The sequence below is a fragment of the Duganella sp. BJB476 genome, assembly GCF_003416895.1.
Taxonomy (GTDB): Bacteria; Pseudomonadota; Gammaproteobacteria; order Burkholderiales; family Burkholderiaceae_D; genus Rugamonas.
This window is the reverse complement of sequence record NZ_QVIO01000002.1, coordinates 613,798-668,456: the sequence shown is the minus strand read 5'-3', so window position 1 is coordinate 668,456 and position 54,659 is coordinate 613,798. Positions and strand designations below refer to the sequence as shown.

General features: G+C 65.0%; 57 protein-coding genes and 1 pseudogene (2 of these 58 only partly in view). 31 read left to right on the top strand and 27 right to left on the bottom strand.

Features of this window, described 5'->3' with window-relative positions; genetic code table 11:
* Nucleotides 1–115, top strand: the end of a protein-coding gene (locus D0T21_RS12610) for a LysR family transcriptional regulator (protein ID WP_116989516.1). It extends 785 nt beyond the left edge of the window; only the last 115 of its 900 coding nucleotides appear in the window; the start codon falls outside the window, past its left edge; the stop codon is at nucleotides 113–115.
* A 96-nt stretch (nucleotides 116–211) separates the two neighbouring features.
* Nucleotides 212–1,285, top strand: a complete 1,074-nt coding sequence (locus D0T21_RS12605; RefSeq protein ID WP_116989517.1) for an AI-2E family transporter — start codon at nucleotides 212–214, stop codon at nucleotides 1,283–1,285.
* Nucleotides 1,286–1,357: 72 nt separating this feature from the next.
* On the opposite strand, the gene D0T21_RS12600 is transcribed toward D0T21_RS12605, so the two are convergent.
* A complete protein-coding gene (locus tag D0T21_RS12600; protein ID WP_116989518.1) occupies nucleotides 1,358–1,582 on the bottom strand; it encodes a hypothetical protein in 225 nt (74 codons plus the stop codon).
* Between the two features lie 139 nt (nucleotides 1,583–1,721).
* On the opposite strand from D0T21_RS12600, the gene D0T21_RS12595 reads away from it, so the two are divergent.
* Genes D0T21_RS12595 through D0T21_RS12585 form a run of 3 tightly spaced genes read left to right on the top strand, consistent with a single transcriptional unit; the run spans nucleotide 1,722 to nucleotide 4,172 of the window.
* Nucleotides 1,722–2,435: a phosphatase PAP2 family protein gene (locus D0T21_RS12595; protein WP_116989519.1), complete on the top strand. Its 714-nt coding sequence runs from the start codon at nucleotides 1,722–1,724 to the stop codon at nucleotides 2,433–2,435.
* Nucleotides 2,369–3,352, top strand: coding sequence for a diacylglycerol kinase family protein (locus tag D0T21_RS12590; RefSeq protein WP_116989520.1), 984 nt, complete (start codon nucleotides 2,369–2,371; stop codon nucleotides 3,350–3,352). The genes D0T21_RS12595 and D0T21_RS12590 overlap by 67 nt, the downstream gene beginning before the upstream one ends.
* A gap of 1 nt (nucleotide 3,353) precedes the next feature.
* Nucleotides 3,354–4,172, top strand: a complete 819-nt coding sequence (locus D0T21_RS12585) for a metallophosphoesterase (protein WP_116989521.1) — start codon at nucleotides 3,354–3,356, stop codon at nucleotides 4,170–4,172.
* A 96-nt stretch (nucleotides 4,173–4,268) separates the two neighbouring features.
* Here D0T21_RS12585 and cls read toward each other — a convergent pair whose 3' ends face one another.
* The 3 genes from cls to D0T21_RS12570 form a co-directional block, all read right to left on the bottom strand.
* Nucleotides 4,269–5,660 carry a cardiolipin synthase gene (gene cls, locus D0T21_RS12580; RefSeq protein WP_229211455.1) on the bottom strand — a complete coding sequence of 464 codons (1,392 nt, stop codon included), beginning with the start codon at nucleotides 5,658–5,660 and terminating at the stop codon, nucleotides 4,269–4,271.
* A complete protein-coding gene (locus D0T21_RS12575) occupies nucleotides 5,661–7,709 on the bottom strand; it encodes a site-specific recombinase (RefSeq protein ID WP_116989522.1) in 2,049 nt (682 codons plus the stop codon).
* 102 nt (nucleotides 7,710–7,811) lie between these two features.
* The gene (locus tag D0T21_RS12570; protein ID WP_116989523.1) at nucleotides 7,812–9,104 is read right to left on the bottom strand and encodes an acetyl-CoA hydrolase/transferase family protein; all 1,293 of its coding nucleotides are present in this window, start codon (nucleotides 9,102–9,104) and stop codon (nucleotides 7,812–7,814) included.
* A 114-nt stretch (nucleotides 9,105–9,218) separates the two neighbouring features.
* Here D0T21_RS12570 and D0T21_RS12565 point away from each other — a divergent pair, with 114 nt between their 5' ends.
* Both D0T21_RS12565 and D0T21_RS12560 read left to right on the top strand, forming a co-directional pair.
* Nucleotides 9,219–10,298, top strand: coding sequence for a porin (locus D0T21_RS12565; RefSeq protein ID WP_116989524.1), 1,080 nt, complete (start codon nucleotides 9,219–9,221; stop codon nucleotides 10,296–10,298).
* Between the two features lie 42 nt (nucleotides 10,299–10,340).
* Complete coding sequence (locus tag D0T21_RS12560) at nucleotides 10,341–11,177, top strand: branched-chain amino acid aminotransferase (protein ID WP_116994412.1); 837 nt, start codon at nucleotides 10,341–10,343, stop codon at nucleotides 11,175–11,177.
* On the opposite strand, the gene D0T21_RS12555 is transcribed toward D0T21_RS12560, so the two are convergent.
* From D0T21_RS12555 to D0T21_RS12545, 3 genes are all read right to left on the bottom strand, one after another.
* A complete protein-coding gene (locus D0T21_RS12555; RefSeq protein WP_116989526.1) occupies nucleotides 11,178–11,708 on the bottom strand; it encodes a DUF3617 domain-containing protein in 531 nt (176 codons plus the stop codon).
* A gap of 74 nt (nucleotides 11,709–11,782) precedes the next feature.
* Nucleotides 11,783–11,929 (bottom strand): lmo0937 family membrane protein, encoded by a 147-nt coding sequence (locus D0T21_RS12550; RefSeq protein ID WP_008446864.1) that lies wholly within the window; start codon nucleotides 11,927–11,929, stop codon nucleotides 11,783–11,785.
* 136 nt (nucleotides 11,930–12,065) lie between these two features.
* Complete coding sequence (locus D0T21_RS12545; protein WP_116994411.1) at nucleotides 12,066–12,722, bottom strand: glycine zipper 2TM domain-containing protein; 657 nt, start codon at nucleotides 12,720–12,722, stop codon at nucleotides 12,066–12,068.
* Between the two features lie 120 nt (nucleotides 12,723–12,842).
* Here D0T21_RS12545 and D0T21_RS12540 point away from each other — a divergent pair, with 120 nt between their 5' ends.
* Nucleotides 12,843–13,592, top strand: a complete 750-nt coding sequence (locus tag D0T21_RS12540) for a Crp/Fnr family transcriptional regulator (protein ID WP_116989528.1) — start codon at nucleotides 12,843–12,845, stop codon at nucleotides 13,590–13,592.
* 70 nt (nucleotides 13,593–13,662) lie between these two features.
* Here the strand turns inward: D0T21_RS12540 and D0T21_RS12535 are convergent, their stop codons facing one another.
* Nucleotides 13,663–13,887 carry a glycine zipper 2TM domain-containing protein gene (locus tag D0T21_RS12535; RefSeq protein ID WP_116989529.1) on the bottom strand — a complete coding sequence of 75 codons (225 nt, stop codon included), beginning with the start codon at nucleotides 13,885–13,887 and terminating at the stop codon, nucleotides 13,663–13,665.
* A 117-nt stretch (nucleotides 13,888–14,004) separates the two neighbouring features.
* Nucleotides 14,005–16,056 carry an AsmA family protein gene (locus D0T21_RS12530; protein ID WP_116989530.1) on the bottom strand — a complete coding sequence of 684 codons (2,052 nt, stop codon included), beginning with the start codon at nucleotides 16,054–16,056 and terminating at the stop codon, nucleotides 14,005–14,007.
* A gap of 137 nt (nucleotides 16,057–16,193) precedes the next feature.
* Here D0T21_RS12530 and D0T21_RS12525 point away from each other — a divergent pair, with 137 nt between their 5' ends.
* The 7 genes from D0T21_RS12525 to D0T21_RS12495 all read left to right on the top strand — a co-directional run bounded on the left by D0T21_RS12525 (nucleotide 16,194) and on the right by D0T21_RS12495 (nucleotide 20,385).
* Nucleotides 16,194–16,583 carry a DUF4398 domain-containing protein gene (locus tag D0T21_RS12525; protein WP_116989531.1) on the top strand — a complete coding sequence of 130 codons (390 nt, stop codon included), beginning with the start codon at nucleotides 16,194–16,196 and terminating at the stop codon, nucleotides 16,581–16,583.
* A gap of 11 nt (nucleotides 16,584–16,594) precedes the next feature.
* Nucleotides 16,595–17,488 (top strand): OmpA family protein, encoded by an 894-nt coding sequence (locus D0T21_RS12520; protein WP_116989532.1) that lies wholly within the window; start codon nucleotides 16,595–16,597, stop codon nucleotides 17,486–17,488.
* Between the two features lie 20 nt (nucleotides 17,489–17,508).
* A complete protein-coding gene (locus D0T21_RS12515; RefSeq protein WP_116989533.1) occupies nucleotides 17,509–18,036 on the top strand; it encodes a bacterioferritin in 528 nt (175 codons plus the stop codon).
* Between the two features lie 72 nt (nucleotides 18,037–18,108).
* Nucleotides 18,109–18,411: a YqjD family protein gene (locus tag D0T21_RS12510; RefSeq protein WP_008446875.1), complete on the top strand. Its 303-nt coding sequence runs from the start codon at nucleotides 18,109–18,111 to the stop codon at nucleotides 18,409–18,411.
* Nucleotides 18,412–18,429: 18 nt separating this feature from the next.
* On the top strand, nucleotides 18,430–18,798 hold the full coding sequence (locus D0T21_RS12505; RefSeq protein WP_116989534.1) for a phage holin family protein: 369 nt from the start codon (nucleotides 18,430–18,432) through the stop codon (nucleotides 18,796–18,798).
* A gap of 12 nt (nucleotides 18,799–18,810) precedes the next feature.
* Nucleotides 18,811–19,176, top strand: a complete 366-nt coding sequence (locus tag D0T21_RS12500) for a hypothetical protein (protein ID WP_116989535.1) — start codon at nucleotides 18,811–18,813, stop codon at nucleotides 19,174–19,176.
* Nucleotides 19,177–19,221: 45 nt separating this feature from the next.
* On the top strand, nucleotides 19,222–20,385 hold the full coding sequence (locus D0T21_RS12495; protein WP_116989536.1) for a patatin-like phospholipase family protein: 1,164 nt from the start codon (nucleotides 19,222–19,224) through the stop codon (nucleotides 20,383–20,385).
* Nucleotides 20,386–20,388: 3 nt separating this feature from the next.
* Here the strand turns inward: D0T21_RS12495 and D0T21_RS12490 are convergent, their stop codons facing one another.
* From D0T21_RS12490 to D0T21_RS12480, 3 genes are read right to left on the bottom strand one after another with little or no spacing between them, the layout of a single operon-like run.
* Nucleotides 20,389–20,727, bottom strand: coding sequence for a hypothetical protein (locus tag D0T21_RS12490; protein WP_116989537.1), 339 nt, complete (start codon nucleotides 20,725–20,727; stop codon nucleotides 20,389–20,391).
* Nucleotides 20,728–20,743: 16 nt separating this feature from the next.
* Nucleotides 20,744–20,896: a DUF3309 family protein gene (locus tag D0T21_RS12485; RefSeq protein ID WP_116989538.1), complete on the bottom strand. Its 153-nt coding sequence runs from the start codon at nucleotides 20,894–20,896 to the stop codon at nucleotides 20,744–20,746.
* A gap of 45 nt (nucleotides 20,897–20,941) precedes the next feature.
* A complete protein-coding gene (locus D0T21_RS12480) occupies nucleotides 20,942–21,388 on the bottom strand; it encodes a glycine zipper 2TM domain-containing protein (RefSeq protein ID WP_116989539.1) in 447 nt (148 codons plus the stop codon).
* Between the two features lie 210 nt (nucleotides 21,389–21,598).
* Here D0T21_RS12480 and D0T21_RS12475 point away from each other — a divergent pair, with 210 nt between their 5' ends.
* The 3 genes from D0T21_RS12475 to D0T21_RS12465 all read left to right on the top strand — a co-directional run bounded on the left by D0T21_RS12475 (nucleotide 21,599) and on the right by D0T21_RS12465 (nucleotide 23,498).
* Entirely contained in the window at nucleotides 21,599–21,910 is a 312-nt protein-coding gene (locus D0T21_RS12475) for a BON domain-containing protein (RefSeq protein ID WP_116989540.1), read from the top strand.
* 65 nt (nucleotides 21,911–21,975) lie between these two features.
* Nucleotides 21,976–23,133, top strand: a complete 1,158-nt coding sequence (locus D0T21_RS12470; RefSeq protein WP_229211454.1) for an AI-2E family transporter — start codon at nucleotides 21,976–21,978, stop codon at nucleotides 23,131–23,133.
* A 74-nt stretch (nucleotides 23,134–23,207) separates the two neighbouring features.
* Complete coding sequence (locus tag D0T21_RS12465; protein ID WP_116989541.1) at nucleotides 23,208–23,498, top strand: hypothetical protein; 291 nt, start codon at nucleotides 23,208–23,210, stop codon at nucleotides 23,496–23,498.
* Nucleotides 23,499–23,505: 7 nt separating this feature from the next.
* Here D0T21_RS12465 and D0T21_RS12460 read toward each other — a convergent pair.
* Together D0T21_RS12460 and D0T21_RS12455 are read right to left on the bottom strand one after the other, a co-directional pair.
* Nucleotides 23,506–24,369, bottom strand: a pseudogene (locus D0T21_RS12460) (YihY/virulence factor BrkB family protein).
* 37 nt (nucleotides 24,370–24,406) lie between these two features.
* Nucleotides 24,407–25,456 carry an OmpA family protein gene (locus D0T21_RS12455; protein WP_116989542.1) on the bottom strand — a complete coding sequence of 350 codons (1,050 nt, stop codon included), beginning with the start codon at nucleotides 25,454–25,456 and terminating at the stop codon, nucleotides 24,407–24,409.
* A gap of 338 nt (nucleotides 25,457–25,794) precedes the next feature.
* Here D0T21_RS12455 and D0T21_RS12450 point away from each other — a divergent pair, with 338 nt between their 5' ends.
* The 3 genes from D0T21_RS12450 to D0T21_RS12440 all read left to right on the top strand — a co-directional run bounded on the left by D0T21_RS12450 (nucleotide 25,795) and on the right by D0T21_RS12440 (nucleotide 28,847).
* Nucleotides 25,795–26,427, top strand: coding sequence for a winged helix-turn-helix domain-containing protein (locus D0T21_RS12450; protein WP_229211453.1), 633 nt, complete (start codon nucleotides 25,795–25,797; stop codon nucleotides 26,425–26,427).
* A 121-nt stretch (nucleotides 26,428–26,548) separates the two neighbouring features.
* Nucleotides 26,549–27,418, top strand: coding sequence for a zinc-dependent peptidase (locus D0T21_RS12445; RefSeq protein WP_116989544.1), 870 nt, complete (start codon nucleotides 26,549–26,551; stop codon nucleotides 27,416–27,418).
* A 109-nt stretch (nucleotides 27,419–27,527) separates the two neighbouring features.
* A complete protein-coding gene (locus D0T21_RS12440) occupies nucleotides 27,528–28,847 on the top strand; it encodes an ATP-binding protein (RefSeq protein WP_116989545.1) in 1,320 nt (439 codons plus the stop codon).
* Nucleotides 28,848–28,850: 3 nt separating this feature from the next.
* Here the strand turns inward: D0T21_RS12440 and D0T21_RS12435 are convergent, their stop codons facing one another.
* The 6 genes from D0T21_RS12435 to D0T21_RS12410 are packed head-to-tail and all read right to left on the bottom strand — an operon-like array spanning nucleotide 28,851 to nucleotide 34,986.
* A complete protein-coding gene (locus tag D0T21_RS12435) occupies nucleotides 28,851–29,345 on the bottom strand; it encodes a response regulator (protein WP_116989546.1) in 495 nt (164 codons plus the stop codon).
* Entirely contained in the window at nucleotides 29,342–30,670 is a 1,329-nt protein-coding gene (locus tag D0T21_RS12430) for an HD domain-containing phosphohydrolase (RefSeq protein ID WP_116989547.1), read from the bottom strand. Before D0T21_RS12430 ends, D0T21_RS12435 begins: the two co-directional genes overlap by 4 nt.
* Nucleotides 30,667–32,154, bottom strand: coding sequence for an ATP-binding protein (locus tag D0T21_RS12425; RefSeq protein ID WP_116989548.1), 1,488 nt, complete (start codon nucleotides 32,152–32,154; stop codon nucleotides 30,667–30,669). Before D0T21_RS12425 ends, D0T21_RS12430 begins: the two co-directional genes overlap by 4 nt.
* Nucleotides 32,151–32,984, bottom strand: a complete 834-nt coding sequence (locus D0T21_RS12420) for an HDOD domain-containing protein (protein WP_116989549.1) — start codon at nucleotides 32,982–32,984, stop codon at nucleotides 32,151–32,153. Before D0T21_RS12420 ends, D0T21_RS12425 begins: the two co-directional genes overlap by 4 nt.
* Complete coding sequence (locus tag D0T21_RS12415; RefSeq protein ID WP_116989550.1) at nucleotides 32,981–33,313, bottom strand: hypothetical protein; 333 nt, start codon at nucleotides 33,311–33,313, stop codon at nucleotides 32,981–32,983. Before D0T21_RS12415 ends, D0T21_RS12420 begins: the two co-directional genes overlap by 4 nt.
* A complete protein-coding gene (locus D0T21_RS12410; protein ID WP_229211452.1) occupies nucleotides 33,310–34,986 on the bottom strand; it encodes an EAL domain-containing protein in 1,677 nt (558 codons plus the stop codon). Before D0T21_RS12410 ends, D0T21_RS12415 begins: the two co-directional genes overlap by 4 nt.
* A gap of 236 nt (nucleotides 34,987–35,222) precedes the next feature.
* On the opposite strand from D0T21_RS12410, the gene D0T21_RS12405 reads away from it, so the two are divergent.
* Entirely contained in the window at nucleotides 35,223–35,585 is a 363-nt protein-coding gene (locus D0T21_RS12405) for a hypothetical protein (RefSeq protein ID WP_116989552.1), read from the top strand.
* Between the two features lie 15 nt (nucleotides 35,586–35,600).
* On the opposite strand, the gene D0T21_RS12400 is transcribed toward D0T21_RS12405, so the two are convergent.
* The 7 genes from D0T21_RS12400 to D0T21_RS12370 form a co-directional block, all read right to left on the bottom strand.
* Complete coding sequence (locus D0T21_RS12400) at nucleotides 35,601–35,975, bottom strand: TraR/DksA C4-type zinc finger protein (RefSeq protein ID WP_116989553.1); 375 nt, start codon at nucleotides 35,973–35,975, stop codon at nucleotides 35,601–35,603.
* Nucleotides 35,976–36,048: 73 nt separating this feature from the next.
* A complete protein-coding gene (locus D0T21_RS12395; RefSeq protein WP_116989554.1) occupies nucleotides 36,049–36,474 on the bottom strand; it encodes a hypothetical protein in 426 nt (141 codons plus the stop codon).
* An 18-nt stretch (nucleotides 36,475–36,492) separates the two neighbouring features.
* Nucleotides 36,493–37,260, bottom strand: a complete 768-nt coding sequence (locus tag D0T21_RS12390) for a hypothetical protein (RefSeq protein ID WP_199538442.1) — start codon at nucleotides 37,258–37,260, stop codon at nucleotides 36,493–36,495.
* A gap of 69 nt (nucleotides 37,261–37,329) precedes the next feature.
* Nucleotides 37,330–38,109, bottom strand: coding sequence for a 2-oxo-tetronate isomerase (otnI, locus tag D0T21_RS12385; protein ID WP_116989555.1), 780 nt, complete (start codon nucleotides 38,107–38,109; stop codon nucleotides 37,330–37,332).
* An 87-nt stretch (nucleotides 38,110–38,196) separates the two neighbouring features.
* Entirely contained in the window at nucleotides 38,197–39,600 is a 1,404-nt protein-coding gene (locus D0T21_RS12380; protein ID WP_116989556.1) for a DEAD/DEAH box helicase, read from the bottom strand.
* Between the two features lie 201 nt (nucleotides 39,601–39,801).
* A complete protein-coding gene (locus D0T21_RS12375) occupies nucleotides 39,802–40,599 on the bottom strand; it encodes an inositol monophosphatase family protein (protein ID WP_043479992.1) in 798 nt (265 codons plus the stop codon).
* Between the two features lie 239 nt (nucleotides 40,600–40,838).
* A complete protein-coding gene (locus D0T21_RS12370; RefSeq protein WP_116989557.1) occupies nucleotides 40,839–41,300 on the bottom strand; it encodes a cache domain-containing protein in 462 nt (153 codons plus the stop codon).
* A gap of 216 nt (nucleotides 41,301–41,516) precedes the next feature.
* Here D0T21_RS12370 and D0T21_RS12365 point away from each other — a divergent pair, with 216 nt between their 5' ends.
* From D0T21_RS12365 to D0T21_RS12325, 9 genes are all read left to right on the top strand, one after another.
* A complete protein-coding gene (locus D0T21_RS12365) occupies nucleotides 41,517–42,305 on the top strand; it encodes an RNA methyltransferase (protein ID WP_116989558.1) in 789 nt (262 codons plus the stop codon).
* A 576-nt stretch (nucleotides 42,306–42,881) separates the two neighbouring features.
* Complete coding sequence (locus tag D0T21_RS31695; RefSeq protein ID WP_147328098.1) at nucleotides 42,882–43,142, top strand: hypothetical protein; 261 nt, start codon at nucleotides 42,882–42,884, stop codon at nucleotides 43,140–43,142.
* A gap of 93 nt (nucleotides 43,143–43,235) precedes the next feature.
* Nucleotides 43,236–43,760 carry a twin-arginine translocation signal domain-containing protein gene (locus D0T21_RS12355; protein ID WP_116989560.1) on the top strand — a complete coding sequence of 175 codons (525 nt, stop codon included), beginning with the start codon at nucleotides 43,236–43,238 and terminating at the stop codon, nucleotides 43,758–43,760.
* Nucleotides 43,757–45,412 (top strand): GMC family oxidoreductase, encoded by a 1,656-nt coding sequence (locus D0T21_RS12350; protein ID WP_116989561.1) that lies wholly within the window; start codon nucleotides 43,757–43,759, stop codon nucleotides 45,410–45,412. Before D0T21_RS12355 ends, D0T21_RS12350 begins: the two co-directional genes overlap by 4 nt.
* 29 nt (nucleotides 45,413–45,441) lie before the next feature.
* Nucleotides 45,442–46,386, top strand: a complete 945-nt coding sequence (locus D0T21_RS12345; protein ID WP_116989562.1) for a triacylglycerol lipase — start codon at nucleotides 45,442–45,444, stop codon at nucleotides 46,384–46,386.
* Between the two features lie 72 nt (nucleotides 46,387–46,458).
* On the top strand, nucleotides 46,459–47,943 hold the full coding sequence (locus D0T21_RS12340) for a PAS domain-containing sensor histidine kinase (RefSeq protein WP_116989563.1): 1,485 nt from the start codon (nucleotides 46,459–46,461) through the stop codon (nucleotides 47,941–47,943).
* Nucleotides 47,944–47,959: 16 nt separating this feature from the next.
* A complete protein-coding gene (locus D0T21_RS12335) occupies nucleotides 47,960–51,619 on the top strand; it encodes an EAL domain-containing protein (RefSeq protein WP_116989564.1) in 3,660 nt (1,219 codons plus the stop codon).
* Nucleotides 51,620–51,621: 2 nt separating this feature from the next.
* Nucleotides 51,622–52,845, top strand: a complete 1,224-nt coding sequence (locus D0T21_RS12330) for a hypothetical protein (RefSeq protein WP_116989565.1) — start codon at nucleotides 51,622–51,624, stop codon at nucleotides 52,843–52,845.
* A gap of 82 nt (nucleotides 52,846–52,927) precedes the next feature.
* Nucleotides 52,928–54,659 carry the 5' portion of a S9 family peptidase gene (locus tag D0T21_RS12325; protein WP_116989566.1) on the top strand. Its footprint extends 164 nt past the window's final position, so only the first 1,732 of its 1,896 coding nucleotides appear in the window; its start codon is at nucleotides 52,928–52,930; its stop codon lies off the right edge, out of view.

The following is a 54,659-nucleotide window of genomic DNA, read 5'->3' as shown; positions in this document are numbered from 1 at the left end:
GGACATACTGGGCGAACCGGCGCCGCTCAATATGCTGTGCATGCACCGCGCGCAGATCACGCCGACGGTGCTGCAACTGCGGGACTTCCTGCGCGCGCACTGCGAGAAGGCGTAGAAATACGCTTAGAAAATAATTAAAACGACAAGCTAGCGCTTACGGTGGCGCAAAATACGCTTACCATAGCCCCAATATTTACCAGGAGATACTCCGATGACCGAAACCCAACGCGACATTCTCAGTGCCGGCTTTTCCCTGACCTTGATCGCACTGGCGGCGTTCGTCATGCATCGATTCTTCCTGCCGCTGATCTGGGCCGGCATCCTGTGCGTGGCGACGTGGCCACTGTACCAGCGCATACGGAGCCGCTTCGGCCGCCACGACGTGCTGGCCGCCGCCGCGCTGACCTTGATCTGCGTGGCCGTCTTCATCGTGCCGGTTTCGCTGGGTGTGGCGCAGGCCGCCAAGCAGGCGCCGGAACTGGCCAACTACATCGTCACCGCCAACACCGACGGCATCCCGGTGCCGGCCTTTGTCCAGCATCTGCCGATGGTCGGCGAATGGATCAGCGACTGGTGGCAAGCCACGCTGAGCCAGCCGCATGGACTGTCGCACTTGCTGTCCGAGCGCGAAATCAACGGCCTGCATTCGGCCAGCGACATGATCAAGGTGGCCGGCGTCGGCTTCATGCACCGCCTGGTCGATTTCGGCCTGGCCTTCTTGTGCCTGTTCTTCTTCTACAAGGATGGCGAGGCGTTGAACCGCCAGATCACCGCCATCGGCAGCCATTGCTTCAGCGAGCAGCGCTGGGCGCGCTACGCCGAAAAAATCCCGACGGCGATCCGCGCCACCGTTAACGGCCTGGTGCTGGTGGGCCTGGCGGAAGGTGTGTTGATCGGCATCGGCTACGCGATCGCAGGCCTGCCGTCCCCCGCTCTGTGGGCGGCGGTGACGGGCATCCTGGCGATCATTCCATTTGGTGCGCCGATCGCTTTCGTCAGCGCGGCGGCGGTGCTGGCGTTCAACGGCGCCGTGCCGGCGGCCATCGCGGTCGCGGTATGGGGCACCATCGTACTGTTCGTGGCGGATCACTTTGTACGGCCCGGCATGATCGGCAACGCCACGCGGCTGCCGTTCCTGGCCGTACTGTTCGGTATCCTGGGCGGGGTTGAAACCCTGGGCCTGGTTGGACTGTTTATCGGTCCGGTTGTGATGGTTCTGTTTGTGACGCTTTGGTACGAGGCGAATCTGTTTGATGACGGCTCGCCAGTTGCCAAACCCAGGTGAGGAGCGCGATCGAGGCCGCGGCGTCGGCCGGCCTGTCTTGCGACTGGATCGGGCAACTGGCACCGGCAACCATTAGTGCGCCTTCGACAGGATCAGCAGCCAGCGGCGGAACATCAGCACTTCCAGATGGCCTGCCTGTACGCCGGTGTCGCATTCCATGATCGGGTTCACTGCGTAGTAGCGCTTGCGGAAGTCACGGCACACCAACAACTCGCGTTTGCCCACGCGTACCAGGAACGAGGTAGGCATATATTCCAGACCGAAGCGGGAACCAAAGCTGCTGTGCAATGTAGTCATGACATTTCCTTTGTGGGGAGTAGCGTTTAACGAGGAGTTCAGAATAGCACAACTACTGTATGAATAAACAGGTACTGTGTAAATAAACAGTAAATTCGTTTTTTCGTGGTTTTTCCACCAACTTGCACGGCTAGAGGCCTTGGAGCACCAAATTTTCACCAAATTCATCCGTTTCGTTGAAGCAAGACTGTCGCCGGGCGGCGAATTCGGCCTGCACCTGACCGCCGGCCTGGCGCTGCTGGTGGGTGCCGTCGCGGTTTTCGGCGACCTGGCCGAGGATGTGATGGGCAAGGAGGCGATCACCGTGCTGGACATGCAGGTGGCGCAATGGTTCCATGTCCATGCCTTCGAGCCGCTGACCAGTTTCATGCTGGGCGTGTCGCTGGTGCATACGGGGTATGGGATGGTGTTGCTGGTGGCGGCGCTGGGCTGGCATTTCTGGCGCGTGCAGGCGCGCTACTGGTTGCTGGCCTTGCTGGTGGCCGTGCCCAGCGGCGCGCTGTTGAACGTGGCGCTGAAGTACCACTTCCAGCGCGCCCGGCCGGCATTCGATGAGCCGCTGGTGAGCTTGATGACTTACAGCTTCCCAAGCGGCCACACGTCGGCGGCGACCTTGTTTTACGGGCTGTTGGCGAGTTATCTGGTGATCGCCCGTCCGCAATGGCATGTGCGCTTGGGTACGGTGGTTGGCTGCGTCTTGATGGTATTGTTGGTGGCATTGAGCCGCGTCTATCTGGGCGCGCACTATTTGAGCGACGTGCTGGCGGCCATGGCCGAGAGCGTGGCGTGGCTGGCGGTCTGCATTACGGCGATCTCGACGCTGCGCCGGCGCCGCGAAGCCAGAACGATATAAACTATTTCCGGGAGAACGCGCTGGACAGCATCATCGTCATCATCAACGCCGGCGCAGGGCAGGGCTATTGCGGCGGCTGGACCGCCGCGTTGGCGGAAAAATTCCGCAGCCATGGCGTCGAGCCGGACATCACGCTGGCCAAGAGCGGCGCCGAGATGATCGCGTGCGCCGAGCGGGCGCTGGCCGACGGCGCTCCCGTGGTGGTGGCGGGCGGCGGCGACGGCACCATCAACGCGGTGGCGTCGGTGCTGGTCGGCAGTTCGACGCGGCTGGGGGTGCTGCCGCTGGGCACGTTGAACCATTTCGCCAAGGATTTGAAGATACCGCTGGACCTCGATGCGGCCGTGGCCAATGTGGTGCAGGGCAGGGTGTGCCAGGTGGACGTGGGCGAGGTGAACGGCCGTATCTTTCTCAACAATTCCGGCCTGGGCATCTATCCCGACATCGTGCGCGACCGTGAGCAACAGCAGCGCCACCTGGGACGCAGCAAGTGGCCGGCGTTCGGGCGCGCCTTGTTCGCGGCCTTGCGGCGCTTTCCGTTCATGAGCGTGCGGCTCAAGATCAATGGCGAAGAGCATCTGCGCCGCACGCCCTTCGTCTTCATCGGCAACAACGAATACCTGCAGGGCCTGACGCTGGGTGCGCGCGAGCGGCTCGACAGCGGCAAGTTGTGCCTGTACGTGGCGCAAAAGCCGTCGCGGCTGGGGCTGCTGCGTTATGGCTTCCACGCCATGCTCGGCAGGCTGGGCGAGGCACGCGATTTCGACGTGTTGTCGGCGCCGGAATTGATTATCGAAACCCGGCACCATCATATGCGGGTTGCCACCGATGGCGAAGTGTCGTTGATGAAGCCACCGCTATGCTACCGTTCGCGGGCGGCGGCGCTGAGCGTCATCGTGCCGGCCGGGGAGGGGTAGCATGCGCACCATCGTTCATTTATCCGATCTGCATTTTGGCCGCGTCGACCAGAATCTGCTGCGGCCGCTGCAAGAACTGGTCGCCAGCCTGGCGCCTGATGTGGTGGTGGTGTCCGGCGACCTGACGCAGCGCGCCCGGACCGAGGAGTTCAAGGCGGCGCGGGCCTTCCTCGATACCTTGCCGGGACCGCAGATCGTGGTGCCGGGCAATCACGACATCCCCTTGTACAACGTCGCCAGCCGCTTCCTGACGCCGCTGCGCAAGTACACCCGCTACGTCACGCTGGACTTGACGCCGGAATATGTGGACGAAGAGATCGCCGTGCTGGGCATCAACACCGCGCGGTCGCTGACCTTCAAGGACGGCCGCATCAACCGCGAGCAGATCGAGCAGATCCATCGCCGCATGAGCGCGGTGGATCCGCACCTGACGCGCATCATCGTCACCCATCACCCGTTCGACATGCCGGAGGCGCTCGACGACAACGACCTGGTCAACCGCGCGCCGCTGGCGATGCGGGCGTTTGCCGAGTGCGGTGTGGATTTGCTGCTGGCCGGGCATCTGCATGTGAGCCATGCGCACAACACGGCGCAGCGTTACGAGATCAGCGGCTACGCGGCCTTGATGGTGCAGGCCGGCACCGCCACCTCGACGCGCGGGCGGGGCGAATCGAATTCGTTCAACGTCATCCGCGTCGAGCACGACAAGGTGGAGGTGCAGCGCTACAGCTGGGTGGAAGGCACGGCCACCTTCGAGCTGGCGCACACCGAGCGCTTCCAGCGCAGCGGCGGCGCCTGGACCCTCACCGCCGAAGCCTAAACCGCCGGGGTCAAGTCTGACATTCGGACACGAGCTCAACCGTAACGCGTTGCTACGGTTGAGCTCGTGTCCGAATGTCAGACTTGACCCCGGATTTTAGAGCCAGTAGTTCATGAAGCGGGCGGCGAATTCGCGCAGGCGGTCGGCCCAGGGACGATGGCGCCAGGCCTCCTGCGTGATCTGCACCGAGTCGCGCAGGTCTTCCTGGAAGGCGCGCTCCATCTCGCCACCGAAGGCGTCGCCCATGATCACCACGTTCAGCTCGCTGTTGTGCAGGAAGCTGCGGGTGTCGATGTTGGTCGAGCCGACCGTCGACCAGTTGCCGTCGATGACGGCGGTCTTGGCGTGCAGTACCGCCAGCTTCAACTGGTGGATCTTGACGCCGCTATCCAGCAGGTCGTCGTAGAAGGCGTGGCCGGCGTAGAACACCAGCCCGCTATCCGAGACGCCCGGCAGCACGATCTTGACGTCCACGCCGCGCCGCGCGGCCGCCATCAGCGCTTCCACCGTCTGCCGGTCCGGCACGAAATAGGCCGAGGTGATGTGGATGCTCTTCTTCGCTTCCTGGATCGCCAGGTTGTAGGCCTTGTAGATCTCGAACTTGCCGCCCGGCTCGCTGCCCAGCACGCGCACCACCTTGTCGCCGGCGATCACCGGCTGCGGGAAGTAGTCCGCTTCCGTCAGGTCGTCCTTGTCCTGCGTGGCCCACTGGCGCACGAACAGCCACTGGAAGGCTTGCACCGCCGGCCCCTCGACCTTGACGTGGGTGTCGCGCCAGCCTACCTGCGATTTGTCGGTCGGCCTGGAAGCCGAGCGGAACAGTGAGCTCCTGGCGTAGGTCGCGCTGATGTTGATGCCGCCGGTGAAGGCGATCTTGCCGTCGACGATCAACAGCTTGCGGTGGTCCCGGCTGTTGAGCTTCCAGCTTTCGCCGCTCAGCTTGGCCGGGTTGACCGGGTTGAACTCGATCAGGTGGATGCCGGCTTCGCGCATGCGCTTGAAGAACTCGGCCGGCACGCCCAGGGTGCCGACGCTGTCGTACAGGATGTTGACCGTCACGCCATGCTGCTGCTTGTCGATCAGCGCGTCGGCGAACTTCAGTCCCAGCTCGTCCTGGTCGAAGATATAGGTTTCCAGGTTGATGTTGTTGCGCGCGCCGTCGATGGCCTTGAGCATCTCGGCCATGGTCTGCGGGCCATCGAACAGCAAGGTGCACTTGTTACCGGCGATCAGGGGCACGCCGGTGGCGGCTTCCTCCAGCGCGGCCTGGGCCTGCATGTCCAGCGAGCCTTTCGGCCAGCGCTTGGCCAGCAAGGCCTTGCCGCGCGCGGCGCTGAGGTCGCCGTTGGCGCCCTTGACGCTGGGCACGGCGGCAGGGTCCAGCTGGCCGCTCATCGCCGTCACGTTGGGCAGCGACGCGCATGCTCCCAACAAACCCCAGCACATCAGGCAGAGGGGAAGCCAGCAACGCATGCGCATGGTGTTCATTTATTCTCCGGGTTGGCTCGAACCGAACATGAAGGACACCGGCCCCTGGCGGAAGCGGCGGCCCAGCGCCTTCACCAGCAGCCAGCCGTGCTTGAAATGCACCTGGCGCGAACGCAGCGCCACCCACAGCGCCAGCCCGAAGCTGACCAGCAGGTTGACCGAGCCGATCGCCAGGAAGCCGGCCACCGAGGTCAGCACTAGCTGCCAGCTGACATGGTAGTCCAGTCCCACCATCGCTGTCGCAAAGTTGGCGGACGAGAAGGTGACGTGGCGGATGTCCAGCGGCATGCCCAGCAGGAAGCCCAGCAGCGGCATCACGCCGAGCAAAATACCGAAGAAGAAATTCCCCATCAGGCCGCCCAGGTTGTTCTCCATGTACACGCCGAGGCGGTCCAGGCGTTCCTGGCCCAGCAGCCAGCGCAGGCCGCGCAGTTGCGCGATGCGCTGCGCCCAGCGGGTGTACAGCGCCTTGTTGTCGTAGTAGCCCGAGATCAGGCCGGCCACGAACAGGCAGACGCCGGCGATGGCCGCGTACACCAGCGTCGGCCCGTGGATGGGATCGATGTCGTGCAGCAGGTGCATGGCCTTGTCCGGCGACACCAGGTGGTGGCCGGTCAGCAGCGGCCAGACCATGGCGATCAGCCAGGCGGTCGGGATGGCGGTGGCCAGGTTGCCCAGCACCGCCATGTTCTGCGTGCGGATCACCTTGTTGCACAGTTCGGCCATGCTGTCGATGTCGATGTTGCGGCCGTCCTTGCTGTGCAGGCCGGCGGCGATGCGCGAGGCCGTCATCGCCGGCTGCTTGGTCGCCACCGTGAAGTGCAGCAGGTGGATGAACATGAAGCCCAGCGAATAGTTCATGCTGAACAGGAAGGCTTCCACCAGCGGCGCGGCGCGCAGGTAGGACATCAGGATCTTGAACAGCGCCATGAAGCCGATCACCAGGCCGGCGCCGGCCGAGGACACGAACATGCTGCCCAGTTCCTTGCGGCTGTCGGCCACGTAGTGCTCGCCGGTGTGGCTGGCGTTCTCGGTGACGTTGCGCGCCAACAGGTCGATGTTGTCGCGCATCAGGTCGCGCACCATGTACTTGTTGTTGTGCGCTTCGATCAGCTCCAGCGCCAGGCCGACGGCGGCGCCGCGGCGCGGGCTGGGCGGGCCTTCCTGCTGGTGCGGCGCGTGGGTGGCGGCCAGCAGGTTGATGTCGGCCGGCGGCGTCGCTTGCAGCTCGCCGCTGACGTCGACCAGGAACAGCAGCTTGCGCAGCCGGTCTATGCTTTGCGTCAGCGTCACCAGCAGATAGGTCAGGGCGATGCTGGTGCCCTGGCTCAGCGCCTTCTTGCGGATCTTGGCGACCACGACGTCGCACTGGTCCAGCATCACCAGCAGGTGGCGGGCGTCCTCCAGCGCGACGTCGTCGCCGGCCAGCATGCGCTGGTAGTTGTCGAGATAGGCGTTGACCTCGTAGTTCTGCACCATGAAGGGCGACTCGTAGGTTTCGATCTCGGTGTGGAAATTGGTCAGCTTGGGTTCCAGGCCGATCGCGCTGACGCGGTAGGACAGCGTGCGTATCGATTCGAGCAGGCCGGGCAGCATCAGGTTGGGGCCGGCATCGGCTGCGTCATGCAGGCCGACCACGTCCATCAGGGCCAGCCAGTCGGCGGCCGGCACGGCGGCAATCCAGATGTGGTCGGTGCGCTTGTAGACCACCTGGTCGAGCGCGTCGCTCAGGTAGACCTCGCCCAATGCGGGCGGCAGGATGCGGTAGGCGATGCGGCGCTTGAGCTCGGTGAAGAAGCCGTCGTTCGACAGCACGCCGATCTCGGTGTACAGGCTGGCGTGGCGGCGGCTGGCCAGCAGCTTGCACGCGTACTGGCGCAAGGCCAGCGCGTGCGCCGGATTGCCTTTCAATAGTTGGCACAGCGTGCGGACATTGGCGGTGGCGCGGGCGCCGTCGCTGGCGCGTTGGGGACGCAGGGTATTGAACAGCTCGACCATCAGGCCGATGTCGCTGCTGTCTGCATCGATGCGTTCGAGGATTTCTAGCATGCGTAAGGCGGCGGACCGCGTTGGGACAAAAACGCAGTATAGACGTATAAGTCTGTCAAGTATGTACGCTGGCGTACATTAGCTGTCCGCCAGGAAACTCAACTAATGGCACAGCAAGATTTTGCGGGCCTGCTGGCGCAGTTCGGCGCGGAAGTCGGGATGGGCGATGGCGATCAACGCCTCGGCCCGCTGGTGGGCGGACTTGCCGCGCAGCTGGGCCACGCCGTATTCGGTGACCACGTAGTTGACGTCGTTCTTGCCGGTGGTGACGTGGGTGCCCGGCGTCAGCGTCGGCACGATGCGCGAGATCGCTCCTTCCTTGGCGGTGGACGGCAGCACGATGAAGGCCTTGCCGCCGCGCGAGCGGTTGGCGGCGCGCACAAAATCGACCTGGCCGCCGGTGCCGGAATAGGGCAGGTGGGCCAGGCTCTCGGAGCCGCACTGGCCCAGCAGGTCGACCTGCAGGCTGGCGTTGATGGCCACCAGCTGGTTGTTCTGGCCGGCCAGGTAGGGATCGTTGGTGTAGCTGACCGGGTGCATTTCCAGCATCGGGTTCTGGTGCATAAAGTCGTACAGCTTGCGCGAGCCGAGCGCGAAAGTGGCCACCATGCGGCCCGGCAGCCAGCTCTTGCGGCTGTTGTTGACGGCGCCGGACTCGACCAGTTTCAAAATGCCGTCGCCGATCATTTCGGTGTGGATGCCCAGGTCGCGCTTGGCTGTCAGCTGCATCACCACCGCGTCGGGGATGCCGCCGTAGCCGATCTGCAGCGTCGAGCCGTCCTCGATCATCGCCGCCACGTGACGGCCGATGGCTTCCTGCACCGGGCCGATTTTTGGCAGGCCAACTTCGATCACCGGTTCGCTGCTCTCCACCAGCGCCGTCACCTGCGAGATATGGACGTGGCACTGGCCGTGCGCGTAGGGCACGTTGGGATTGACCTCCAGCACAATCGCGCGCGCCTTGAGGATGGCGGCCATGGTGTAGTCGGCGCCCAGGCTGAGCGCGAAATTGCCGTGCTCGTCCATCGGCGCTGCCATCGAGAACACCACGTCGGCCGGCAGCAGTTCGCGCTCGATCAGCGCCGGCAGCTCGGAAAAATACGCGGGAACGAAATCGGCCCAGCCTGCTTGGCCGGCCGCGCGCGAGGCGCCGCCGAAGAACAGCGCGACGTGGCGCACGTGGTGGGCGGTGTCGCAATCGAAGTAGCCGTATTTGCGCATCGCCAGGATCTGCGCCACTTTGACGTCGTGGAAGCGGGTGCGCTGGTCGGACAGCGCATGCAGCAGCGAAGGCGGTTCGCCGGCGCCGCAGGGGACGATGATGGTGTCGCCGTCGCGCAGCAGGTCCAGCGCTTCGCTCGGGGAGCAACGCTTGTCGTCATACAGGGCTTGCATATCGACCGCCTTTCGCATGGTGAAATGTCACTATAAACCAAGTAGCCGCAAAATATGTCGGAAACGTGGTGCTGCGCACAGAGGTGTTGCGCCCGTCGTCCTACGATGAGGTTTATGAAACCCATCCTCTACGTCCTGGCCTTGACCGGCCCCCTGTCCGCGGCGGCGCAAACAGCGTCGCCGGTGCAGGTGTACGGCCTGCTCGACGCCGGCGTGGTGGCGGAACGCGGCTGTACCGGCGATTGCGTGCGTACCCGGCTCGACAGCGGCATCGCGTCCGGCTCGCGGCTGGGCCTGCGCGGACGCGAGGACCTGGGCGGCGGCACGGCGGCGGTCTACACGCTGGAGGCGGGCATCCTCAACGATAGCGGCGCCTCCGACCAGAACGGCAGGCTGTTCGGCCGCCAGGCCTATGTCGGGCTGGACGGGCCGCTGGGCATGGTCACGCTGGGCCGGCAGTACAACCTGGTCTACGAAACGCTGACCGACGTCGCCGATCCCTTCCACGGCGGCATGGCGGGCAGCGCGGCCAACCTGGTCGGCTATACCGTCCAGCGCTACGACAACACGATCAAGTACCAGTCGCCGCGCAGCCGGGGCGGCTGGACCGGCGCCGCCATCTACAGCTTCGGCGAGTCGCCCTACAACAGCAGGGTCAACCGCGCTTACGGCGCCACCATCGGCTATGCCAACGGCGCCGCCACGCTGCGCATCAGCCACCAGCGCAAGGACAACCTGCTGGACGCCAACGGCACCATGCCGGCGGTCGACCAGTCGGCCAGCAATACGCTGGTGGCGGCCAATATCGACTTCGGCCGTTTCGTCGGCTATGCCGCGTACGGCCACAGCCGTGGCGACGGCAGTTCGCCGTGGGACATGTCCAACCCTTACGGCGCGGTGGCGCAGAGCTCGCCGTCCAACAACAGCCGCGATGTGCTGGTCGGCATCGCCGTGCCGATGGGCGCCACCACCTGGCTGGCATCCTGGATCCACAAGGACGACCGCAGCGGCGCCAATCGCGACGCCAACCAGTTCGCCGTCGGCGCCAGTTATGCGCTGTCGCGGCGCACCGACTTCTATGCTTCGTTCGCGCGCATCCAGAACCGCAACGGCGCCGGCTACACGGTCGGCAACGCCAGCGCACCGGGCCACAGCGACCGCGCCGTCACCATCGGCCTGCGTCACTCTTTCTGATCCATGATAAATTGCTTGTTTTACTGATCACCAGGAACAAGCATGTATCTGACTTACTTCAACGGCAGCTGGTCTGAAGGCAATACCCCTTTGTTTGGCGCGATGGATCACAGCGTATGGCTGGGCTCGTCCGTGTTCGACGGCGCGCGCTCGATACGCGGCCACATGCCGGACCTGCGCCTGCACCTGCAACGCGTGATCACCTCGTCGGAGCGGGTCGGCCTGGTCTGCCCCTTGAGCGTCGACGAGATGGAAAAGCTGGTGCGCGAAGGCGTGGCCAAGTTCCCGGCCGATGCCGAGCTGTACGTGCGTCCGCTGGTGTTCGGCACCGACGGCCTGCTGGTGCCGCTGCCGGACAAGAGCGCTTTCGCGCTGACACTGTTCGATGCGCCGATGCCGCCGTTCACCGGCTTCTCGGCCTGCCTGACGGCGCTGCGCCGTCCCGATCCATCGATGGCGCCGACCGACGCCAAGGCATCGGCGCTGTACGCCAATACCAGCAAGGCGATCCGCGAAGCGCAGCAGCGCGGCTTCGACAATGCGGTGGTGTGCGACAACGCCGGCAACGTGGCCGAGTTCGCATCGGCCAATCTGTTCCTGGTCACGCCCGAAGGCAAGGTGGTGACGCCGGTGGCCAACGGCACCTTCTTGTCCGGCATCACCCGCGCGCGCGTGATCGCCTTGCTGGCGAAAGAGGGCATCGCGGTCGAGGAACGTTCGGTGCGTCCCGAAGAGCTGGAGACGGCCATCGAGATCTTCAACACCGGCAACTACGGCAAGGTCACGCCGTGCATCCGCTATGAGGCGCGCAGCCTGCCGGTGGGGCCGATCGCCACGCTGGCCTTCCAGCGCTACATGGCGTTCTCCGACAGCGAGTAATCAATTGGATCGGGCCGGACAGGTGGCGCCCAGCCAGCGTCCGGTCGATTCCACCTGCACGTTCTGCGGCTTGCCGCCGGCCTCGCTGGTGACGTTCATGTTCATGACATAGTTGCTGTCGCCGTTGAAGCGCAGCGCGCCGGTGCCGCTGGAGACCGGGTCGGTGCAGCTGAACGAAATATTCATGCCGCCCGCCACCGGATCGCTCTTCGAGCTGCACTTGCCCTGCTGATTCACCGGCATTTCCTTTTTCGCCGCCATCTCGGGCGTGACGCAGGCCTTGATGATGATGGCGCCGTCGCCGCCGGCTTGGGGCAAGGAGGCGCCGTTCTGTTTCATCAGGGCCTCCATCTGTGCGCGCTGCTCGGGCGGCATATTGGCCAACTGCTTGAACAGCGCGTTCATGGCCTGGTCGGTCTGGGCGTTGCCGGTCTTGACCTTGTTGGTCAGCTCCCACAAGCCGGGCTTGATGTTCTGGGCCGAGGCCTGCACGGCGGCCAGCATGGCCAGGGAAATTATCAGTCGCTTCATGTGATCTCCTGAAAATGAAAAACGGCGCGCCACCGTCAAGTGGAGCGCCGCTTCAAAGGCTGACAGAGGTGGCGCTACACGCCGCGTCCGCTAATCAGGCGCAGCAGCACCATGATGATAGCAACGACCAGCAGGATGTGGATAAATCCGCCGATGGTGTAGGAAGTGACCAGGCCTAGCAGCCACAGGATAAGCAAAACGACAGCGATGGTATAGAGCATGATTCTCTCCTCAGGTTGTTATGCGACGTCCATGTTGGTCATCGATTGCGATCTCGAACCTGCAACCCTGTTGCCATGTTCGTATCTTGTAGCCATTATCTGCAATGCCGGGGCGGGTCTCTGTACGGTATCGTACTTAAGCTGAACGCAACTGGCCGTTGACGATCTTGACCTGGTCGCCCGAACTCCATTGCGGCTGCGCCGACTGGTGCAGCACGCGTTTCTTGCCATTGTCCATGCGCACCACGATCTCCCAGCTGTGCGTGGTTTTCATATTGCCTTCGACCTGGTTGCCGGCCACTGCGCCGCCGACCGCACCGGCCACGGTGGCCAGTTGACGGCCATGGCCGCTGCCGACCTGGTTGCCCAGCAGGCCGCCGAGGATGGCGCCGCCGGCTGCGCCCACGCCGCTACCCTGGCCACGATGCTCGATCGAACGCACCGACTCCACCACGCCGCAGTTGCTGCAAACGGCCGGACCCTGTTGCGCGACCTGTTCTTGCTGCTGCTGCTGCTGCTGCTGCTGCTGCTGCTGCGCCGGATACTGGCCCTGGCCCGGTGCGGCGTTGCTGGCGTAGCCGGCCTGTTGCGATTGCTGCGACGGCAGCGGGTGTTCCGCCGGCGGCACCGACGACAGCTGGCCCGGCATAGGCGCGGCGCCAGGCACGGTGGCGCTGGAGGTCGGCAGCCAGCCCATGATGGCGGCGCTGCCGACGCCGCAGAACAGTACCACCGCGACGGCGGCGATGACCATGATAGGGTGGAGCGATGGCTTGCTGGTTGGGGTGTCCATGATGTATGTCCTGTTATTGGTTAGAGTAGTGGATTGCAGCCCGGATTTTCCCTCAAGACTTGTCCTGCTTCCGTGCGTCACCGTACATACAGGGCAATTCACAGCCTTTACGCTGGTCCCATGCATACCCATCCCTCCATTTTTACCGACGACGACAGGGCGCAGGCCAGGCCCACGCTGAACCGCTTGTTGTCCGGCCTGCCGGACGACGATCGCTCCAGGCTGTTGGCGCTATGCGACACGGTCCGGCTGGAAGCGGGCCAGGTGCTGTACGAGCCGGGCCAGACTGTCGACCACATTTATTTTCCGATCGGCTGCCTGATCTCGCTGCTGGCGGTGGCCGAAGGCCGCATGACGCTGGAGGTGGGCTCGGTGGGGCAGGAGGGCATGATAGGCGCGTCGGTGGCGCTGGGCCACGGGCAGGCGCTGGTGCGCGCCGTGGTGCAACGCGCCGGCCGCGCCAGCCGCATCGAGGCGGCCGCCTTTCGCGCCGAGTTCAAGCGCACCGCTTCGCTGCAGCGGCTGCTGTACCGCTACACCGACACCTTGCTGGCGCAGGCGATCCAGATCGCCGTGTGCAGCCGTTTTCACGTGCTGGAAGCGCGCCTGGCGCGTTCGCTGCTGATCACGCGCGACCGCCTGCAATCGGAGAAATTCCACCTGACCCACGAGTTCCTGGCGCACGCGCTGGGCGTGCGCCGCGTGGGCGTGACCAAGGCCGCCAGCGCATTGCAAAATCAGAAACTGATCAGCTACAGCCGGGGCAATATCGAGATCCTCGATTCGGCCGGGCTGGAGGCGGCGTCCTGCCGCTGCTACGAACTGGTCAAGGACGACGGCGCCATTGGCATGGCGAACGTCTTTCTGTAACGCGAAAAACCCGAACGGCAAAAGAAAAGCGGACCACGCAGGTCCGCTTTTGCTTTGATGCCATAGCCGATTAACGCGGCGGCTTGTTGACCTGGTTGCCGATCACGCCGCCGACGGCTGCGCCGCCCACGGTGCCGACAGCGCTGCCGCCGGTCAGGACCGAGCCGGCAACCGCGCCGATGCCGGCGCCGACGGCGGTGCTTTTATCCTGGCTGGACATGCCCGCGCATGCGCTCAGGCCCAGGGTGGCCGCCACGATGGCGGCGGTCGATACCAGCTGTTTGATGTTGTTCATGATTTTCTCCTTGCAACTGATTGAGGCGCGGCAGGGAATGCCTGCACCAATGACCTCAGCGTACGCAAGAATTCAGGGCAATTCCGTTCGGCAGCGCACACAGAGCTGCGCTGGCTTTCAGTGTTTCAGCGGTGGTTTCGGCGCCAGCGTCTTGCCCGGCGGCGGCGCCACCGGCTTGCCGCCTTGCTGGACCAGCAGGGTGGCGCAGCCGGTGGTTTCGCCGGGGCCGGCGTTGATCAGCGGCAGGATGGCGGCCACCGGCGCCACCACGGCCAGCGCCAGCGCGCCGCCGGCGCGCAAGGCCAGTACGCCCTTGTCGACGCTGATGTCCGGATCCTTGAAGGTGCCGCGCACATAGATCGGCGCCCGCAGCGAGATCACCCGCAAGCCCTTGGCGTCGGGCCGCAGGGTCAGGTCCATTTTCTCGTTGCCCAGGTTGACCGTGCCGGAGATGTCGATCTTGGCGTCCGAGGTGTCGACCACGAACAGGCGCGACTGCATCAGGCCATTGGTCACGCCGAAGTCGGTCACCATGCAGTTGAGCTTGACCTGCTTGTCGCCGATCACCTTGGTCAACACGACGTTGCCGATGTTCAGGCCCATCTCTTCCAGCAGCAGCTTGCTGACGCTGCCTTCGTTGATCACGCCTTTGAGTTCGCCGTTCGACGTGGCCAGCAGGCCAGCCACCGAATTGCCGGTGGCCGACAGCGAGATGTCGGCGTTGACCTCGCCCACCGTGGCCTGCATTTCCTCGATGCGCGGGAACAGCTGGCGCAGCTTGAGGTGGCGCGCGCCGGCCTTCAGTTCGGCGCGGATGGCGTTGGGGTTGAGCTTGCCGCTGCCGTCCAGCAGCACGTTGGAGGTGAAGCGGCCGCCGGCGATGTCGAAGTTCATCGGCGTCAGCGACAGCACGCCGTCCTGCATATTGATCATGGTGTCGAGGTTGGCGATCGGCAGGTCCTTGTCGCGCGTGATGTGCTGGGCCTTGAAGGCGACCTTGGCGTCCAGCGCGGTCCAGCGCTCGGTCTTGAACGGCTCCACCGGCAGCACGCGGTCGCCCGGCTGCACCGGCGCCACGCCGCGCGCCTCCTTGCTGGCGTTGGAGTCGGCGCCGATCAGCGGCCCCAGGTCGGAAAACTGCAGCAGCTTCGATTGCACCGCGCCCGTCAGCAGCGGCCGCGCCAGCGGCTGGCCGGACCGGTATTCGAACTTGCCGCCGATGTCGGAATGGCCGACCCGGCCGCTGAACTGGTCGTAGGTCCAATGGCTGGCGTGGGCGCCGAGGTTGGCGGTCAGGTGGCCCTCGGTGGCGAAGGGTGGGGTTTCCGGCAGCAGCACGCCGGTCAGGCCGTACAGGCGCGCCATGCTGGGGCCGGACACCTTCAGCCGCATGTCCAGCGCGGCCAGCGCCGACGGCTTGGTCAGCGTGCCGACGATGGCGATGCTGGTGCCGCCGACGTTGATGTCGGCCGCCAGCGGGTAGGGCGTCGATTGCTGCTGCAGGGACAGCACGGCGCCGGCCTTGCCGCCGCCGGAGATGTTCTGCTTGTTCCACTTGCCGCGCACCTTCCAGGCCACGCCGTAGGTCGGATCGGCGTTCAGCGTGTCGACCTCGGCGACGGCGTCCACGTGCGTCATGGCGTCGACGTAATGCACCGTGCCCTTGGTGAACACCACGCGCTGCAAGTCCAGCTGCCACGGCGACGGCTTGTCGGCCGGCTTGAAGGTCCAGTTGTTGCGGCCGTCCTCGTTACGCTGCAACAGCACCACCGGGCTGTCGAAGCGCAGCACCGGGATCGACAGCTTGTGGTCCAGCAGCGGCAGCAGGTCGATCGAGAAGGAGAACTGGCTGACGCTGGTCATCTCCATCTGCGCCGGCCAGGCCGCCGGGTTGCCGACGTGGACGTCGCGCGCCACCAGGTGTGGCAGCGGCAGGTAGTCGCTCCAGGTGCGGTCGGCGTCGCTGTGGCCCTGGCGTTCCCAGGTCAGCGACAGGTCGCCGCGGATCGCGAACGGACGGTCGATGGCTTCGCTGACTTTCTCGTTCAGCCATGGGCGCGCCCGGTTCCAGTCGTAATTGACCAGGACGATGACGGCGATGGCCGGCACGGCGACCAGGACGCCGGCGACGGCAAGTGCGATGCGGGTGCGGCGATGGAGCTGGGACATGACTGGCCTGTTTTCTTATTGGAGTGGCGCTATTTTACTAGCCCACACCTGGCGTGCAATGTGCGGCACCGTACTGAGGCTGCATCGGCAAGGGCATATAACGTCAACCTACCGAATGATTTTTAAGGAGAAGAATAATGATCACCATTCCATACCGTCTCAGCCTGCTGTGCACCGTGGCCGCCGTACTGGGCCTGAGCGCCTGCGCCAGCGATAAAACCCCGGCCACCGCCGACGTCGCCGTATCGCGCGCCGCCGTCGCCAACGCCACCAGCGCCGGCGCCGCCGACCTGGCACCGGCGGAAATGCAATCGGCCCGCGAGAAACTGATGCGCGCCAACCAGGCGCTGGCCGCCAAGGACTACAAGACCGCGCAGGACCTGGCCAACCAGGCTTCGGCCGACGCCCAGCTGGCGCAGAGCAAGGCCAGCTCGACCAAGGCCACCATGGCGGCGGACGAGCTGCAGCAAAGCATACGCGCGCTGCGTGAAGAACTGAACCGCAGCAACGCCACTACCCAACAATAAGGAGCTCCGCCATGAAATCCCTGTACCTCATTCCGTCCGTATTCGCGCTGTCCATCATGTTCGCCGCCTGCAGCACCACGCCGACCACCACCAGCCTGCTGGATCAAACCCGCGGCGACTTCATGGCCGCGCAAAGCACGCCGTCGGTCGCGGCCAACGCGCCGCTGGAATTCAAGGCCGCCTCCGATGCGCTGGACCGCGCCAACGCCGCCGCCGCCAAGAAGGAAAGCCTGGACGAGATCGACAAGCTGGCCTACATCGCCCGCCAGAAGATCGCCACCGCGCGTGAAGTGGCGAAACAGAAACAGGCCGAGAACGAGATGGCCAACGCCGGCCACCAGCGCGACGAGATCCGCCTGGAGCAGCGCACGATGGAAGCCAACCAGGCCAAGTCGCAAGCCAACCTGGCCAAGGCTGACGCCGACGCCGCCCGCGCCCAGGCCGATGCCGCCGCCAACAGCGCCCGCGACGAAGCGGCCAAGAACGCCGCGCTGCAACAGCAGCTGGCCGACCTGCAAGCCAAGCAGACCGACCGCGGCATCGTCATCACGCTGAGCGACGTGCTGTTCAACGTCGATCGCGCCGAGCTGAGCGCGGAAGGCATGCGCACCGCGCAGAAGATGGCCGACGTGCTGTTGCAGGAACCGCAAAGCGCGGTGCTGATCGAAGGCTTTACCGACAGCACCGGCAGCGCCGCGCATAACCTGGAGCTGTCGCAGCGCCGCGCCGAATCGGTGCGCAACGCGCTGATCGGCCTGGGCGTCAAGAGCGACAAGATCGCCACCCGCGGCTATGGTGAAGCCTTCCCGGTCGCCAGCAACAGCGATGCCGGCAGCCGCCAGCTGAACCGCCGCGTCGAGATCGTGCTGTCGCAGAACGGCGCGCCGATCGCCACCCGTCACTAACCACGAAAGGAAAGCAGATCATGGCTGAATCCACACCCACCGGTATCGACAAGGAGGCCATCCGCGCGGCCGCCCGCAACCTGCAGGATGGCCCGGTCACGGCCGGCTACCAGGGCGACCGCGCGGCCGTCCTCAAGATGCTCAACGATGCGCTGGCCACCGAACTGGTCTGCATTCTGCGCTACAAACGCCACTACTACACGGTGACCGGGCGCGACAACGGCCCGATCAAGGCCGAGTTCCTGGAGCATGCGATGCAGGAACAGGAACACGCAGATTGGCTGGCTGAGCGTATCATCCAGTTGAATGGCCAACCTGATTTCAATCCAGCAACATTGCTCGCACGTAGCCATGCCGAGTATGATGCATCTGACGATGTGCAATCGATGATCAAAGCCAACCTGATCGCCGAGCGTGTCGCCATTGAGTCGTACCGCCAGATGATCGAACAGATCGGCATGACCGACCCGACCACCCGCCACTTGTTGATCAAGATCATGGCGGTGGAAGAGGAACACGCGGACGATATGCGCGATTTGCTGGGATAATGATCAGTTAGTGGCTATTTTGCAGTTTGCTGTACAGTTTTCACTTCACACAACCATAACAGGAGCTCCATCATGCTGGAACAAAACATCAGTACCGTGAATAACGACGTGAAAACTCTGGTTAAGGATGCGCAAGCATTGTTCACCGCCGCCACCGCGCTGACCGGCGAAAAAGCCGAAGAACTGCGCGGCCGCGGCATGCGCGCGCTCGACACCGCGCTGGCCAAGGCCCACGAAGCCCAGCAGAGCGCGGTCGCCGCCAGCAAGGAAATGGCCAAGCAGGCCGATGTCTACGTCAAGGAAAACCCATGGCGTTCGATCGCCGCCGCCGCCGGCGTCGGCCTGCTGATCGGCGTCATCATCGGCCGCAAGTAATCCATCGTGTCCGATGAGATGAACCGTCCACCGGGCTTGATCGCGTCGCTGGGCAATATTGCCCGCAACAGTATCGGCCTGGTGCTGACCCGGCTGGAGCTGGCCGCGCTGGAATTGTCGCAGGTGCGCAATCACCTGCTGCAACTGGTGCTGGTGTTCGCGCTGGCCGTGGTGGCGGGTTGCTTCGCGCTGGCCTACGGCACGGTGACGATCGCCTACCTGGCCTGGGACTCGATCGGCTGGAAGATCCTGCCCATCATCACCGGCGTGTTCCTGCTGATCGCGATCGGCTTGATCCTGTACGCGCGCGGCATGATACGTAGCGGCAAACTGTCGATGCCGGCGACGATGGCGGAACTGAAGTCCGACCGCGACATGCTGTTGTAACCGGGAGAGCAGATGAGCAAAGAAGCTGAACGCGCCGCCGTCGAGGCAGACAAGCAGCGCCTGATACGCGAAGGCGAGCTGTATCGCATCAAGGTGGTGCATGCCAAGGCGCTGGTCGGCAATGCCTTGCAGCCGGACGCCATGTTTCATGGCGCCGTCGAGCAGGCCATCGGCATGGCCCAGGCCCGCCTCGGCGGCCTGTTGCAGCCGGGTGGACTGAAGAGTGTCAACTTCAAGTCCTTGCTGCCGTATGCGCTGACGGTGGGTTCGTATATCGCCCGCAAGCGCCTGGTCAAGCCGGCCATCGGCGTGGCCCTGGCCGCCGGCCTCGGCATGGCGTGGCTGTTGCGGCGCAAACCCGCGCCGGAGCAGGAGTAGTCCCCCAAACGCCGCAACTGCGGCGTTTTTTTATTGGAGTCACAGATGAGCAGTGCTATACCCGAATTGAATCCCCAGCGCTTGCGCGTGGTCCTGGTGTTGCAGGGCGGCGGCGCGTTGGGCGCTTACCAGGCCGGCGTGTTCCAGGCGATGCACGAACACGGCCTGGCGCCGGACTGGATCGTCGGCACCTCGATCGGCGCGATCAACGCCGCCATCCTGGCCGGCAATCCGCACGAGACCCGCCTGAGCCGCCTCAAGGAATTCTGGGACGGCGTGGCCCACCGCGACAGCTACGACATGAGCCGGGTGCCGGACATGCAGCGGCGCTCCAACGTGCTGCTGCAAACCTGGGACACCGTGATGCGCGGCGTGCCGGGCTTCTTCAAGCCGCGCTTCATGAGTCCGTTCGCCATGGGGACCGCCGTCGCGCCCGAGCAGGCCAGCTTCTACGACACCAGCGAGCTGGGCGACACGCTCAAGCGCCTGATCGACTTCGACTACCTGAACGCGCCGGGCGGCATGCGGCTGACGGTCAATGCGCTCAAGGTCACCTGCGGCACGTTGCGCAGCTTCGACAACCGTGAGCAGACGCTGTGCGCCGACCATGTGCGCGCCAGCGGCGCCTTGCCGCCGGGCTTTCCGCCGGTGCGCATCGACGGCGACCTGTACTGGGATGGCGGCCTGTATTCCAACACGCCGCTGGAAACCGTGCTGGACGATAACGAGCATGTCGACACGCTGTGCTTCATGGTGGACTTGTGGAACGCCGACGGCCCGGAGCCGACCACGCTGGACGAAGTGCAGACGCGGCAGAAGGATGTGAGCTTCGCCTCGCGTTCCAAGCGTCACCTGCAGGATTACGTCGCCACGCACAAGCTGAAGCAGAAGCTGCGCGAGCTGTATGGAGAATTGCCGGAGCGCGCCAAGTCGGCGCAGGGCATGCAGGAACTGGCCGGGCTGGGCGGCGACAGCACGCTGCACGTGGTGCGGCTGGCGTATGCGGGGCGCGACTGGAATATGGCGGCCAAGGACATCAACTTCTCCAAGGGCTCGATCGAATGGCGCTGGGACCAGGGCTACCAGGATGCGCTGCGCGCCATCAAGGCGGCCGGCTGGTTGAGCTTTGTGACGGAAGATACGCCGCTGGTCGTGCACGAACTGCCGCCGTTGCGGCAGCCGGCGCACGACCAGGAGCGGGCGGCGTAAGCCTTAGTGCGGGTGGTTCTCCGCGCGGATCTGCGCGGCGTTCGCCATATCGTGCTGATAGGTGGCGCGCGCCTCTTTCATGCAGGCGCTGCGTTCGGCGGCCGGGCCTTGCTTGCAGGCGAGGTTGGCCTCGGCCAGCGCGGCGCCGATTTCCTTGCGCAGCGTGCGCAACTGCTCGGCCGGGCTGGCGTCGTCCTGGTACCAGCGCGGCGGATCGCCCCTGGCGATTTCCGCCTGCTGCAGGCGCAGGTTCTGCGGCGGCGTGGTGGTGGTGTTCGCCTGGGTGGCGAACGCGGCGCCCGCCAGCGCCGCGCCGATGATGAGGTGCTTGAATTGAGCCATGATTGCCTCCGTGTGCTTACAGCCGGCCGGTCAGCAGCATGAGCAGCAGGATCACCACCACCAGTCCGGTGATGCCGCTGGGCGCATAGCCCCAGCTGCGGCTGTGCGGCCAGGTCGGCAAGGCGCCGATCAATGCCAGGACCAGTATGATCAGAATGATGGTACCCATGGTGTTCTCCTTGTTGAGTGCTTGGCTGCCGGGACGGCGGGATGATTAATAGCGGTACAGGCGGCCGTCGACCAGGCGCACGCGGTTGCCGGCGCGCAGGTCGTAGACGCTGTCCTGGTTGATGATGCGGTAGTCGCCGTTATCCATGCGCACGCTGATCTGGTATTGTTCGCGCGGCTGGTTGCGGTTCTCCTCCACCTTGTTGCCGACCACGGCGCCGCCGACTGCGCCGGCCACGGTGGCGGCGGTGCGGCCGCTGCCGGAGCCGATCTGGTTACCCAGCAGGGCGCCGACCAGGCCGCCGGTAACGGCGCCGGCGCCGCTGGTGCCGGACTTGGCCTGCACGACCTGGATCGATTCGATGGTGCCGTAGGACGCGGTGTCCGCCGGGTTGGTGTAGCTGCCTTGCTGCGGCTGGCTGGTGCTGGCGCAGCCGCCCAGGACGGCGGTGCCGGCGATCAGCACGGCTGCTATGGTGGTCGAGTGTTTCATGTTGTCCTCCCGAAAATGTGTGATTCCAGAATAGACAGCGGTGGGGCGTGGGTCTGTGCGCTTTCGCACCCAGTTTGGCGAAGTGCGGTCTGTGTACGGTACCGTACAGAGGTGGGTGGGGAAGGGGCGTAAAACCTCTACATCGGTAGCGAGGACATCCAGTCCCGCTGGCTGACAAACCACTGTTAATCACCCTCCAAGGAGAATGCCATGAAAATCGCACACAAAATCGCCACCGCCCTGTTCACCGTTTCGCTGCTGGCCACCGCCGGCTGCGCATCGACCTCGACCAAAGAAGGCACGGGCGAGTATGTCGACGATTCCGTCATCACCACCAAAGTCAAAGCCAGCATCTTCAACGAGCCTAGCCTGAAGTCCACCGAAATCAATGTGGAAACCTTCAAGGGCACCGTGCAGCTGAGCGGCTTCGTCGCCCAGCCTGAAGATATCGCCAAGGCCGGCGCCGTGGCGCGCGGCGTCAAAGGCGTGACCGCCGTGAAGAACGACATCCGCGTCAAGTAAGCCTTACCTGCCGGCGCGCCATGCCCATCCGGGTGTGGCGCGCCGGGAGTTCTTTGTGAGCCATCATGAGCCAGCTGCCTGCCGAACTTCCCCTCAACAACGCAGTGGCCGCCGATGGTGATCCACCCCGCATTCCCCTGCACGTCAACGCCCGCGGCCTCGCGCTCGGCATCATCGCCACCGTGGCGTTTGTCTATGCGCTGCAATGGTCGCGCAATTTCCTGGTTCCCTTATTACTCGGCATTTTATTCAGCTATATGCTCAGCCCCATCGTGTGCTGGCTGGAGCGCCTGCGCGTGCCGCGCGTGCTCGGCGCCACGCTGGTCACCGTCGCCATCCTGGGCGGCGTCTTCGTTGTGATCGACAAGGTGCAGGGCGAGTTTCAATCCATCGTCGAAGAGCTGCCCACCGTCAGCCATAAGCTGTCACGCCTGCTCACCGAGCGCGCGCACGGCGGACCCAGTACCTTCCAGCGCATCCAGGCGGTGGCCACTGAATTGCAGCAAGCCACCGCCGGCGCGCAGGAACGCCGCGTCGTGCGCAAGGCGGCGCCGCCGTCGCCGGACAGCGGCAGCCTGCCGGTGCTGGACTGGATCTGGGCCGGCTCGATGGGCGTGATGGGCTTCCTTGGCCAGGCCACCATGGTGATCTTCCTGGTGTTCTTCCTGCTGCTGTCGGGCGACACCTTCAAGCGCAAGCTGGTCAAGCTGACCGGGCCGTCGCTGAGCAAGAAAAAAATCACCGTCCACATCCTGGAGGACATCAACTCGTCGATCCAGAAATACATGCTGATGCTGCTCGTCACCAACGGCCTGCTGGCCTTGCTGATGTGGGTGGCGCTGCGCTGGATCGGCCTGGAGAACGCCGGCGCCTGGGCCATCGTGGCCGGGCTGCTGCACCTGATGCCGTATTTCGGCCCCTTGCTGATTACCTTGGCCACCGGCGCGGTCGCCTTCATGCAATTCGAATCGCTGCAAATGAGCGTGCTGGTGATGGGCACGTCGCTGGCGATCGCGACCTTGGTCGGCACCGTGGTGGCGACCTGGATGACGGGGCGCTTCGCCCGCATGAACGCGGCGGCGGTGTTCGTCAGCCTGCTGTTCTGGGGCTGGCTGTGGGGCGTGTACGGCTTGCTGCTGGGCGTGCCGCTGATCGTCATCGTCAAGGGCGTGGCCGAGCGCGTCGAGGGCATGGAAGTGGTGGCCGAATTGTTGGGCGAATAGGCTTGCGCGATCGCCCTTGCTTCCGGACGGCGGTCGTCTAACATGAGCAATACAGGCACCTTGAGGAGTACGCCATGAGTCCAGAGCATGACCGCCGCCAGCGGGCCGAGACATCGGACACCGCCGGTTGGCACTCACTTGAATTTATCGTGCGCCACGCGCTGGAAATGCAACGCGACATCGGCACCGCCAATGCGGTGGAGTTCTTGCAGAGCATAGGCATCAGCCCGCAGGTGATAGGCCGTGTGTTGGCGCCCGATGCGCAGGTGCGCGAGGCCGACCAGCAGGCGCTGGCCGCGTCGGTGCCGGTGGCCGATCTGCCGGTCTCCACGCGGCGCGCCTATCTGCGGCGCACGCTGGTCTAAGGCGGCGCTAGCGTTCCATGGCGCTGCGCCGGCGCAAGTTGCCCAGTTGCAGCGCATACTGGCGCGCGAACTCGGCGCCCAGGAAGAAGATCTGCGCCGAGTAGTACACCCACAGCAGCAGCGCGATCACCGATCACGCCGCGCCGAAGCTGCTGGTGACGCCGCTGTTGCCGATATAAACCCCGATCAGGTATTTCCCCAGCGTGAACAGCGCGGCCGTGCCGGTCGCGCCTATCGTCACGTCATGCCAGGACAGTCGTATGCGCGGCAGCATCTTGAAGATCACGCCGAACAGGGCGGCGATCACCACAAAGCCGACGATGAAATTGATGGCCGACAGTGCCAGGCCGGCTTCGCGCCAGTATGCGCTCCACAGGTTTTCCAGCAGGGTCAGCGCGGCGCTGACCACCAGCGACACCATCAGCAGGAACGCCAGCACCAGGATCATGCCGAAGGAAAGCAGGCGGGTGCGTATCACGTCCCAGGCGTTGCCGTGGGTGAGCGGCGGGACTTGCCAGATATCGTCCAGGCTGGCCTTGAGTTCGGCAAACACACTGGTCGCGCCGAACAGCAGCAGGGCGCCGGCCAGCAGGGTGGCGAGCCGGCCTTCCTCCTTGTTGCGGGCGCCGGCCAGCACCAGTTGCAGCGCCTGCGCGCCCTGCGCGCCGACCAGGCCGCGCAGCTCGCTGAACAACTGCCCCTGCGCCGCCTGCGGTCCGTAGAACCAGCCGGCGATGGCCAGCACCAGCACCAGGATGGGCGCCATCGAAAACAGCGTGTAAAACGCCAAAGCCGCGCCCTTGCTGCTGGCGCGGTGTGCTAACCATTCAGTCACGGTGCATCGCAGCACTGACACTAAATTTGGTTTCATAAAAAAAGCCCCGCTACCAGAGCGGGGCTTGTGTTGCTTACTGTACGCGGCGTTCGATGGTGATCTGTTCGATTTCGACGCGACGGTTAGGTTCCAGGCACTTGATCAGGTCGGCGCGTTTCTGTTTCTTGTCGTTGCACTGCACGACAGGATTGGATTCGCCCTTGCCGACGGCGTTCAGGCGGTTGGCGGCGACGCCCTTGCTGACCAGGTAGTCCTTGACCGCGTTGGCGCGGCGCTCGGACAGCTTCTGGTTGTACTTGTCGCTGCCCAGGCGGTCGGTGTAGCCGGAGATGACCACGTTGTCGATGCCGGAGTTGGCATTCAGCACATTGGCGATATCGTCCAGCTTCGGTTGGCCGGGCGCCAGCTTGGCGCTGTCGAAGCCGAACAGCTCGGTCGCCGACATCGTCACTTTTTCAAAGCGGGCCGGTGGCGGCGGTGGCGGCACCACGGCCGGGGCCGGCTGCGGCGCAGGTTCCATGGCTTGCGGTGCTGGTGGCGGCGGCGCTACCGGCGCGGCTTTCGGCGGCGCGTTGAAGGCGATGTTCAGGCCGACCGTTGCGTAGTAGTTATTGCTCTTGCTGTTCGGGAACTCATTGCCGCGAATGAAGCCATGCACGTCGCGGATGTCGGCCTGGAAGGCGACTTGGTCGTTGATGTCGGCCTGGAAGCCCAGGCCGGCGCTCAGGTAGGGCGAGGTCTTGCTGCGTTCGCCGGTCACGTTCAGTTTCACCTTGTCCTGCTCGGCGCCGACGCCGACCAGCAGGAAGGGACGGAAGGTTTTGCGGGAAAACATATACAAGGCATCCACGCCCAGCGTGTTCTGCCGGTAACGCTGGCCGTTGTCACGCGAGCGCGCATAGGTGGCGCCGCCCTGGATGTCCCAGCTTTCATTGAGGGCCTTGCCGAATTTGAGGCCGACGCCGTAGCCGCGCTTGTCCACGCCGAAGTCCGAATCGGGCTTCATGGCGTTCAGGCTGGGCTGGATGTACCACGATGGATTGACGACCGCATCCTGGGCCAGGGCGGAAAACGACGCACACAGAATAGCGGCGGCGAGGGCGATTTTTTTAGTTTGGTTCACAGGTTTGCTCCCGATTTATTGATTGGATGTGTTTCATTGCCAGCAATGTTGAGGCACCGCTGTTGGACCGAAGATTAAGCAGTTTGGTGCAGCTCTTCCGTGCGCTAGCGTACCTAAGCTTGTGCTGTATCAAATTTGTCACAGTTCCAGAAACTTAGTTCAACGCCCCTTGTCACACCTTAAGTGCCATGGATTGCCTCTAATGTTCGTTGCCGCACAGACCAATGCGCTGCGAAAAGGCATTCTTGAGCCAGATGCAGAGACCGTAGCGAGATGCCCGCCGCCCGCCACGCTATCCGCTGCCACTAATCTCGGCAATTGTTATAAGGAGTGTTCCCATGCATGCAGTTAGACAACCTCAACATCTGGTCCAGAACGAGATGAAAGCCTCGCCGGAAATGCACGCCACCACAGCCAAGCTGATGCTGGTGGAACGTCCGGCCCCGGCTCCTCTGGACCGGAAGCCTGCGCTGTCGATGGCCTCTATCGAGCGGGTTCGCTCGACCTCGGCCACGCTGCGCCGCATCGAAAACATGCAAAAGCTGATCGGCGAATTGCAACTGCACGAAATGCTGGCCGATGAAATCGCCTGGTTCCTGAAGTTTTCGCCGTCCGGCGCCCGCAAATACATCCGCGACCTGCGCGAAGCCGGCGTGATCGAGCTGGCGCGCTATGTCGAAGGCACCGCCACCTACCTGGGCAAGGCGGTCTACCAGCTGACCCCCGACCCGGAACGCGTCAGCGCCTTCCTGGCCGCCATCGTCCAGCCGAAGCGCGAAGGCGCGCCGCCGCGCAAGGAACGTCCCGGCCTGCGCGAACAGGCGATGGCCGGCAGCGGCCGCCACTTCCACATCCTGGCCGACGACACGCACTATGCGATCCGCGTCAACCGCGGCCCGGTGATGCGCGATCCGCTGGTGGCAGCCCTGTTCGGCTCGGCGCCGTCGATGCAAAAAGAAGAAGCCGTCTGACCGCACCCTGCGGCGCACGCGTATGATGGAACGGCCGGGCATGCCCGGCTGTTTGCATATTGAAATGTAGACAAGGCCCCCCACCTAGCCTTGACTGGACATCTCAACGGACGCGCGGCACATGGAAGCTTTGACCTGGATCGGCCTGACGGCGCTGTTGATAGCGCTGCCTTTTTACTACCCGCGCTGGCGTTTGCGGCGGGTGCTGGCGCAGCCCTTGCCGGCCGAGGCGCTGGCCGTCCTGCAGCGCAACATCCCGGTCTACCGCCGCATGGCGCCCGACCTGCAGCAGCAGTTGCAGCGCATGGTGGTGCAGTTCCTGCACCAGAAAAAGTTCATCGGTTGCGAAGGCCTGGAAGTGAGCGACGAGATGGCCGTCACCATCGCCGGCCAGGCTTGCCTGCTGTTGCTGAACCGCCCGTCCAAAGTCTATCCGGCCTTGCACACCGTCCTGGTCTATCCCAGCGCCTTCGTGGCGCAGCGTGCCGAGATCGGGCCGGGCGGGGTGGTCACGCCGGGCCACCACAGCATGCTGGGCGAATCCTGGGACGACGGCCGCGTGATCCTGTCGTGGGACGACGTGCAGCGCGGCGCCGGCGACTGGACGGATGGCCACAACGTCGTGTTGCATGAATTCGCCCACCAGCTCGACAGCGAGTCGGGCCGCGCCAACGGCGCGCCGTACCTGGGCAATCCGGCCAGCTACCGCGAATGGTCGGAAGTGCTGGAGCGCGATTTCCAAAACCTGCGCCACAGCGCCATGTACCGCCAGCACAGCGTGATGGACCATTACGGCGCCACCAATCCGGCCGAATTCTTCGCCGTCGCCACCGAAACGTTTTTCGAAAAACCGTACCAGATGGCCGAGCACCACGCCGAGTTGTACGCCGAATTCCTCAAGTACTACCGGGTCGATCCGCGTGGGTGGATGGCGCCGCCGCCACCGCCTGTCGAGCCCACTTACGGCTGGGAGTCCAGCTGGTCGCATTGAACACCATCAATGCCGGAACTAGTGCATAATCGATTCAGCCGCGCACGCCGATGCATGCCGTCCGCCTGCGCGATCTGCGCAGGACAGACGCTGTCGCGAGGCTATCGATATGCAATTTGACGAATTCGACTTTCTTTCCTCCGATGCCGCCGGCGCTCCCGCCGTGGCGGCGCCGGCGCCCGAGGCGGCTTCGCCGCTGGTGCGGCTGCAGTACCTGGTCGACAACACGCCGGCCATCATCTATTGCACCGTGCCCAGCGGCGACTTCAAGATGACCTTCGTCAGCAACAACGCCTTGAACGTGCTGGGATACCGTCCCGAGCAGATGGTGGCCGACCCCAACTTCTGGTTCGACCACATCCATCCCGACGACGCCCCCAGCATCTTTTCCAGCCTGGCGCTGGTGTTCAGCGAAGGCCAGCGCGCCTACGAATACCGCTTCCGCGCCAGCGACGGCAGCTATCTGTGGATGCACGACACGCTGCGCCTGATCCGCGACGACAAGGGCGTGCCGCTGGAGGTGATCGGCTCGCTGACCGACATCACGGCGCGCAAGCGCATGGAGGAGACCTTGCAGGCCAAGGGCGTCGAGCAGCAGGCGCTGATCGGCGAACTGCGCAACGCCCACGAGCAACTGCTGCAATCGGAAAAGATGGCCTCGATCGGCCAGCTGGCGGCCGGCATCGCGCACGAGATCAACAACCCGGTCGGCTTCGTCAACTCGAACATGGGCTCGCTGAAGAACTATGTCGGCACCCTGCTGGGCGTGATCGAGCGCTACGAGCAGGCCGCCAAGCCGCACCCGGCGCTGGCGGCACAGCTGGCGGCGCTGCGCGAACAGGCCGACCTGGAATTCCTCAAGGAAGACGTGACCGACCTGGTGCGCGAATCGATGGACGGCCTGAAGCGGGTCAAGGACATCGTCCAGGCGCTGAAGGACTTTTCCCACGTCGGCGAGACCGAGTGGCAGGTGGCCGACCTGCATCACGGCCTGGACAGCACGCTCAACATCGTCAGCAACGAGATCAAGTACAAGGCCCGGGTCGACAAGCAGTACGGCACGCTGCCGCCGGTCACCTGCCTGGCCTCGCAGCTGAACCAGGTGTTCATGAATCTGCTGGTCAACGCCGCCCACGCCTTGCGCGAGCAGGGCGTGATCACGCTGCGCACCGGCGCCGCCGACGGCTGGGTGTGGATCGAGGTGGGCGACAACGGTTGCGGCATCGCGCCGGAAAACCTGAATCGCATCTTCGAACCGTTCTTCACCACCAAGCCGGTCGGCAGCGGCACGGGGCTGGGCCTGTCCTTGTCGTACGGGATCGTCAACCGCCACGGCGGCCGCATCGAGGTGGCCTCGGTGGTGGGGCAGGGCACGCGCTTCACGGTGCACCTGCCGGTGCAGCCGCCGCAGGCCGCGGCGCCGGGGTGACTGCTACAGGATAACGGCGCCGTCGTCGTCGCGCTTGACGTCCAGCAGGCCCGGTTCCTCGGCCTCCAGCCGCTGCGCTTCCAGCTCTTGCGGCGTCAGTGGCGGCGGCGCCACCAGCGTGGCGCGCTGCGCCAGCGCCTGCCGCACGTTCTGTTCCAGCTCGGCGGCATCCCAGGGCTTGCTCATGAAGCGGAACGCCTGCGCCTGGTTGATGGCGCTGAGCACCGTGCCGTACTCGGTCGAGGCGCTGAGCATGATGCGCACCGTGTTGGGCGCGATGTCCCTGAGCGCCTGCAGCAGCTCGCCGCCGGTCATCTGCGGCATGTTGTAGTCGCAGATGATCAGGTCGTAGTCGCAATAGCAGATGCGCTTGAGCGCGTCGTAGGGATCGAGGCAGGTTTCGATCTGCGGCGGCGCCTCGCGGAACATTTGCAGCAGGGCGCGCTGCAGGGCGTTGAGCACATTGATCTCGTCGTCCACCAGCAGGATCTTGCTCATGCGTCCCCCTTGGGATTGCGGATCCAGATCGACAGCCGGCCGCCGGCCTTGGTCTCGAAGTCCTGCACCTGCTGGATCATGCGGGCGTCCAGCACGTGCTCGACCGACAGCAGCATCAGGCCGTCGCGGCTGATCAGGTCGCGCGCCAGCACCATGCCGGGCAGCAGTTCGCCGGACAGCACTTCGACCCCGGCGCCGGTGTCGGCGCCGCCGTCGATGATCTGGCGGAACGCCGTCACCACGTTGGGATCGTAGCGCTTGCCGCTGGCGTCGAGGATCAGCGTCTTGGCTTCCTCCGGCCGCAGGTGGCGCTGCACCATCGCCCCCTGTTGCAGGTTGTAGTAGTCGGCCGCCAGCGCCAGGATGCGCGCGCCCAGCGGGATCGCCAGGCCGGCCAGGCCGTCCGGGAAGCCGTTGCCGTCGAAGCGCTCCAGCTGGCCGCGCAGGATGGCGGCGCTGCCGCGCAAGTCCTCCAGCGGCATCAGCAGTTCGGCGGCGCGCTGCGGATGCTTGCGGAACAGGCCCAGCGATTCGCCGTGCAGCATGGTCAACGGGGTTTGCAGCAGTTCGTCGGAAAAGCCGATCTTGCCGATGTCGTGCAGCAGCGCGGCGATGAAGATTTCCTGGGTCTCGCGCGCGTCCAGCTCCAGCCGCACCGCCAGCTGGCGCGCCAGCTCTGCCACCAGGCGCGCGTGGCCGGGCCGGTTGTGCGCCCGCAGCTCGATCATGCTGGAAAAAATCTTGATGGTGGTGACGAAGTTACGCTTGAGCTTGTTGTTGGCGGAGGTGGTCGCCTCGTGCTCGGCCTTGAGCTGGCGGGTGCGCGCCTCGACCTTGGCTTCCAGGCTCTGGTTGAGCGTCTTCAGTTCCTCGTTCTGGCGCAGGGTCAGCGCTTCCAGCCGCACCTTCTCCTGCTCCAGCTGGCGCCGCTCCAGCGCGTGGCGCACCAGCAGCAGCATGTCGCCGTCTTCCCACGGCTTGGTGATGTAGCGGTAGATCTCGCCGCAGTTGATGGCGTCCTGGATCGACTGGATGTCGGAATAGCCGGTCAGCAGCAGGCGCATGGTGTCGGGCCAGCGCGCCTTGACCTGGGCCAGGAACTGGGCGCCGTTCATTTCCGGCATGCGCATGTCGGAGATCACCAGGTCGACCTGCTCCTTCTCCAGCACCTCCAGGCCGAGCGCGCCGCTCTCGGCCAGCAGCACGCGGTAGCCGGCCGGGCGGAACAGGCGCCGCAGCGAGGACAGGATGTTGGGCTCGTCGTCCACGCACAGCAGCGTGGCGACGGTGGCCGGCGCGGCCGCGGCGGACAGCACGCTGCTCATGCGGGATCCTCGCTGGCCGCTTCGGGCTGGTTGATCGGCAGCCGCACGCGGAAGCGGGTGCCTTTGCCGAGTTCGGTTTCGACGTCGATGTGGCCGCCGTGTTTCTGCACGATGCCGTAGGCCAGCGACAGCCCCAGCCCGGTGCCCTTGCCGACCGCCTTGGTGGTGAAGAAGGGGTCGAAGATGCGCGACAGCGTGTCCGGAGAAATGCCGCTGCCGTTGTCGGCGACGTCGATCCACACGTTGTCGCCGTCGGTGCCGGTGCGCACGGTGATGCGGCCGCGCTGCTCGCCGATGGCGTGGGCGGCGTTGACCACCAGGTTCATCACCACCTGGTTGATCTGCAGCGGCAGGCACTGGATGTCGGGGATGTCGCCGTATTCCTTGACCACATCGGCCTTGTACTTGACCTCGTTGCCGACGATGTTGAGGGTGGAGTCGATGCCGCGGTGCAGATTGGACCAGACCCAGTCCTGGTTGGCGTCGACCCGCGAGAAGTCCTTCAGGTCCTGGACGATGTGGCGCACCCGCACGATGCCTTCGCGCGATTCGGCCATCAGCGACGGGATGTCCTCGCGCAGGAAGTCCAGGTCGATCTGCTCGCGCCGCGCGCGCAGGGCGGCCGCGGCGGCCGGCGCGCCGATGTCGGCCTCGGCCTGCTGGTAGGCGTCGAGCATTTCGAACAGCTGGTCCAGATAGGTTTGCAGGGTGGTGAAGTTGGAAAAGATGTAGCCGATCGGGTTGTTGATCTCGTGCGCGACGCCGGCCGCCAGCTGGCCGATCGAGGCCAGCTTGTCGGCCTGCACCAGCTGCTGCTGGGCGCGCGACAGTTGGCTGTTCAGTTCGGTCAACTCCAGGTTGCTGCGCCGCAGTTCGGCCTCGGCCAGGTGGCGCTGGCGGATGTCTTCCTGCAGCTGCTCGTTCATGTCGGCCAGCTGGGCGGTGCGTTTCTCGACCACGTTTTCCAGGTTGTCGTGGGCGCGCCGCAGCGCGTTCTCGGCCACCCGCCGCTCGGTGACGTCGCGCAGCGTTTCGATGGCGCCGACGATGCGGCCCTGGTGGTCGCGCAGCGGCGCCGCCGTGAAGTGCAGCCAGTGGCCGCTGGCGCCGATGTTGGGGAAGAAGTCCTCGGCCTCGTAGGCGCCGGGGATCAGCGCCGAGGCGCGGTACTTGCCGGGGTAGTGCTGCTCCAGCAGGTGGTCGTCGCCGGCCACGATCAGGTCGGCCAGCACCGGGCGCTGCTTGGGATAGAAGGCTTGCCAGTGGTTGCTGGTGCCGACCATGGCCAGCTTGCTCCAGCCCAGCAGGTGCTCGCAGGCGCGGTTCCAGTGCGTGATCACGTGCCGGGTGTCGATGGCGAAGGTGGCCACCGGATGGCCGTCGAAGAACTCGGACAGCGCGAACGCGGCGTGCGCCGGCGATTCGGCGTCCGGCAGCGGCGGGATGGGCGTTGCGCTCGGGGTGGCGGGGGAGGCGGAGTTCATGTCGTCAGCATCTTGCACATGGTTTCGAACAGCTGTTCGGTCTCGGCGAACACGCCGGCCCAGGCGGCGTCGCTCAGGCCCAGCGCCTGCCACGCGGCCAGCGACAGCGGCGGCACCTGGTCGTCCTCCTGGCCCGACAGGTCGAGCGCGTGGGCCAGGATGTTGGCCGCGTAGATCACGCTCGACAGCGTGGCCGGCTTGCTGTCGGCGGCGCGGTGGTGGTCGGCGACGGCGGCCTGGATAGTCGCCGGGAACTTCCAGTGCTTGGCCAGCGCGCTGCCGACCGTGGCGTGGTCGATGCCGAACACGGCCAGCTGGGCCGGCGCGGCGGTGCAGTCGTGCTGGCGGCGGTACTCGTGCACGCGGCGGTAGTCGTCGGGGAAGCGGGTGGCCAGCACCAGCGTGCCGAGGTCGTGCAACAGGCCGGCGGTGAAGGCGGTGTCAGGGTTCAGGCGCACATGCGGCGCCAGCACGCGCGCGCACACCGCGCTGGCGATCGAGTGGCGCCAGAAGGCCGGGAAGTCGAACTGGTTGCCGGGCGCCGGCTTGAAGCTCTCGGTCACCGAGCAGGCCGTCACCAGGGTGCGGATGGCGTGGAAGCCCAGCACCGAGATCGCCTGCTGGATCGAGGTGACCTTGGACGGCATGCCGTAGAACGAGGAGTTGGCCAGGCGCAGCGTCTTGGCGGTGAGCGCCTGGTCGAGCGTGATCTTGGCGGCCAGCGCGTGGGTGTCGATGTCGTCCTGGTCCATGCTGGCCAGCAGTTCGTTGACCACCGCCGGCAGCGAGGGCAGGTCGCGCACCGCCTTGATGATGTCGTCGGCGGTCATGCTGGCGGTCCCTCGCGGTAGGCGCGCAGGCGTTGCAGCAGCGCGGCGCCGCCGTCGCTGTCGGCGCTGTGGCGGAACAACCGGTCGAGCCGCGCCAGTTGCAGCGCGCGGGCACGGGCCAGCGCGGCCGGATCGGGCGCGTCGGCCGCGCTCCAGACCACGCAGCGCTCGATGCCGCGCCGGCGCAGCGAGGCCAGCGTGGCGGTGGTCAGCGTGGCGTCCTGCGGCAGCAGCACGCCGCCGTGGGCGTCCAGCAGGGCGGCGGCCAGCGTCATGCCTTCGACGGCTTGCTCCAGGCCGATTTCGTTGGGGTGGGCGGTGACGCTCATCGATCGGTCTCCATTTTGCTCAGGGTGATCAGGCTGCCGCGCGAGGCCGAGTGCTCGCCCATCGGGTAGCACATGACGACGTAGCTCTGGCCGCCGATGTCGGCCAGGTGGTGGCGGGGCTGGCCGCTGCCAGTTTGGGCCTGGGCCTCGGCGCCGTCGGCCGGGAACAGCTCGGGCAGCACGTGGCAGGCCTCGTTGCCGAGCAGCGCGCCGCTGTAGCGGAACAGGCAGGCGGCGGCGGCGTTGATGAAGGCGATCATGCCGGAGTCGTCCATGCCGATCACCGCCAGCGGCAGGTGTTGCAGCAGTTCGCGCGCGACGTTCAGGCTGATCTCGTCGCGGCTGATCTGGCGCTGCTTTTCCTGCAGGAGCTGTTCCATGCGGCGGTTGGCGGCCGCCAGTTCCTGGTTGGCGCTGCGCACTTCGAGGTGCAGGCGCTGGTTGTCGTCGGCGATTTCCTTGACCCGGAACGATTCGGCGATATGCCCGCGCAGCTGCTCGTCTTCCCACGGCTTGGTGAGGAATTTGTAGATCGCGCCTTCGTTGACGGCGTCGGTCACCGATTGCAGCTCGGTGTAGCCGGACAGCATGATGCGTATGGTATCCGGCACCAGCTCCCTGGCCTTGCGCAGGAAGTCGGCGCCCAGCATGCCGGGCATGCGCTGGTCGGAGACGATGACGTCGACCGGATGCTCGGCCAGCACGGCCAGGCCCTGCGGGCCGTCGTTGGCGGTGTAGATCTGGTACTGGTCGCCGCGCAGCAGGCGCTTGAGCGCGGCCAGGATGTTGGGCTCGTCGTCCACCAGCAGCAGGCGGCGCGGCGGCCGGTGCATGCGCAGCAGGTGCTCCGGCAGCGCGCGGCCGCTGGCCAGCAGCTGGTGCAGCTCGGTCGAGGCCAGCGGCGGCGCGAAGAAATAGCCCTGGATCTGGTCGCACATATTGCGGCGCAGGAAGTCGCACTGGGCTTCCGTCTCTACGCCCTCGGCCACCACCTTCATGCCCAGGTTGTGGCCCATGGCGATGATGCTCTTGGCCATGGCGGCGTCGTGGCTGTCGGCCACCACGTTGCGGATGAAGTCGGCGTCGATCTTGATGGCGTCGAAGGGATAGCGTTTCAGGCTGCTGAGCGAGCCGTGGCCGGTGCCGAAGTCGTCCAGGGTCAAGTTCAGGCCGCGCGTCTTGAAGCCGGCCAGCACGTCATCGCAGGCGGCGCCGGCTTCGGTCAGCGCGACCTCGGTGATTTCCAAGGTCAGCGCGGCGGGGGTGATGGCGTAGTCGTCCAGCATGGCGGCGACGGCGGCGCCGAAGCCGGGATCGCGGAACTGGCTGGGCGAGACATTGATCGCCACCCGCAAGTCGTTCTGGCCGCCGCGGCGCCAGGCTTGCAGGTCGCCGCAGGCGCGCCGCAACACCCAGTGGCCGATGGCGGCCGTCATGCCGGCCGCCTCGGCCTGCGGCAGGAAGGCGTGGGCCGACAGCAGGCCGCGTTCGGGATGTTGCCAGCGCACCAGCGCTTCCAGGCTGACCACGGCGCCGCTCTGCAAGTCCACCAGCGGCTGGTATAGCAGGCGCAGCTGGTCTTGCGCCAGCGCCTGCTCCAGCGCGTGGAGAAACGGCAGGTCCGGAGCGACCGTCACGGGCGGGACATCGTGCGTTTGCGGTGCTGCATGCATGGGCGCGCCTAGCGAATTAATAGCTTCTAGATATCGAAAACCCAAATCGATTATACGGCCACACCAGTTTTGTGGCGTGCATGCACGCAGCTTTTTTTGCCGCCCGCCGATTTGCGCGGGGTTGTTGCTTATTGGGGACTAAGCCAGCGCTGGCGGCAATTTTGGGTATGATAGTCGCTACAATAAAAAAACCTGGCACCCGTCGGAATAACGCGTTTTGATAGGGGGATGCGGCAATGGCACAGGCATGGGTAGTGCTCACTCGTCCAGACGGCCGCGATGTGGCGGCGCCGTCCGAAGCGCAGATGGCGGCGGTGCTGGCGGATGTCTACAGCGGCAAGACCGCCAGTCCTGACGGCGGCCCGGGCAGCGCCGTGCTGCGCTTCGGTTATGACGACGGCTTGATGTACGAAGTCGAGGTGTCCACCGGCGGCGGGGTGCGCTTTGCCGAATGGTCGGACCGCGATTGCGAAATCGCGCTGGCCGGCCCGCGGGTGATGACGGCGCTGGCGCAGGCCGACGCGCTGCAACTGTGGCGCTTGCTGGCGCAGCGGCAGGTGGCCAAGATCCGCAGCCAGCCCTGGCTGGAGGCTGGCTGAACCGGGCGACTGAATTTAGCGGCGGCGCTGTTCCTGCCGTGTCTGGCAGGTGATGCATAGCCGCGCTTCCGGCCGCGCGTTCAGGCGCGAATAGCCGATCAACTCGCCGCAGTGCTCGCACAATCCATAACTGTGGTCATCGAACTTGGCCAGCGCGTGGCGCACAATGTGCAACTGGCGCGCCGTGTGTTCGGCCGCCTCGTGCACCAGCGCGTTGAGGGTGCGCTGGCTGGCGTTGTCGGCCGGCGACGCTTCGGCCTCGTGCGGCGGCGGCGCGCGCACGTCGGCACTGCGGTCGAGATCGTCCGCCAGCTGGCTCAGCAGGGCGGCGCGCGCGCGCTCCAGCCGCGCCTGCAAGGCCGTCCATTGATGGTCATCGAGTCCGTTCATGCCGCGTACTCCTTACGGCATTGGACCGGCGCGGCGCGATTTTGTTCGGCGCGGGCCGGCTTGAACCTCGGCCTCAGTCCGGCGGGGCCAGCGCGTCCAGGTGGTGCTTGAGTTTTTCCAGCGGCGTGACGATGCGTTCCGGCTTGCCGCTGGCGACCGCCGCGCCCAGCGACAGCAGTTCGGCGGAGAGGTCGACCAGGTCCTTCACCTTGTCGATGCGGGCGACGGTGTCCTGGGCGCGGCGGGTCTGTTCCAGCAGCTGCTGCTGGGCGCCGCCCAGGCCGCTGGCGGCCAGCTTGGCGCTGTCCAGGTACAGGCTGTTGGCGCGCTGGCGCAGCAGCACTTCATTTTCAAACAGCGCTTGCGCCGTGCCTTGCGTCATGACGGGCGCGCTGCCCGGCGCCCGCTTGCGCAGCGCGCGCATCAGTTGCGCGTGCAATGCGTCGGCGCTGGCGGACAGGCTGTCGCCCAGCGCTTCGATATCGTGGGGATCTGCCATGGCAACTCCTTGCTGGGTTTATTTTTGCGGGATCTGGTTGAGCAGCGCGCGGTGGCTCTGCTCGATGGCGGCCAGGTTGTTTTGCGCCAGCGTGTTGCGCAGGCCGAACAGGTGGTATTCGGTTTGCCGGTCGTGCTGCTGGGCCTTGGCCAGCGCCAGCAGCAGGCGGTCGCGGCGGGCGTCGAGGAAGGGGATTTCGGTCTCCAGCATGCCGAGCACGATGCGCTCCTCGTTGTCGCTGGTCTTGCCATACAGGCGCAGCAGGGTGCGCATGGCGCCCAGCAGTTCCTGCATCGCCTGGTGGCCGTCGCGCATCAGTTCCTGCACTGCGGCTTCCTGCGCCGGCCGGGTGAGGGCGCGCGCCACCAGCCGCGTCAGGCCGGCGTAGGCGTTGACGTGGCGATCGTCGATGCCGTTGTCCGGCCAGGCCTTGATGCCGCCGCTCATGGACTTGACCTGGTCCTCGAGGTCGTACTGGCGGTCGCCGGCCAGCTGGCCCAGCGCCTGCATATAAGCCTGCACGCCGGCTTGCAGCTTGACGAAGTCGTCGCAGGCGGCCTGGCGCTGGATGTCGAGCTGGTGCTCGCGGGCGTCGGCGGTGGGGCTCAGGAAGGGTTGTTCGCGCTGGTAGGTGGAGCGGTAGCGCTCGGTCAATTCATGGTAGGCGCCCAGCTTGGGCGACTGGGCGGCGAAGGCGCGCACCTCCGCCATCCGGGGCGTGCTGCTGGCGCAGCCGCCGAGCAGGGCCAGTAATCCGAGGATCAGCAAGGCACGGGTGAGTTTCATGGGCGCGCTCCACAAAGTGTGTAGCTATTTTTGTCCCAGCTGAAAAGCTCCGTGTTGCGAATGCGCAGATCAGGTGGTCAGCGCCTGGCGCCAGCCCAGGCCGGCCATGGTGTCGCCGGCCGGCAGGTATTCGCAGCCCAGCCAGCCGTCGTAGCCGATGGCGTCGATGTGGCGGAACAGGTGGCGGTAGTTGATCTCGCCGGTGCCCGGTTCGTGGCGGCCGGGAGTGTCGGCGATCTGCATGTGCTTGATCATAGTCAGGTGGGCGCGGATCGTGTTGCTCAGTTCGCCCTCCATGCGCTGCATGTGATAGATGTCGTACTGCAGGAACAGATTCGGGCTGCCGGTCTCGGCGATGATGTCCAGCGCCTGCCTGCTGTGGTTGAGGAAGTAGCCCGGCATGTCGTAGTGGTTGATCGGTTCGATCAGCAGCTCGATGCCGTGCGGCGCCAGCGCGGCGGCGGCGTAGCGCAGGTTGTCGACGTAGGTGGCGTGGGCGCGCTCCTTCGCCACGCCGGCCGGGAGCTTGCCGGCCATGCAGTGCAGGCGCGGGGCGCCTAGTTCGGTCGCGTATTCCAGCGCGCTTTGCACGCCGGCGCGGAACTCGTCCTGGCGGCGCGGATCGCAGGCCATGCCGCGGTCGCCCGCGTTCCAGTCGCCGCAGGGCAGGTTGAACAGCACCAGTTGCAGTTGATGGCGGCGCAGGCGCTCAGCCAGCTGCTTGGCTTCGTAGGCGTAGGGGAACAGGAATTCGACGCCGTCGAAGCCGGCCTCGCGGGCCAGTGCGAAGCGTTCCAGGAAGGGCGCTTCGTTGAACAGCATGGACAGGTTGGCGGCGAATTTGGGCATGGCAGGCTCCGGGGGAAATGGCTGGCAGCCGCTATCGTAACCGTAAATAAAAAAAACCACCCGAAGGTGGTTTTGTTGGGGAGCTGCTTATCGGCCGCGGCCGCCGGAGCGGTGCTGGGCTGCCGAGCGCGGGGCGCTGGTGCCGGTGCGTGGACCGCCGCCGGCCGGCGCGCCTGGCGCGCGTGGCTTGCCGCCGCCGTTGCCGCCACCACCGCCCGACTTGGCGCCGGCTGCGGCTGGTTTGCCGCGTCCGCCGCCGTTACGGCCACCGCCGCCACCGCCGTTGCGATGGCCAGGGCCGCCGCTGCGCAGTTGCACCGGTTGTGGGCGCGCGTTCAGGTCCGGCTCGAAGCCAGGGATCACTTCACGCGGCAGGGTTTGCTTGATCAGCTTCTCGATGTCCTTCAGCATGTCGTGCTCGTCCACGCAGACCAGCGATACCGCTTCGCCGGTGGCGCCGGCGCGGCCGGTACGGCCGATGCGGTGCACATAGTCTTCAGGAATGTTCGGCAGGTCGTAGTTGACCACGTGCGGCAGCTGGTCGATATCGATACCGCGCGCGGCGATGTCGGTGGCCACCAGCACTTGCAGCTTGTTGTCCTTGAACTCGGACAGCGCCTTGGTGCGCGCCGACTGGCTCTTGTTGCCGTGGATCGCCATCGCGCCGATGCCGTCGCCGCCCAGCTGTTCAACCAGCTTGTTGGCGCCATGCTTGGTGCGGGTGAACACCAGCACCTGCGACCAGTTGTTCGATTTGATCAGGTGCGACAGCATCGGATGCTTCTTGTCGCGGTCGACCGGGTGGATCAGCTGGGCGATCACTTCGACCGCCGAATTGCGGCGCGCCACTTCGATCATGGCTGGCTTGTTCAGCAGGCCGTCGGCCAGGGCCTTGATCTCGTCCGAGAAGGTGGCCGAGAACAGCAGGTTCTGGCGTTTCGGCGGCAGCGCGGCCAGCACTTTCTTGATGTCGCGGATGAAGCCCATGTCCAGCATGCGGTCGGCTTCGTCCAGGATCAGGATTTCCACGTGCGACAGGTTGACGGTGCGCTGTTCCATGTGGTCCAGCAGGCGGCCAGGGGTGGCGACCAGGATGTCGACGCCGTGCTTGAGCTGCTTGATCTGCGGATTAATGCCGACGCCGCCGAAGATCACGGTGGAGTTCAGCTTGGTGTACTTGCCGTAGATGCGGACGCTTTCCTCGACCTGGGCCGCGAGTTCGCGGGTCGGGGTCAGGATCAGCGCGCGGATCGGGCGGGCAGTGGTGTTGCTGGTGATCGCCGCGCCTTTGGCGTCGGTCGACAGGCGGTGCAGGATAGGCAGGGTGAAGCCGGCGGTCTTGCCGGTGCCGGTTTGTGCGCCTGCCAGCAGGTCGCCGCCATTCAGAACGGCAGGGATCGCCTGCTGTTGAATAGGGGTGGGCGAGGTGTAGCCGGCTTCGGTAACAGCGCGGACGATAGCGTCGGACAAACCGAGGGAAGAGAATGACATGATGACTTTTTGTTAAGATAGGCCTGTCGCATTTGAGGCGCCAGTCGCAGGCAATCGGAGTGGATGACACTGCGGCTAAAGGACTGGTCAGAGTGCCGCAGGCCTGAGTATAACAGCTAAGTCTGTTAATTATTTCAATCAGGAAATAAAAAAGGGAGCGTATGCTCCCTTTTTTTGTAACAAAGATTCTACTTTTACTAATTATGCCTTTGGCTGCTCACCGAACTGCGACAGCAAACCAACCATCTGGCCGAAGATCTTCGGGCTGGCGGCGATGATGTCGCCCTTGTACAGGTAATCGGACTCGCCGCTGAACTCGCCGACGATGCCGCCCGATTCCGTCACCATCAAGGCGCCGGCGGCGATATCCCAAGGCTTCAGGCCTTTTTCATAGAAGCCGTCCAGACGGCCGGCGGCCACGTAGGCCAGGTCCAGCGCGGCGCTGCCCGGGCGGCGCACGCCGTGGCAGCGTTCGGCCATGATGCCGTACATCTTCAGGTATTCGTCCAGCGCCTTGGCGTTGCCGGCCACGTAGCCGGTCGACAGCAGCGCGTTGGCGATGCGGTCCAGCTTGGTGACGCGGATGCGTTTGTCGTTCAGGTAGGCGCCGGCGCCCTTGGTCGCGGTGAACAGGTCGTTGCGCACCGGGTCGTAGATCACGGCCTGGGTGATCACGCCGCGCTGCGACAGCGCGATCGAGATCGAGTATTGCGGGAAGCCGTGCATGAAGTTGGTGGTGCCATCGAGCGGGTCGATGATCCAGGTGTATTCAGTCTCGTCGTTGGCGTTCTTGGACGGGCCCGACTCTTCGCACAGGAAGGCGTGGTCGGGATAAGCTTTGGACAGCACCTCGATGATGGCCTGTTCGGCCGCCTGGTCGACGTCGGTGACGAAGTCCTTGTGGTTTTTCTCGGTGACGATAACGCGGTCGAGGTCGAACGACGCGCGGTTGATGACGGCGGCGGCGCGGCGGGCGGCTTTGATCGCCGTGTTGAGCATTGGGTGCATGTAAGCTTTTCCGTTAAAAGAACGCTAACGCCCACCGGGGGCCTCAGCCTGCCCGGCAGCACGAAAGTGTACAAGAGTGAATTAAAGAGCGGAGCGGCGCCGACAAGGTAAAATCCCGGGGAATTTGTGTATCGATACCGCGCAATAGCGCTATTTTAAATGAACCTGCCTCAAATCAACACCAATCTTTTCAAACAGCGGTGATTTTATCCTGGCCGAGACCGCCGGCGCTATTTGTAGATGCCCGCGCCGATGACAAACTCGTCGGCTTTTTCGACATAGCTCGACTTGGCTTCCATCACCTTGCTGACGGGATTGGGCCATTTGTAGTCGACCCAGCCGTGGCCGCTCGTGTTGGCCACCTCGATGAAGCGCCGGACCTGGAACACCCCGTCCGGATCGCGCAGGTCGATCAGGACCTTGCCTATCATGCGAGGATTGTTGCCGATCGCGACACAGGTGCCGTTCATGTCGTAGACGAAGATATACAGGTTGCGGTCGACGAATTGCCCGCCGGGATTGTTGAATTCCGCAAAAGCCTTGTCCTTGCCGTTGGCCTTTAAATAGGCCACCGCCTTCTTGACCATGGCCACCGCCTCGTCGGCGCTGGCACGCCCGCCCGCATCGGCCGCCATGGCATTTGACATCATGCACGCCAGAACCAGCGTGACGGCCTTGAGAAAGTGTCGCATGAGATGCTCCCCGTTGGATGTGGCGGCCGGCGCGGCGGCGCCGTGCGGTCGGGTAAGTCCATGCTACGCCCTAAGTTTGCCGCTCACAAGAATAACCTTGGCGGCGCAGGCGCGCGCCAACAGGGTAAAATCCGGGTTTGCGCAGGGCCGGTTCGGCCGCTTGGTAATCTTGCAATTTGTGTATCGATACCGCGCGATAGCGCTATTTTAATTTAAATGAACCTGCCAGTAATCAACACCAACCTTTTCAAACAGCTGCGATTTATTCTGGTCGAGACCAGCCGCGCGGGTAATATCGGCGCCGTGGCGCGAGCCATGAAAACCATGGGTTTCAGCGATCTGGTGCTGGTGACGCCCCGCTTCGAACACGCGCTGCAAGACCCGGAGGCTGTGGCCTTCGCCAGCGGCGCCGGCGACATCCTGGCCGGCGCGCGGGTGGTCGGCAGCATGGCCGAGGCGCTGGACGGCATCAATTTCGCCGCCGCCGTGTCGGCCCGGCTGCGCGAATATTCGCCGCCGGTGCTGACCCCGCGCGAGGTGGCGGGGCAACTGGCGGCCCAGCCGGAACTGCACGCTGCCCTCATTTTCGGCAACGAGCGTTTCGGCCTGCCGAATGAGATCGTCGAGAAATGTAATGTTTTGATCAATATTCCAGCCAACCCGGACTACTCGTCATTGAACCTGTCGCAGGCGGCGCAAGTGCTGGCCTACGAATGCCGGATGGCGGTGCTGGACGGCGCGCCGCCGGCTATGAATACACGCCAGCCGAGCGGCGACGCCAACGAGATCGGCTTCCAGGGCGAGGCCGCCAGCGCCGCGCAGATCGAGGGCATGTACCAGCACCTGGAGCAGTCGCTGGTGGAGATCGGCTTCCTCGACGCCGGCAACCCGCGCAAGCTGATGCCGCGCCTCAAGCGCATGTTCGCCCGCGCCCAACTGGAAACCGAGGAAGTCAACATCCTGCGCGGCATCGCCCGCCACATGGTGGGCAAGCGCAAAGACTGAGAGCCGCAACCGCCAAACAGTACGCCGGGTCCATGCGTTGGAATTGCTCCTTGTCGTTTTGATGCTTCGTCGTTTGCACTAAGCTTGGCAGACGCAAGGAGCTCCAATGCTGCTCAGAATACGGATTATTAATGGCCGGCCGATACACCGTGCAATGATCAAGAGGGTGGTTCGATGCATGCGCCAGGATCTGCGCGGTTATTTCCACCAGCGGAAAAGGCCGGAGTCAGTCCGGCTTCCCAATATCTATCAAGATCTGGAAGCCCGCCGATTTTTGAATTGGCAGTCCGCTGCCGCCTGCTGCTTTTCGTCTGAGGTTATTTTCGTGCGACGAAATCCCAGTCGCTCGACTTTGTTGGAGGAGGCAGGTCACGCTTTGCAGTTCCACCAAGGGATCTACAATGATATCGTGGGCTTGGGCGGAAACATGCTGGCTGACGTCGCAATGGAGTACATGATTGCAAGAGTTCTTCAGCAGAACGCCAAGCGGTGGGGCCTGCCCAGCGTCGAGAGGAATGAAACCAGCGCCAGGTTGCGGCGCTTCTTGAGCGCGGCGCGGAAACACGGAGGCCTGTCATGGGATATACGTTTGAAGTTACGAAGGTCAGAAAAGTCGATAATGCGCAAATTGGAATCCTGGACGGGAGAATTCTCGAAGGGCGGGTAAGGGCAGACTCCTCCGCTTTGCTGTTGCATGATGGGCAAAGCATACCCGTGCATGTCAAGGGTGTGCTCCTCTGTGGTGGCGATCGTTCTGACGGTTTGCTGAGCCTGACCGTCGGGCTGGGTGAGCGTGCAATGAAACTGGTTGCAGCTGGAGACAAAATCCGCGCCTGATCCGACTAGACGCCTTACTCTATTTTTTGCGCGCAAGGTTGTCCGCCCGTTCACGTACACTAGCTGGATTAAAAAAACGAGACGGACGGAGACATGACTACCCGCAGATCTTTCCTCAAGATCGGCGCGGCCGCTGCGATCACCCTCGCAGTCGGCGGCGCCATCTATCGCCTGGCGAACCCGCCGGCGCTCCCCCATCCCTTCACGCTGGACGGCGATGCCAAGGCCGTGCTGGCCGCCATCGTGCCGGCGATGCTGGGCCCGGTGCTGCCGATCGAGGCCACCGCGCGCGCGGCGGCGCTGGAGGCGGCCATGACGCGCACGCTGGCCGCCATCCACGGCCTGCCGCTGGGCACGCAAAAAGAAGTGCAGGACTTGTTCGGCCTGCTGGCGCTGGCGCCCGCGCGGCGCTGGCTGGCCGGCGTGTCCGGCAGCTGGGAGCAGGCCGCGCCGCAGCAGGTCGCGGCCTTCCTGGAAAGCTGGCGCCATCATCGTCTCGACGCGCTGCAAACGGCCTACCTGGCCTTGCATGACCTGATCCTCGGCCCGTGGTATGCGGAGCCGTCGTCGTGGGCCGCGATCGGCTATCCCGGTCCGCTGAAGGAGCTGCAGAAATGACCAACACCAATATCCCGATCGCCGCCGCCAAAGGCCCGATACCCGACCCGATCCGGGCCGGCCTGGCCGCCGGCTGGCGCGTCACCGACTGCGCGCGGCTGGACGCCGACCTGACGCTGGAAGCCGACGTGATCATCGTCGGCAGCGGCGCCGGCGGCGGCGTCAGCGCCGAGATTCTGGCGCTGTCCGGCCTGCGCGTGCTGATCGTCGAGGAGGGCGCGCTGCGCTCCTCGTCCGACTTCAACATGAAGGAGGCCGAAGCCTACCCGCAGCTGTACCAGGAATCGGCTGCGCGCAAGACGCGCGACAAGGGCATCAACATCCTGCAGGGCCGCACCGTCGGCGGCACCACCACCGTCAACTGGACCAGCAGCTTCCGCACACCCGACATCACGCTGGCGTATTGGACTAAACAGTATGGTTTAAAGGACTACACGCCGGAAAAACTGGCGCCGTGGTTCGGCATGATGGAGCAGCGCCTCAACATCAGCGACTGGGCCGCCGCGCCCAACGAGAACAACGACCTGCTGCGCCGCGGCGCCGCCAAGCTGGGCATCCCGACCGGGCTGATACGGCGCAACGTCAACGGCTGCTGGAACCTGGGCTACTGCGGCATGGGCTGCCCGACCAACGCCAAGCAGTCGATGCTGGTGACCACCATTCCTGGCGCGCTGACCCAGGGCGCGACCCTGCTGACGCGCGCCCGCGCCGAGCGCTTCGTGATCCAGGGCGACAAGGTGGCGCAGCTCGATTGCGTGGCGCTGGACGACGCCGGCCGCGCGCCGACCGGCCGCCGTATCACGCTGCGCGCCAAACACTACATCGTCGCCGGCGGCGCCATCAACTCGCCGGCGCTGCTGCTGCGCTCGGGCGCGCCCGATCCGCACGGCCTGCTGGGCAAGCGCACCTTCCTGCATCCGGTGGTGATCTCGGCCGGCACCTTCGACCAGCGCGTGGACGGCTACGCCGGCGCGCCGCAGACGGTGTACTCCGATCACTTCCTGCACAATAATCCGATCGACGGCGCCATGGGTTACAAGCTGGAAGTGCCGCCGCTGCATCCGTTGCTGCTGGCGACCACCACCGCCGGCTTCGGCGCCCAGCACGCCGGCGACATGGCGCAGTTCCCGCACAAGCAGGCCATCCTGGCGCTGCTGCGCGACGGTTTCCACGCCGACGCGCCCGGCGGCAGCGTGGCGCTCGACAGCCACGGCGCGCCGGTGCTCGATTATCCGATCAGCGATTTCATCTGGGACGGTGCGCGCCGCGCCTTCCTGACGATGGCCGAGATTCAGTTCGCCGCCGGCGCGCAGGATGTGTCGCCGGTGCACGAGTCGGCGCCGCGCTACACCAGCTGGGCGCAGGCCAAGGCCGGCATCGCCGCGCTGCCGCTCAAGCTGCTGGCGACGCGGGTGGTGTCGGCCCACGTGATGGGCGGCTGCACCATGTCGGACGACGAGCGCCAGGGCGTGTGCGGCGCCGACGGCCGCTACCACGGCCTGGCCAACCTGTCGGTGTACGACGGCTCGCTGTTCCCGACCTCGATTGGCGCCAATCCGCAGCTGTCGATCTTCGGCGTGGTGGCGCGGCTGGCCAGCGGCCTGGCGCAGCAGCTGACCGGCAAGCCGGCGGCCCGGCCGTTGCGCACCTGATCCTGCCGGCGGGGGGGTATGATGGCGGCATGATCAAACGCTGGATTATCCTGTTGCTGGCAGTGCAAGCCGGCGCCGCGCTGGCGCTGGCGGCCGGCCTGTACCAACTGTGGCGGCCGGCCTGGCAAACTGCGCTCAATGCGCCGCTGACGGCGCTGGCCTACCTCGCCATCGGCCTGGCTGCCGTGCTGCTGGTGCGGGTGGCGCTGTCGGTCAACAACTTCCTGCTCAGCTCGCGCGCCGGCAAGGGCGCGCCCACGCCGGCCGCGCACGCGCTCAATCCGGCCCGCGCCGCCAGCCTGTTCCTGCACGAATTCAGCGCCTCGATGCTGGCCTCGACCTACTACATGCTGCGTCCGCTCGGCATGCAGTTGCAGCCGCAGGCGCGCGGCCTGCCGGTGCTGCTGATCCACGGCTACGCCTGCAACAGCGGCTACTGGCGGCCGCTGAGCGCGCAACTGGCGCGCGCCGGCATCAGCCACTACGGCATCGACCTGGAACCGCCGGGCGCCTCGATCGACGCCTACGCGCCGCAGGTGCAGGCCGCCATCGAGCGGCTGTGCGCGGCGACTGGCAGCGCGCAAGTCATCATCGTCGGCCACAGCATGGGCGGGCTGGTGGCGCGCGCCTGGTTGCGGCGTTACGGCGCGGCCGCCGTGGCGCGCGTGATCACGCTGGGCACGCCGCATCACGGCACCGCGCTGGCCCATTTCGGACCGGGCGGCAACGCCGTGCAAATGCGCTACCGCAGCGAGTGGCTGGCGGCGCTGGCCGCATCTGAGGCAAATTTGCAACGCGGCCTGTTCAGCTCCATCTATTCTGTCCATGACAACATCGTCGCGCCGCAGGATTCCGGCGCGCTGCCGGGCGCGCGCAACCTGGAATTCGGCGCCATAGGCCATGTGGCGCTGGGCCGCCACCCCGTCATCCTGCGCTGCGCCCTGGACGAAATCGCCTCCGTGGCCCGATTGTGATTTTGTGTGAATATTCGCGTTGCTCGTTACTGTATGTTTATCGATGTGTACCCATGAACAACAGGCGGCGCAATGGCAACCGACTTCGGCACGCTCATCCTGAACGAAACGCCCGACGCTGTCGTGCTGACGTCGCTGGACGGTGAGGTCGTCTGCTGGACCAATGGCGCGCAAGCCATCTTCGGCTACAGCGCCGCCGAAACGCAGGGCCGCACGCTTGCCGAGCTGATCGTACCCGCCAGCCTGCTCGACGACGAGCGCGCCGTGCTGCGGGCAACCTTGCAGAGCGGCGCCGCCAACTATGAATCGATGCGCCACGCCAAGGACGGCACGCTGGTGTACATCGACAGCACGTCCAAGCTGGTGCATGACGAGCAGGGCCGGCCCGAGTATATTTTGTGGAGTAAAAAAGACGTCACCGCGCTGAAAGTGCTGCGCGACGCCAAGCTGGTGCAGGCGCGCTTCGCCGGCCTGCTGGAGTTGCTGCCGGACGCCATCATCATGGCCAACGCCGGCGGCCGCGTGGTGCTGGTCAATGTGCAGGCCGAGGCGCTGTTCGGCTACCCGAGCGGCGGCATGCGCGGCCTGGCGCTGGAGCAGTTGATGCCGCCGCGCTTCCGGCCTGGCCACCTGGCGCACCGCAACGCCTACCATGAGCAGCCGGTGGCGCGCCCCATGGGCGGCGGCCGCGAGCTGTACGGCCTGCGCAGCGACGGCGTGGAATTCCCCATCGAGATCAGCCTGAGTCCTATCGTCACCGAGGAGGGCACGCTGGTGATGAGCGCGATCCGCGACACCAGTGAACGCAAGCGGATCGAACGCTCGCTGCAGGAAAAAAACGCCGAACTGGCGCGCGCCAACGCCGCCAAGGACCGCTTCCTGACCGGCATGTCGCATGAATTGCGCACGCCGTTGAACGCGATCATCGGTTTTACGGGTACTATGTTGATGAAGTTGCCTGGGCCAATTAATGATGACCAGGAAAAACAGCTGCGGACCGTGCAAAGCAGTGCGCGACATCTGCTATCCTTGATCAACGACTTGCTGGAACTGACGCAGATTGAAACCAGCACCCTGGCGCTCGACCTGAAGCCCATGCCATGCCGCGCGGTGATCGACGAGATATTATTGCTGTTTGAGCCACAGGCCCGGCACAAAGGACTGGAACTGGAATTCGTCAGCGCGCCGGACGACCTGACCGTGGTCGCCGACCGCCGCGCGCTGCAACAGATACTGATGAATTTGCTCCACAATGCGATTAAGTTCACCGACCAGGGCCGCGTCGTGGTGCGGCTGGAGCAGGGCACGGTTCATGAGCGCGCCTGTGCGACGATCAGCGTCAGTGACAGCGGCATCGGCATCGGCGAAGACGAGCAGGCCACGCTGTTCCAGGCGTTCTCCCAGCTCGACGCCTGCAAGGTGCGGCAGCTGGAGGGGACGGGACTGGGCCTGCACCTGAGCCAGCGCCTGGCGGCGCTGCTGCACGGCGAGATTGTGTTTGAAAGTGAATCTGGCGCGGGGAGCATCTTCACCCTGGCGCTGCCGCTGGAACGATGAATAAGGGGAGCTCAACGTGTCGGCACGTATCCTGATCATAGAAGACAATGCCACCAACATGGAGTTGATGGTGTACCTGTTGCGCGCCTTCGGCTACGTGCCCTTGTCGGCCAGCGATGGCGAGGCCGGCGTGGCCGCGGCGCGGCGGGAAGTGCCGGACCTGATCATCTGCGACGTCCACCTGCCCAAGCTGGACGGCTACGGCGTGGTGGCCGCGCTCAAGGGCGACGACGCGCTCAAGCACATCCCGACGCTGGCGGTGACGGCGCTGGCGATGGCGGGCGACCGCGAGAAACTGCTGGAGGCCGGCTTCGACGGCTACATCGGCAAGCCGGTCGAGCCGGACAGCTTCGTCAAGCAGATCGAGTCTTTCTTGACCGGGGCGGTGTCGGCCCCGGCTAAATCCGACATCGCCACCATCCTGATCGTGGACGACCACGTGCTGAACCGCGAATTCCTGATGACCCTGCTGGGTTACGGCGGCCACCGGCTACTGGAGGCGGCCAACGGCGCCGAGGGCCTGACCATGGTGCGGGCCGAGAAGCCCGACCTGGTGATCTCCGACATCCTGATGCCGAACATGGACGGCTACGAATTCGTCACCCGCCTGCACAGCGATCCGCAGACGGCCGACGTGCCGGTGATCTTCTACACCGCCACCTACCGCGAGCGCGAGGCGATGGCCGTGGCGCAATCGTGCGGCGTGCGCTGGGTGCTGCCCAAGCCGTCCGATCCCGAAGTGATACTGCGCACCGTGCACGAGGCGCTGGGCCTGGCCGAAGTGGCCGAGGACGAACAGATACCGTCGTTCGCGCCGGAGCCGCCGCAGGAAGGGCGCTTCCACAACATCGACGACAAGGTGGCCGAATACCTGGGCGAGCTGGAATCGAGCAGCCAGCTGCTGTCCAAGTTCGCCCACGAGACCGACGAGACGGCGCCGGAAAACCTGACGCGCATGACGCAGCGGCTCACCAGCTCGCTCTCCAGCCTGCAGGCGGTGAGCCTGCGGCTGACCGCGCTGATCGAGCTGGGCATCGAGCTGGGCGCCGAGCGCGATCCCGGCGCGCTGGTGGAGATCGGCTGCCGGGTGGCGCAGAACATCTGCGTCTCCAAGTACGCCTGTATCGGCGTGCTGGAGCCGGGCGCGGCCGAGCTGGCGTATTTCGCCAGCTGCGGCGCCGGCGTGCCGGCCCGCCAGATCGCGCTGGCGCCGCGCGCCGGCGTGCTGCGCGGCCTGCTGGAACAGCGCCAGGCCTGCCGCATCAACGACCTGAACGGCGACCCGGCCACCATCGGCCTGCCGCCCAGCCATCCGCCGGTGCATTCCTTCCTCGGCGTGCCGATCGCCTCGCGCGAGCGCATCCACGGCTGGCTGTACCTGGTCGACAAACTGGGCGCCGACGGCTTCTCCGAAGTCGACGAGCGGGTCGCCGCCACGGTGGCCGCGCAGATTTCGGTGGCCTACGAAAACCTGCTGCTGTACGACGAGATCAAGCGCCACCACGCCCAGCTGACCCTGGACATGAACGCCCGCATCCGCCTCGACGAGGACTTGCGCCGCTTCCGGCTGGCGATGGACGCCACCGCCGACGCCATCTTCCTGGTCGACCGCGCCGGCATGTGTTTTGTCGACGTCAACGTCACCGCCTGCCGCATGCTGGGCTACGAGCGCGAGGACTTCCTCAAGGTCGGCCCCAACAAGTCCATCGAGGGCGAGCTGAACCGCCTGGAGGAGCTGTACGACAAGCTGCTGGCCGGCGACCAGAGCGGCGCCATGACCGAGCTGCTGCTGTACCGCAAGGACGGCTCGCCGCTGTCGGTGGAAGTGCAGCGGCGCACCCTGCGTTCCGGCCCCAGCTGGATCCTGGTGGCGGTGGCGCGCGACATCACCGAACGCAAGGAAGCCGAGCAGCGCCTGCTCAAGCTGGCCCACTTCGACACGCTGACCGGCCTGCCCAACCGCAGCCAGTTCTACGATTCGCTGAGCCACTCGCTGCGCCAGGCCAACGATCACAAGTGGTCGCTGGCGGTGCTGTTCCTCGACGTCGACCGCTTCAAGAACGTCAACGACACGCTGGGCCACACCATCGGCGACGAGCTGCTGCGGCAGTTCTCCAGCCGGCTGGTCGACTGCCTGCGGGTGCGTGACACCATCGGCCGCTTCGGCGGCGACGAATTCGCCGCCATCCTGATGCTGCCCGAGGGCGCGCAGAACGCCATCGCCGTGGTCGACAAGATCCGCGAATCGATGCGCCGGCCGTTCGACCTCAAGGGCCACGAGGTGACGGTCACGGCCAGCATCGGCATCTCGGTCTACCCGGACGACGGCGCCGATCCCGACACGCTGATCCAGTACGCCGACACCGCCATGTACCGTGCCAAGGAAGCGGGGCGCGATGCCTTCCGCTTCTTCACCTCGGAAATGAACGCGCAATCGCTGGCGCGGCTGGACCTGGAGAACGCGCTGCGCCGGGCCATCGACAACGAGGAATTCGTGCTGCACTTCCAGCCCAAGGTCCACATCGGCACCGGCCGCATCAGCGGCGCCGAGGCGCTGATACGCTGGAAACGTCCGGGCCACGGCATGGTGTCGCCGGCGCTGTTCATCCCGATTTTGGAAGAGACCGGGCTGATCGTGCGGGTCGGCACCTGGGTGCTGCACGAGGCTTGCCGCAAGATCGCGCTGTGGGGCAAGTCTGGCGTGGGTGCGGTGCACCTGTCGGTCAACGTCTCGGGCATCCAGTTCTTCGTCGGCGGCCTGGAGGAGGAGGTGCTGAAGGCGATCAAGGAGCACGACATCGCGCCCGAACTGCTGGAGCTGGAGCTGACCGAAAGCTCGCTGATGTCCAACGCGGAAGAGACCATCACCGTGTTGCAGAACCTGAAGGCGTTGGGCATCCAGATCTCGATCGACGATTTCGGCACCGGCTATTCATCGCTGGCCTACCTGAAGCGCTTCCCGATCGACAAGCTGAAGATCGACATCGCCTTCGTGCGCGAGGTGACCAGCAATCCGGACGACGCCGCCATCGTGCTGGCCATCATCAACATGGCGCACAGCATGAAGCTGGAAGTGATCGCCGAGGGCGTGGAGAAGGATGCGCAACTGGCCTACCTGCGCCGCCACGGCTGCGACGAGATGCAGGGCTACTACTTCAGCCGCCCGCTGCCGGAAGACGACTTCGAAATGATGTTGCGCGAAGGCCGCTTCCTGCAGGCGCCGGCCGATGAGAACGTGGTCGAGCAGCAGACCTTGCTGATCGTCGACGACGACGCCTTCATGCTGGACGTGCTGACCGATTTCCTGTCGCAGGACGGCTACCGCATCCTGACCGCGCAGACCGCGGCCGAAGGCTTCGACATCCTGGCGCAGAACCGGGTGCAGGTGATCCTGTGCGACCAGTGCATGCCGCTGATGAGTGGCACCGAGTTCATGGAGCGGGTCAAGAACCTGGCGCCGGACACCTTCCGCATCATGCTGTCGGCCTACGCCGACCTGACGCCGATCATGGCCGCCATCAACCACGGCGCCATCGACCGCTTCTACACCAAGCCGTGGAAGGGCGCGGTGCTGCGTGAGAACATCCGCGAAGGCTTCCGCCTGCATGCGCAGGTGCACGGCGGCCACGCGCCGGCGCTGCCGCTGCAGCCGATTACCGCAGACATCAAGGAGTGAGTTTGGGCCTGCTCGATTTTTTCACATCCAAGCCAACCGAAGAGAAATTTGCCCGACTGGCCCTGAAGGCCTTCGCCGACAGCGGCCACGCGGGACCGCTCAGCTATGACGCCAGCGAATTCCGCCTGGTCGGCGACAGCGGCAGCGCCGAGATCTACAACCTGCACAACGCCTACCGCGATTACTGCGAGGCCGGCCGCAAGCGCCGGCCCGACGTGCTGGTCCACTACATCCGCAGCATGCAGGCGCCAGCCATGCCGGCCACCTTTGCCGAGGCGCGCGCCGGCCTGCGCCCGGTGCTGCGCGGCCGCTCCATCCTCGAGTACATGCGGCTGACGCAGGCCGGCCTGCGCGAGACGCAGCCGTTCAAGGAAGGCTCGGCGCCGTTCAGCGCGGACAGCGTGCTGATGCTGGCCTACGACAGCCCGCATTCGATCCAGACCTTGTCGCAGACCGCGCTGACGGACTGGGGCGTGTCCTTCGACGTGGCGCTGTCGGCCGCGCTCGACAATCTGCGCGACATGACGGTGGCGAACTTCGTGCAGGTGGCGCCGGGCCTGCTGCTGGCGGCCTGGGACGATTCGTATGAAGCCTCGCGCATCCTGCTGGCCGACCTGTTTTTCCGGCTGGAAGTGGGCGGCGATCCGGTCGTCATGATCCCGACGCGCAACCGGCTGCTGGTGGCCTCGTCCAACGACAGCATGGCGCAGCTGACCATGCTGGCCTTGTCGCGCAGTTTCGCCAGCGACGAGGGCCGCAGCATTTCCGCGCTGATGTATCGCTTCGAGCAGGGCAAGGCGGTCGAGTACCTGCCGGCGGACGAGGAAGTGCAGGCCCAGCTGGCGCAGCTGAAAAAAATCTACCTGGCCGACGATTATGCCTCGCAAAAGCAGTTGCTGGACAAAGCCAACCAGCAGAACGAGGTCGACATCTTCGTCGCCACCTGCCAGCTGGTGCAGAAGAAGGATGGCGGCTACCTGGTCAGCTACGGGGTCTGGACCGAGGGCGTCGACACGCTGCTGCCGGAGGTGGACCTGGTGGCGCTGGTGCGGCCGGACGATGGCCGCGAACACGGCGTCGGCGCCCCCAAGCTGGTGGCCTGGGACGACCTGCGCGCCAGCATCCAGGAGCTGGCCCACAGCGTGGAGGGCTACCCGGCCCGCTACCGCCTGCGCAATTTCCCCAGCCAGGACCAGTTCGACGCCCTGACGGCGCGCGATTTTTGAATGATTGCCGTTCAAGAAAATTTATTGCTTTGAATATTTTCTGCCACAATGCTGGATTGATAACATTGTGTGCGGAGCGGGAATGAAGGGAATGTTAGCGGCCTTGCTGGCGTTGGCGGTCGTGTCAGGCGATACATTGGGCCTGCCATTAACCATCGACCAGGCGGTCAATCCCCTGGGCACGCTTGCGCTCAGCTTGTCGCCAGATGGCAAGCACATCGCCGGCATCGGCTATAACGGCACCAACACCGGATTGCTTCTCTACGACACCGAGACTTTGATACCGCACCTGCTATCCGAGGGCAAACGCGTCACGGAGGGGTATTGGAGCTTTCACAAAGCGCCGCGCGCCGTGACCTGGGTCGATAACGATCTGCTCGCGATAGATTATGGCATCGAAGCTGAGTCGATCCGTCTGGATGGCAAGATGGTGGCTGAGCTCGGGGAAGTGGTCATCGGCAAGTCCGAGCGCAACAACGTGCAATCGCCGAACCTGCTTGTGTACACCGATCTGGAGGACGGCGACGTCGGACTGGTCAATGCGCGCACCGGCGCCATGAAGAAATTCAGCTACCCTGGCGGCAAGGCCATCAAGTGGGCCTTTGACCGGCGCGGGGAATTGCGGGCGGTAACGCTGGTTAATTCGGCTTTCTGGAAGGACGTCTCCAGGGTCTCCAACTGGTACAAGCGTTCCGCCGACGCTGAGTGGGAAAAACTGGCGGAGTTCGCCATCACCGAAGATTACTGGTTGCCCATGTACGCGCCCGATGCGCCCGACACGCTGGTCGTTTCGTCCCGCTCCGGCCGCGATACCTATGCTATTTTTTCCTACGACACCAAGCATCGCGCGATCGGCGAGCTGATGGCGGGCCATCCGACGCTGGACATCCTTGACGTCAACGGGATCGACCAGACTTCCTTCGAGAAGGTCACAACGCGCGGCATGATGCCGCAACAGATCTGGTTTGATCCGGCCTGGCATGCGGTCCAGCAATCCATCGATCAGGCGCTGCCAGGGCGATTCAACCGCATCACCGGGAATCCCAAGGGCATGGTGCTGGTCGATTCCTCCAGCGATGTGGATCCGGGGTCCTGGTATTTGTTGGATACGACTAACGGGAAAATGCGCCTGGTAACGACGGCCAAGCCGAAATTGGCGGACGCCGACATGCGGCCGATGGAAACCTTCACTTACGCCGCCGCAGATGGATTGAGCATTCCGGCATTCTTGACCAGGCCTGCGGGCAAGCCAGGCGCGACGCCATTGGTGGTGTTGATACACGGCGGCCCCACTGCACGCGACTACTGGGGATGGAACACCGAGGTGCAAATCCTTGCGGCGCATGGATATGCGGTGTTTCAACCTCAATTTCGTGGATCAAGCGGCTTTGGCCGACGATTCATGGAGGCTGGATTTGGACAATGGGGCTTGGCGATGCAGGACGATATTACCGCCGGCGTGGAGTATCTGATCAAGCAAGGCATTGCTGATCCTAAACGTATCTGCATCGCTGGCGCCAGCTATGGCGGTTACGCGGCACTGTGGGGCTTGGTGAAGACGCCGGATCTGTATCAGTGCGGCGTCAGCTTCGCCGGCGTCTCCGACATTGAGTTTATGTTTCGTGACCACTCGGATCGAACAGGAAACAAGGCGACGCGGGAGTTGATGCTGGCCTGGATCGGCGACGCGCGCTCGAACAAGGAACGGTTCGACGAGGTCTCGCCGCTCAAGCATGCCGACCGCATCAAGGCGCCGGTGCTGATCATGCATGGCAAAGACGATGTTCGGGTGCCAATTGCCCACGGCGAAAAGA

Bases quoted from the DNA above. Each gene is read 5' to 3' on its own strand.
- D0T21_RS12605 (WP_116989517.1), top strand. From the start codon at position 212: ATGACCGAAACCCAACGCGACATTCTCAGTGCCGGCTTTTCCCTGACC.
- D0T21_RS12600 (WP_116989518.1), bottom strand. From the start codon at position 1,582: ATGACTACATTGCACAGCAGCTTTGGTTCCCGCTTCGGTCTGGAATAT.
- D0T21_RS12585 (WP_116989521.1), top strand. From the start codon at position 3,354: ATGCGCACCATCGTTCATTTATCCGATCTGCATTTTGGCCGCGTCGAC.
- cls (WP_229211455.1), bottom strand. From the start codon at position 5,660: ATGAACACCATGCGCATGCGTTGCTGGCTTCCCCTCTGCCTGATGTGC.
- D0T21_RS12575 (WP_116989522.1), bottom strand. From the start codon at position 7,709: ATGCTAGAAATCCTCGAACGCATCGATGCAGACAGCAGCGACATCGGC.
- D0T21_RS12570 (WP_116989523.1), bottom strand. From the start codon at position 9,104: ATGCAAGCCCTGTATGACGACAAGCGTTGCTCCCCGAGCGAAGCGCTG.
- D0T21_RS12565 (WP_116989524.1), top strand. From the start codon at position 9,219: ATGAAACCCATCCTCTACGTCCTGGCCTTGACCGGCCCCCTGTCCGCG.
- D0T21_RS12560 (WP_116994412.1), top strand. From the start codon at position 10,341: ATGTATCTGACTTACTTCAACGGCAGCTGGTCTGAAGGCAATACCCCT.
- D0T21_RS12555 (WP_116989526.1), bottom strand. From the start codon at position 11,708: ATGAAGCGACTGATAATTTCCCTGGCCATGCTGGCCGCCGTGCAGGCC.
- D0T21_RS12550 (WP_008446864.1), bottom strand. From the start codon at position 11,929: ATGCTCTATACCATCGCTGTCGTTTTGCTTATCCTGTGGCTGCTAGGC.
- D0T21_RS12545 (WP_116994411.1), bottom strand. From the start codon at position 12,722: ATGGACACCCCAACCAGCAAGCCATCGCTCCACCCTATCATGGTCATC.
- D0T21_RS12540 (WP_116989528.1), top strand. From the start codon at position 12,843: ATGCATACCCATCCCTCCATTTTTACCGACGACGACAGGGCGCAGGCC.
- D0T21_RS12535 (WP_116989529.1), bottom strand. From the start codon at position 13,887: ATGAACAACATCAAACAGCTGGTATCGACCGCCGCCATCGTGGCGGCC.
- D0T21_RS12530 (WP_116989530.1), bottom strand. From the start codon at position 16,056: ATGTCCCAGCTCCATCGCCGCACCCGCATCGCACTTGCCGTCGCCGGC.
- D0T21_RS12525 (WP_116989531.1), top strand. From the start codon at position 16,194: ATGATCACCATTCCATACCGTCTCAGCCTGCTGTGCACCGTGGCCGCC.
- D0T21_RS12520 (WP_116989532.1), top strand. From the start codon at position 16,595: ATGAAATCCCTGTACCTCATTCCGTCCGTATTCGCGCTGTCCATCATG.
- D0T21_RS12515 (WP_116989533.1), top strand. From the start codon at position 17,509: ATGGCTGAATCCACACCCACCGGTATCGACAAGGAGGCCATCCGCGCG.
- D0T21_RS12510 (WP_008446875.1), top strand. From the start codon at position 18,109: ATGCTGGAACAAAACATCAGTACCGTGAATAACGACGTGAAAACTCTG.
- D0T21_RS12505 (WP_116989534.1), top strand. From the start codon at position 18,430: ATGAACCGTCCACCGGGCTTGATCGCGTCGCTGGGCAATATTGCCCGC.
- D0T21_RS12500 (WP_116989535.1), top strand. From the start codon at position 18,811: ATGAGCAAAGAAGCTGAACGCGCCGCCGTCGAGGCAGACAAGCAGCGC.
- D0T21_RS12495 (WP_116989536.1), top strand. From the start codon at position 19,222: ATGAGCAGTGCTATACCCGAATTGAATCCCCAGCGCTTGCGCGTGGTC.
- D0T21_RS12490 (WP_116989537.1), bottom strand. From the start codon at position 20,727: ATGGCTCAATTCAAGCACCTCATCATCGGCGCGGCGCTGGCGGGCGCC.
- D0T21_RS12485 (WP_116989538.1), bottom strand. From the start codon at position 20,896: ATGGGTACCATCATTCTGATCATACTGGTCCTGGCATTGATCGGCGCC.
- D0T21_RS12480 (WP_116989539.1), bottom strand. From the start codon at position 21,388: ATGAAACACTCGACCACCATAGCAGCCGTGCTGATCGCCGGCACCGCC.
- D0T21_RS12475 (WP_116989540.1), top strand. From the start codon at position 21,599: ATGAAAATCGCACACAAAATCGCCACCGCCCTGTTCACCGTTTCGCTG.
- D0T21_RS12470 (WP_229211454.1), top strand. From the start codon at position 21,976: ATGAGCCAGCTGCCTGCCGAACTTCCCCTCAACAACGCAGTGGCCGCC.
- D0T21_RS12465 (WP_116989541.1), top strand. From the start codon at position 23,208: ATGAGTCCAGAGCATGACCGCCGCCAGCGGGCCGAGACATCGGACACC.
- D0T21_RS12450 (WP_229211453.1), top strand. From the start codon at position 25,795: ATGCATGCAGTTAGACAACCTCAACATCTGGTCCAGAACGAGATGAAA.
- D0T21_RS12445 (WP_116989544.1), top strand. From the start codon at position 26,549: ATGGAAGCTTTGACCTGGATCGGCCTGACGGCGCTGTTGATAGCGCTG.
- D0T21_RS12440 (WP_116989545.1), top strand. From the start codon at position 27,528: ATGCAATTTGACGAATTCGACTTTCTTTCCTCCGATGCCGCCGGCGCT.
- D0T21_RS12435 (WP_116989546.1), bottom strand. From the start codon at position 29,345: ATGAGCAAGATCCTGCTGGTGGACGACGAGATCAATGTGCTCAACGCC.
- D0T21_RS12430 (WP_116989547.1), bottom strand. From the start codon at position 30,670: ATGAGCAGCGTGCTGTCCGCCGCGGCCGCGCCGGCCACCGTCGCCACG.
- D0T21_RS12425 (WP_116989548.1), bottom strand. From the start codon at position 32,154: ATGAACTCCGCCTCCCCCGCCACCCCGAGCGCAACGCCCATCCCGCCG.
- D0T21_RS12420 (WP_116989549.1), bottom strand. From the start codon at position 32,984: ATGACCGCCGACGACATCATCAAGGCGGTGCGCGACCTGCCCTCGCTG.
- D0T21_RS12415 (WP_116989550.1), bottom strand. From the start codon at position 33,313: ATGAGCGTCACCGCCCACCCCAACGAAATCGGCCTGGAGCAAGCCGTC.
- D0T21_RS12410 (WP_229211452.1), bottom strand. From the start codon at position 34,986: ATGCATGCAGCACCGCAAACGCACGATGTCCCGCCCGTGACGGTCGCT.
- D0T21_RS12405 (WP_116989552.1), top strand. From the start codon at position 35,223: ATGGCACAGGCATGGGTAGTGCTCACTCGTCCAGACGGCCGCGATGTG.
- D0T21_RS12400 (WP_116989553.1), bottom strand. From the start codon at position 35,975: ATGAACGGACTCGATGACCATCAATGGACGGCCTTGCAGGCGCGGCTG.
- D0T21_RS12395 (WP_116989554.1), bottom strand. From the start codon at position 36,474: ATGGCAGATCCCCACGATATCGAAGCGCTGGGCGACAGCCTGTCCGCC.
- D0T21_RS12390 (WP_199538442.1), bottom strand. From the start codon at position 37,260: ATGAAACTCACCCGTGCCTTGCTGATCCTCGGATTACTGGCCCTGCTC.
- otnI (WP_116989555.1), bottom strand. From the start codon at position 38,109: ATGCCCAAATTCGCCGCCAACCTGTCCATGCTGTTCAACGAAGCGCCC.
- D0T21_RS12380 (WP_116989556.1), bottom strand. From the start codon at position 39,600: ATGTCATTCTCTTCCCTCGGTTTGTCCGACGCTATCGTCCGCGCTGTT.
- D0T21_RS12375 (WP_043479992.1), bottom strand. From the start codon at position 40,599: ATGCTCAACACGGCGATCAAAGCCGCCCGCCGCGCCGCCGCCGTCATC.
- D0T21_RS12370 (WP_116989557.1), bottom strand. From the start codon at position 41,300: ATGCGACACTTTCTCAAGGCCGTCACGCTGGTTCTGGCGTGCATGATG.
- D0T21_RS12365 (WP_116989558.1), top strand. From the start codon at position 41,517: ATGAACCTGCCAGTAATCAACACCAACCTTTTCAAACAGCTGCGATTT.
- D0T21_RS31695 (WP_147328098.1), top strand. From the start codon at position 42,882: ATGGGATATACGTTTGAAGTTACGAAGGTCAGAAAAGTCGATAATGCG.
- D0T21_RS12355 (WP_116989560.1), top strand. From the start codon at position 43,236: ATGACTACCCGCAGATCTTTCCTCAAGATCGGCGCGGCCGCTGCGATC.
- D0T21_RS12350 (WP_116989561.1), top strand. From the start codon at position 43,757: ATGACCAACACCAATATCCCGATCGCCGCCGCCAAAGGCCCGATACCC.
- D0T21_RS12345 (WP_116989562.1), top strand. From the start codon at position 45,442: ATGATCAAACGCTGGATTATCCTGTTGCTGGCAGTGCAAGCCGGCGCC.
- D0T21_RS12340 (WP_116989563.1), top strand. From the start codon at position 46,459: ATGGCAACCGACTTCGGCACGCTCATCCTGAACGAAACGCCCGACGCT.